Here is a 48,077-nt window from a genome sequence, read left to right as displayed (position 1 = left end):
ATTTTTCCAACCACCAGTGGCAAGTTTGAGGTGAAGGCTGGGCAGCATTTGTTTATGGGTGGGGCGAAGGTTTCTAGCAATTTACCCCAATTACCTAAACTAGAATTTGCTGAGTCACCTTACTCAGCTCAATATCAGCTTTTTAAAGCAGATGGTCGTAACTTTAAAGGTTATAAGTTTTCAATACATGATAGCAAGAATAACTCATTAAAAGAGGGGGTTACAGACGAGCAGGGATTTACGGAGCAAGTGATTACACAAACCAAAGAAAGAATTATTGGATATAAATCAGTGATGAGAGAAAGCGAGCGATTGACTGAAAACTGGGAAGCAAAACTAGAAGAAAAATCAAAAAAACTAGAATCTGAGTTGGATGGAGAGTAACGATGCTGCCAGCTATTATTGTCGTTGTTGAATTGGCAGGATATGCAATAACTGCATATGAAATATATCGTACAGCTTCTAATGCTTATGGTGAGGTGAAAAATTATCAGGACAACATCAAAAAGGCTAAAGAAGAAATTAAAAAAATCATGAAAAATCTTGGTCAAGAGATTTCAGATAAAATTGATAAGGAAAAAGAAAAAGTTTTACTAACGACGTTAACTACTGGCGATAAGCAAAGCAACAATACCAAAGCTGCATCTGGACGCCCCCAAACAAAAAGTAATGTGATTACTGTAGCGATTAAACAAAAAATACCATTTCGGTCAATCATTAGTCAGGTCTGTGAAAAAGCTGAACAGTTGCCTATGATTCAATTAAGGAAGCAAAAAGGTAAAAAGCTAAAGGATGTTGTCCCTAAAAGTAAAGTCGATATTGTGGCAAAGCTTTTGAAAATGACAGCTGAAGAACTAGCAGGGGCAAATGTAGACGAATATATTATCGTGAGATTAAAGCAGCTTGCTGTGAACTTTATGTTTGAATTCATGGATGAGCTTGTCAAATGGAAGAGTCCATTAAAATCAGAAGTTTGTTTTGGTTATGATGTAAAAATGAAGAAGTACCTTGCACCTCTATTAGAGGGTACAACACGAATCAAGCGTACAGGTACTGATATCAATCCATTTTGGCCAATGCCATATAAAAGAAAGAATACAATTGGTGCTGATATTATTATTCCAGAATATCGTGGTGAGCCTTTAACTTTGACCAATATTTTTGCATTGGTGGAAATCAAGTTCCAAGGAGACAAGATTGATAAAGCACAGTTTGATAATTATGATGATCTAAAAAAGCAATGCGCTGCTGAAAAGAAAGCCAGCAAAATTACAGCAAGTGAGGGGTTTAAATTGTCATTATTCCGTTATCCAGAAGATGTGAGTCCAAAAGATCAGCCTAGCCAGCAGCAAAAAAAATCGAAATCAGCGAGTAAAAAATGATGAGTAATGAAGTGAATAATGACGAATTATTTTTAAGCCAAGAAGAAGTCGCTGATTATATAGCCGAGTTTAAGAAGGATAGTGACCATATCTATGGGTATGAACAAGAAGAATTCGGTATTTGCCCATACATCACATTTTATATTTATCATCAAGATGATGAAGTGGAAGAGGTTGCTAATAAAATCATTGATATTTATCAGGAGTTTGAAAGTAAAATAATTGATAAGCCTTTTAAACTCAAGTACAGGCATAAAACAAGTACATGGAAAAAGGCTGAAAAATGGCAAAGAACTCGTCAGGAGTTATTGGATGAAATGCATGAAGGCTATAAAAAATATTCTGTATATTTTATAGCAGCGACCACTGGAGATTCAGACAACCAAAGTGCGCAGTGGGCTTTACAAAGTAATATTAGAGACAACGGATTAAGATATTCTAGTCTAAAATTATCATTTGGCGAAAAATGGTATAAAGAGTATAAAAAGCAATGGTATCAGTTTGTACAGCAATGTTTAATTAAACTCAATCCAATACAAGCCTATAGTGGTTATGAAATTGGGAGTGCAGCACAATTTCCTATGGTTTCTCCAGAATTTGAAATTGTAGAACGCATTTTTAGTGACTATTTTTACGGGCTAGATATCGATCATCCTAGTAACATGAGTCATTCTCATGATGATATAGATGGTTTTATCTATACACCATCATTAGCAGCAGGAATACGTACTCCAACATGGTGTTTTTTACTTTCACCATATTGGCTAGAAAAATTAGGATTAAGTGAGGAGCAAATCCGTTTAAAACTAGATGATCCACGAATCGAGATCACCAAACTGCTAGATCCAACAGATCCTGAAAAATTCAGTCTTTGGATTCAATTGGGAGAATTATCACTTTATCCTGTTGAAGAAGGTATTCCAGATTTATTGGTAAAGGCAAATGAGCTGATTAAACCAATACGATGTAATGATTTGAAGTTGACGACTCTTGATGCATGGGATGATGACCCTAACCCAAGATTTGATATAGAAAGCTCACCCCTATGGATTGCTCGTTTTGATGAAAATAGCAGTTGGCCTGAAGGGAAACGAGTCAATAAGGTTAGTAACTTATCATTGGAAGAAGAAAAACTTAAAGTGAAAGGTGGCGAGTTATGCCCACAAACTGGTTATTGGCAAACTCCCGCACAACCAGATTCACGACAGTATTTTGAGCAAGGTGCTATTCTTCCAACCTTTTCAGAACTAGATTGGGGAGAGGTTTATTGGTATTGGGCGGGTGGCTATTCATAATACAATAATTTTTGAGTTTAACTTAGTATGAAAGTAACTATTCATATTTAGATAGATATTCTGTCGGGCTTATGTTTAAACATGTAATAGCCTTATTGCGAATTTAAGAATACAAGACCATAGGTCAGTTTAATTTATCTGATCTATGGTCGAGTGCTTAATTTTCTAACTGTTCTTTCAACATATATAAATGCTGTAAGGCTTCGCGTGGAGTGAGATTGTCTACATCAAGCTCTTTTAAGAGTTCTAAAGCAGGAGAGACTTTTTCCACTTCAACAACACGCTCGATAATATCAGGTTCGGCTTGAGGAGCTGGAGCAAATAAGTCTCGTTGTACCGCAGTACTGACATGTTGTTGCTGTTGACGCTCGAGAATTTTCAAGCGGTTTTGCGCTTCCTTAATCACATTGACAGGAATACCTGCCAGTTTAGCCACTTGCAAGCCATGACTTTGGCTGGCAGGACCTTGCTGAACCTTGTGTAATAAAATCAAATTACCATTTAACTCTTTGGCACTGACATGGTAGTTGTAGATGCCAGATTCTTTACTCAGTTCCGTCAGTTCAAAATAATGTGTGGCAAACAAGCACAAACATTTCACTCGTTTGGTCAAATCTAGCACGCAGGCCCAAGCCAAAGATAAGCCGTCATAGGTACTGGTTCCTCGACCGACTTCATCCATAAGTACCAAAGATTGATTGGTCGCATGATGCAAAATTTGCGAGGTTTCGGTCATTTCGACCATAAAGGTCGACTTACCGGTCGATAGATCATCAGCAGAACCAATTCGCGTGAAAATGCGGTCAATTGGACCTAAAACAGCCGCTTGTGCTGGCACGAAACTGCCACAATAAGCGAGCAGGCTAATCAATGCTGTTTGACGCATAAAGGTCGATTTACCACCCATATTGGGGCCTGTAATGATGGCCATGCGATGGGCATAATCCAAATGTGTGTCATTTGGGGTAAATGCAGTTTTACTTAATGCTTCAACGACTGGGTGCCGACCTGCAATGATCTTGATCCCTGTTTCTGGACTAAACTCAGGTCGTGTCCAATTTCTTAAACGTGCTTGATGAGCAAAATTGCTGAGTAAATCAATTTGTGCGATTGCAGCACTCATCATTTGTAAGGCTGCAATTTCTTGACGCAGCTCATCTAGCAGCATTTCAAACAACATTTTTTCACGTGCTAAAGCCCGAGATTCGCTCGACAATACTTTATCTTCAAAACTTTTTAGTTCTGGCGTGATATAGCGTTCTGCATTTTTCAGGGTTTGACGACGGATGTAGTGCTCAGGCGCTTGTTCTGCCTGTGCACGGGTCAGTTCAATATAGTAGCCACTAACACGATTGTAGCCAATTTTAAGTGTAGAAATTCCGGTAGATTCACGTTCCTTAATTTCAAGATCAATCAGGAATTGTCCTGCATGATCACGAATTTTGCGCAGTTCATCCAGTTCGCTGTCGAAACCTTCAGCGATGACATTGCCATCACGGAGTAAGACTGGCGGATTTTCTACAATCGCGGCGAGTAAGCGTTGATGCAGTCCGTGAAAATCTCCCAATTCTTCATTCAATTGCGCCACTAATTTTGATTGATGGTTCTGCACAATTGGATTAAGTGCATGACGTAAAAAGGGTAACTGAGCGCTAGCATGGCGTAATTGTACCAAGTCACGTGGTCGTGCACTGCCAAGAGCCACTCTGCTCAAAACCCGTTCGATATCGCCAATTTCTTTTAATACCAGTCGAATTGGTGAATCGTGATAACCACTCAGGATGGCTTGAATCGCATCAAGTCGAGCATCGAGTAAGGCAGTGTCACGCATCGGTTGCATCAGTGTGCGACTGAGTAATCGCCCCCCCATGGCCGTTTGACAGTCATTGATGAGCTGAAACAATGATGTGCCATGCTCAAAAAGCGGGTCAACAATTTCTAAATTACGACGTGTCACGGGATCAAGCGCAATAAAATCGCTACTTTGTTCGAGCTGAATACTACGAATGTGTGGTAAAGCCGTTTTTTGTGTTTCTTTGGCGTAATGAATTAGTGCAGCGGCAGCTGCTTTGGCCAAAGGTAGATGGTCAATGCCAAAACCAGATAAGGTCGAAACACCGAGCTGATCCGACAAGGTTTTCTGTGCGTTGTTTAAATTAAAGTCGACATTCGGGCGCTTGGTGATAGGACAATCGAGTTGTTTTTTGACTTGTTCTAAAATGTTCGGATCAACAATATCTTCATCGACCAAAATTTCACTTGGCATGAGGCGGGCAAGTTCGATGCTTAATTGTTCTAATTTAAAATCTTGTTGTTGGACTTTAAATAAACCTGCACTTAAGTCGAGCAGGGCGATACCAATCTGATTTTGCTGGAGGCACAAAGCCACCAAATTTGAAGATTGATGGCTATTTAGTAAAGCATCGTCAGTGAGTGTGCCAGGAGTAAGAATACGCACAACACCGCGTTCTACAGGTCCTTTACCCGTCACTTCACCAAGTTGTTCACAAATAACAACGGTTTCGCCTTTTTTCACTAGGCGAGCGAGGTAACCTTCAGCCGCATGAAAAGGCACTCCTGCCATCGGGATAGGATTACCATTGGTTTTACCGCGATGCGTAAGCGTGATGCCGAGTAGTTTGGCGGCTTTATGGGCATCATCAAAAAATAATTCGTAGAAGTCACCCATACGATAAAACATTAAGGCATGAGGGTGTTGCATCTTAACTTTTAGGTATTGCTGCATCATAGGAGTGTGGGAGTCAATATTAGCTATGATGTCTTGCAAGCTCATGTATATGAAATCCTTGAATTTAAATAATTAATTAAATTTTAAAACAAGTCTGACTGTCCAACCAGATCCTATTTATTCTGAATCAATCTGATCTAATCCACTTAAAAAGTATACCTTTTAGTGTACCTTTTTTTAGGCTTAATCATATTAAAGGGGTGTGGGAGGATTTTGTCTAACTCAGACTCGATATGGTAACAAATTCGAATGGTTGTACCAAAGAGAAATAAAATGTGAATAGTCACCGATGCTATAGATACATTTATCAAAACGGATAACTTTCTCTTTTTCAAGTTCAATGTCTGATCAGATCTGAACTAATAGTTATATACATATTTTTTTGATGTGTTTTGTTTTGAACAACCTAGCAATTGAATATTGTGCATATTTAAAATGTATGGGCTTATGGGAAAAATTGCTTAAACCACAAGATAGCATTTCCACTTTGAGCCAGAAATCTGTAAAATCTATGCGCATTCGTAAAGCCGTTTTTTATCAGCTCCAATCCTTTGGCTGATTCTTTTTGCAAGCCCATTTCTTCATTGCATTCTGCTTTTAATTCAATATTTTCGACGTTTATCTGTCTAGTTTAGGCATATAAGCATCATTAGGTGCCAACATGGAAATAAAAGTCAATTATCTCGATAACCTTCGACTCGAAGCTAAATTTGATGACTTTACTGTAATTGCTGACCAACCTATTCGCTACAAAGGCGATGGTTCAGCACCAGGACCATTCGACTATTTCTTAGCATCTTCAGCGATGTGTGCGGCTTACTTTGTTAAGGTGTATTGCCTTGCACGTAATATTCCAACCGATAATATTCGCTTATCACAAAATAATATTGTTGATCCTGAAGATCGTTATAAACAAATCTTTAAAATCCAAGTTGAACTGCCTGCCGATATTTCAGAAAAAGATCGTCAAGGGATTTTACGTTCGATTGATCGCTGTACTGTAAAGAAAGTGATTCAAACTGGACCGGATTTTGTCATTGAAGAAGTTGAAAGTATTGATGCAGATGCACAAGCGCTTTTAATGCCGAATTTGGCATCTGAACACTTGACGCATATCACAGGCAAGGACTTACCTTTAGAGGAAACCATTGCCAACATGTCAGGGTTATTGGCTGACTTGGGCATGAAAATTGAAATTGCGTCTTGGCGTAACATTGTGCCGAATGTTTGGTCGTTGCATATTCGTGATGCACATTCACCAATGTGTTTCTCGAATGGTAAAGGTGCAACCAAAGAAAGTGCTTTGGCTTCTGCCTTGGGCGAGTTTATTGAGCGTTTGAACTGTAATTTGTTCTATAACGATCAATTCTGGGGTGAAGAAATTGCCAATGCAGAATTTGTGCATTATCCAGATGAAAAATGGTTCCAACCTGGACCGAATGGTGAATTACCACCAGAAATTCTGGATGAGTATTGCAAAGCAATTTATGACCCTGAAAATGAACTTTTGGGTACACATTTATACGACACCAACTCAGGTAATACTGAGCGTGGTGTTTGCTCGCTACCATACGTGCGTCAGTCCGATGGTGAAGTGGTCTACTTCCCAACCAATTTGATTGAAAACTTATATTTAAGTAATGGCATGAGTGCGGGCAATACCCTTGCCGAAGCACAAGTACAATGCTTATCTGAAATTTTTGAACGTGCAGTGAAGCGTGAAATCATTGAAGGTGAAATAGCACTTCCAGACGTACCTGCGGATGTACTGGCACAATATCCAAGTATTATTGAGGGAATTAAAGGCTTAGAAGAGCAAGGCTTCCCTATTTTGGTTAAAGATGCATCCTTGGGCGGAAAATACCCAGTGATGTGTGTGACCCTAATGAATCCTCGTACTGGGGGTGTATTTGCTTCGTTTGGTGCTCATCCAAATATGCAAGTGGCAATTGAACGTAGCTTAACCGAGTTAATGCAAGGTCGTAGCTTTGAAGGCTTGAATGACTTACCACGTCCAACCTTTAGTTCAGAGGCGGTCACGGAACCGAATAACTTTGTCGAACACTTTATTGATTCGAGTGGCTTGGTGTCTTGGCGTTTCTTTAGCGCAAAATCCGAATATGACTTTGTCGATTGGGACTTTAGTGCGGAAGGTCATGCGAAAAATACCGATGAAGCTAAAATTTTGTTTGATATTCTTAAGGATATGGGCAAAGAAGTTTACATGGCGGTGTATGAGCATTTAGGTGCTACAGCTTGCCGTATTTTAGTGCCTGGCTATTCAGAAGTGTATTTGGTTGAAGATTTAATCTGGGACAATACCAATAAGGCGTTGTGGTTCCGTGAAGACACGCTGAATTTACATCGTCTGGATGATGAACAACTTGAGGCTTTGGTTGAACGTCTAGAAGAAAGTGAGTTGGATGACTATACCGACATCAAAACCCTGATCGGGATTGAGTTTGATGACAATACGGTTTGGGGGCAATTGACGATTCTAGAACTCAAACTCATGATTTATTTGGCTTTACAGCAATTTGAAGAAGCCAAAGATCTAGTTGAGACTTTCTTGCAATACAACACCAATACGGTTGAACGAGGCTTGTTCTATCAATGTTTGAATGTTGTATTAGAAGTAGAACTGGATGATGAAATGGAACTTGAAGATTATGAAGTCAATTTCCGTCGCATGTTTGGTGATGAACACATGGATGCAGCCGTAGGTTCAGTCGATGGTCGCGTTCGATTCTATGGTTTAACCCCAACCAGTATGAAACTGGAAGGATTGGAGCGTCATCAGCGCTTACTCGATAGCTACCAAAAATTGCATGCAGCACGTGCAAAATATGCAAATCATGTTCAAGCTGAATTGTTGGTCTAATTGATTTAAATTCGTTGTAGTCATAATACGAATTTTGGCCATACTTCTTGCAGGAGTATGGCTTTTTTTATGGGGTTAACGTGACTTTTTTGCACAACTATTGAATAGTTAAATCGCCTCTAAATCACTTCAATTTAAGTGGTCACTTGAGTATAGGGGGAGATCTGGTTCAATAAATTTATGAAGCCTGATTATACTTATGAATCTTATTGACCTGACATTGAAAGTGTCTTGCACTGAATTGATCGCTCAATAACCTGACATCAAGTTTGTGAATGGTGACAGTGATGATGTGTAGTAGCAATAAGTTAGTTTTGTTTGAATAGATTGAATAGATTGAATAGACAGTCCAAAGACAATGGTTCCTCATAAAGAAACTACATTAATTTGATCACAAAAGATCCCAGTCAGGGATCTTTTGTTATGTATGAATCTAAGTTTTATCAGGTATCAAATCGATTGGATTTCACCAAAGCGGAATAATCAGATCCGAGATTTGTACGCTGAAAATTGAATACTTGATCATCGGCCTGAACGAAAAAGATATTTAAAAAAAATACTCCTAACACATCCAACACCACTCTGTGCTTAAAAATCAATCAATTTAGCTTGGTCATTGTCAGAAATAATCAGATTCTCATCTCACAACCAAAGTTGGTTCAAAAATTGCTTATATGTTTATTGTGGTGCGATTTTGCATACAAGAATTAATTTTGAGTCATTTTGGCTCATAAAGAATAAAGGCTAAATTGAGAGTGGGAAATCATGGAAATTTATACTCAACGATTAGAAACAGTTACAGAAGAGAGTGACTTTGACATCATTGAGCTGAATTTTGATACACGTCAAAAGAGCCGTTTTCGTGCAACTTTAAAAAATGGGGTAGATATTGGTGCAGATTTACCACGTACAGGTATCTTACGTAGCGGATCGTATATTGCGACTGAGAGCGGGAATATTCTAAGGGTTGAAGCACAAGCTGAAAAACTGATGAAAGTTTCTGCATCCCATGAATTTGATTTACTCAAAGCTGCCTATCATCTAGGCAATCGTCATGTGCCACTCATGCTGACACCAACAGCTTTATATTTCGAGCCAGACCATGTTTTGGCAGAAATGGTTCGAGGCTTGGGATTAAGCGTTGAAGATGTCGATCATCCTTTTGAGCCTGAAAGTGGTGCTTATGCACAACACCAACATGATCATCGTTTAAGCCCAATCAAGACTTTGCACCATGTCCATCACTAATCCAGCGCAACTATTAAGCCTATTAACACTGTCTTCTACGGCATTACCGATAGGGGCATATTGTTACTCCCAAGGTGTAGAAAGTGCAATTGATCGTGGACTCATTTATGACGAAGCCTCCAGTATTGCTTATTTCGAGGAAGTGCTCGAAATGCTTCTGGTACGTTTTGAATTGCCCGTGCTGAAACGATTAATGCAATACAGTGAGGATATTGAGCAGTTTGATTACTGGGCAAACTTTTATCGTGCTAGCCGTGAGAGTAAGGAACTGTTGGCAGAATCCAAGCAACTGGCATTTTCACTCAATGCTTGGATTCGAGATGTTTTAAAACAACCAGTTAAAGTCAACAAACATCTCGGCTTTGTACCTGTCTATGGACACTTGTGCGGAAGTTTAGGACTTAATGAAACCGATGTGCTGACGGCCTATACCTTTACTGTTTTAGAAAATCAGGTGTTGGCCGCTGTAAAAACAGTTCCACTGGGACAGATGAGCGGGCAGCGTATTTTATGGCATTTACATGGCTTGATCCCAGAAGCGATCAATCGCGCACTGACGCTGAGCGATACCGAGATCAGCAGTGCCTTACCCCAATACGCCATGCTGAGTATGCATCACGAAACACAATATTCCAGACTATTCAGATCATAATTGTTAGAGGAAAAAAATCATGTCACAACGTAGCCCATTACGAGTAGGAATTGGTGGACCTGTGGGTTCGGGGAAAACAGCCTTAACCTTAAATTTATGTCAGGCTTTACGTGAAAAATATAATATGGCGGTGGTGACCAATGACATTTATACCAAAGAAGATTCCAATTTTTTAACCCGTAACGAAGCCATGTCACCAGACCGAATTGTCGGTGTGGAAACAGGGGGCTGCCCACATACTGCAATTCGTGAAGATGCGTCCATTAACCTCGCCGCTATTGATGATTTATGTGAAAAATTTGATGGGCTAGAACTCATCATTATTGAAAGTGGTGGTGACAATTTAGCCGCAACTTTTAGCCCAGAGCTTTCAGATTTAACCCTGTATGTCATTGATGTGGCAGGTGGTGAAAAGATTCCACGTAAAGGAGGCCCCGGGATTACCAAATCAGATCTGTTAATTATCAATAAAACAGATTTGGCTCCAATGGTGGGCGCAAATTTAAGTGTGATGGATCAAGATGCAAAACGCATGCGGGGCGAAAAACCATTCCTATTCACCAATATGAAAACCCAAGCAGGTTTGGAACAAATTATTTCTTTTATTGAAAAACAAGGCTTATTTAAAAACTGATTCGGGGAAACATAATGACTTATTTAAAAAGAACTTTGGTGACTTTCGCTGCTGCATTTCCCATGTGGGCAATGGCTCATCCCGGACATGCGCATCAGAGTAGTTTTATGACCGGTTTTATTCATCCTTTTACGGGTCTTGATCATTTAATGATGGCAATGGCTTTTGGTGTATTGCTTTGGTCTGCGACTACACGTTGGAAATTTGCAGGTTTAATTGGCTTGGTGGTTGCCATGGTGGGTGGTTTTGTATTGGGTCAACTTAACATTTTTTCTGCGAGTATTGCGGAATACGGCATTATTTTTTCATTGTCTATATTAGTCATCGCACTTTGGAGCAAAGCCAATCGCTTGTTTGCACTGGCCACGATGATTCTCGCAAGTTTTCACGGCATGGCGCATGGCACAGAGTTGAGCCAATCCGGTCATGTGGTGGGTTTGGTTATAGGCATGGTCGTTGCAATGTCTTGTATTTATGCCAGTGGGCTAGGGCTGGGTGCATTCGTTCAAAAATACGTGCCGCATGGTAAAAAAATTATTGGTGGCATTGCAGCACTCGTCACACTGATTGGTTTAGCTTAATGGTTTTATGTCGGTTTTCATGCTGAAACGGTAATAGCTCACATTTTAGTATTCGTCACATCAGAGGAATAATGCAAGATTTAACCTTAAGTCGAACGCATGATACACAATTATGGTTTGCCAAGTTAGAGCTCGGCTTTCAGGCGCAAAAACAGCCTGAATGTACGGTATTACATCACCGCAAACATTATGGTCCGGTGCGGGTACAAAAAATGTTTTGGCCAGAAAAGACGGGTGTGTGTCATGCCATTATCGTGCATCCACCCGCAGGTATTGCCGGTGGTGATCATTTAACTTTTGATCTGTCGGTAGATGAACAGGCACATGCTGTGGTGACTACCCCAGGTGCGGGAAAATGGTACAAAACTAACGGCAAAAAGGCCTATCAACATATCAATATCAGGTTGAATGGCAATGCTATTTTTGAATGGTTACCACAAGAAACCATGTTGTTTAATGGGGCAAATGCACATTCAGAAACCCTTATTCATTTGGATCAGGCAGCCAGTTTTATTGGCTGGGACATGCTGGTCATTGGTCGGCAAGCACGCGATGAAAAATTTAGCCAAGGGGCATACATTAACCAATTCAAACTATTTCGCAATCAGAACCTGTTGGTGGCGGATACGTTGAGTTTTAAGGGTAATGATCGTTGGCTAAGTTCATGCTTAGGCATGCATGGACAATCTGTTATGGGCAGTTTCTGGGCCGTTCCACCCACCGAATATCGTGCCAGTGTTTATCTGGAACAGCATCTTGATTTAATTCGCGAGCTAATCATGCGTATGGATTTGCCCGTGACCTTAACGCTGTTGGATGATGTGATTTGCGCACGCTTTTTAGGTCAGGATGTTCGGCAATGCCATGATGCTTTTGCAGCGATTCGGGCGAAACTCAGACGCTATTGGTACGATCTGGATGAAGAGTTTCCGCGTATTTGGAGAACTTAGCGACTTTTCAGCAATTGTGAATATACAAAATAGCCTAAGTTTCATTCACACGTTGAGCATGTAGTACATAAAAAGCGTCAGGTTAAGAAAGGTAAAAGATATGGAATTAAATCCAACAGAAAAAGACAAGCTTTTAATTTTTACAGCGGGTTTGCTTGCAGAGCGCCGTAAAGCACGCGGTTTGAAATTGAACTATCCCGAAGCGATTGCATATATCTCTGCGGCATTGCTTGAAGGCGCACGAGACGGCATGAGTGTAAGTGAATTAATGCATTACGGAACAACTTTGTTAAGTCGGAATGATGTAATGGAGGGAATTGCGGAAATGATTATTGAAGTCCAAGTTGAAGCCACCTTTCCTGATGGTTCCAAACTGGTCACCGTCCATCAACCCATCATGTAATGACAAAAATAAGGAACAACGATGATTCCAGGTGAAGTGATCACGCCAGATCGTGATATTGAGTTAAATGTTGGACGCGAAACGCTCAAAATTACTGTGGCCAATGCAGGAGATCGCCCGATTCAAATTGGTTCGCACTTCCATTTTTATGAAGCCAATGATGCATTGCTATTTGAACGGGAACAGACCAAGGGCTATCGCCTTAATATTGCGGCTGGTACCGCAGTGCGTTTTGAACCGGGGCAAAGCCGAGATGTAGAGTTGGTGGCTTTGGCGGGGAAGCGGGAAGTTTACGGTTTTGCGGGTCGAGTGATGGGGAAACTTGACTAGATAGAAATAGAAAAATCTTTCAAGAATTTAGAGTAATCCAGAATGAAAATGTCACGACGCGCATATGCGGAAATGTTTGGCCCCACAGTTGGTGATCGGGTTCGCTTGGCGGATACCGAATTATTTATAGAAGTCGAACAAGATCTGACCACTTATGGTGAAGAAGTTAAATTTGGTGGCGGCAAGGTCATCCGAGACGGCATGGGGCAATCCCAATTATTGGCGCAGGATGTCGCAGATACTGTCATTACCAATGCGCTAATTGTCGATTGGTGGGGCATTGTCAAAGCCGATGTCGGTTTGAAAAATGGCCGTATTTGGAAAATCGGAAAGGCGGGAAATCCCGACATTCAACCGAATATTACCATTCCTTTAGGTGCTGCGACTGAAGTGATTGCAGGTGAAGGACAGATTCTCACAGCGGGCGGTATTGATACGCACATTCACTGGATTTGTCCACAACAAGTTGAAACTGCACTGATGTCGGGTACAACCACCATGATTGGTGGGGGAACTGGACCCGCGGCAGGTACATCGGCCACCACCGTGACACCGGGACCGTGGCATATTGCGACCATGCTGCAAGCCATTGATGATATGCCCATGAATATAGGCTTGTTAGGCAAAGGAAATTTGAGTTTGCCTGACCCAATTCGCGAGCAGATTGAAGCAGGTGTGGTCGGCTTAAAATTGCATGAAGACTGGGGTTCAACGCCAGCTGCCATTGATAATTGCTTGACTGTCGCAGATGAATACGATGTGCAAGTGGCAATTCATACCGATACTTTAAATGAGAGCGGCTTTTTAGAGGAAACACTCGCGGCATTTAAACAGCGCACCATTCATACCTATCATACTGAAGGTGCGGGTGGTGGACATGCCCCTGATATTTTAAAAGCCATTGGTCAAGCCAATGTTTTGCCATCCTCAACAAATCCGACCCGTCCATATACCATCAATACCATTGATGAGCATTTGGATATGCTGATGGTCTGTCACCATTTAGACCCTGCAATTTCCGAAGATGTAGCATTTGCAGAAAGTCGGATTCGCCGTGAAACCATTGCTGCCGAGGATATTTTGCAGGATTTGGGGGCAATTTCCATGATGTCATCCGATTCACAGGCCATGGGACGTGTGGGTGAGGTGATTATTCGCACATGGCAAACCGCGCATAAAATGAAAGTGCAACGTGGACCTTTAGAAGGCGATACGCCACATAGCGATAACCATCGGGTCAAACGCTATATTGCCAAATATACCATTAACCCTGCGATTACCCATGGTTTGAGCCATGAGGTGGGTTCGGTTGAAGAAGGTAAACTGGCGGATTTGGTGCTGTGGAAACCGGCATTTTTTGGGGTGAAACCTGCAATGATTATTAAAGGCGGTATGATTGCCGCTGCACCAATCGGCGATATTAATGCCTCAATTCCAACGCCTCAGCCTGTGCATTATCGTCCAATGTTTGGGGCAAATGCGCGTGGTGTGCATAACACCTGTATTACCTTCTTGTCTCAGGCGGCAATTCATAATGGTGTGGCTGAAAAATTAGGGTTGAAGAAAATCATTTCGGCATGTCAAAACACCCGAAATATTTCAAAAGCCGATATGAAGCTCAATACCTATACGCCAGTCATGGAAGTTGATCCAGAAATCTATGAAGTACGCGCAGATGGTGTGCATTTGACCTGTGAACCTGCCGCCGTATTGCCAATGGCACAGCGTTATTTCTTATTTTAATTTTGTATGTAACGTTGAAAAGCCTGCCAAATGGGCGGGCTTTCCCGCTAACGATAAGACGATGCCTGTGAGTGGCAGCCGTCAGAATATTTCAATAAAACCGCTGTATTTACAAATAACAAAGCTATATTGATCTATCTTCCGAGGAATATAAGTGACACAAGATTATTTACGTGGGCAGGAACTCATCGACCACATTCAGCATGCACCTTATTCACGCGATTTGATTGGCTATCATGGTGAGCCACCCAAAGTACAATGGCCGAATGGGGCTCGTATTGCAGTGCAGTTTGTACTGAATTATGAAGAAGGGGGTGAAAACCACATTGAACATGGTGATGCTGGCTCCGAACAGTTCTTATCCGAGATTATTGGGGCAGCAAGCTTTCCCGATAAACATATGTCGATGGATTCCATGTATGAATATGGTTCTCGTGCCGGATTCTGGCGTATTCATCAGGAGTTTAAACGACGTAATTTGCCCATGACAATCTTTGGGGTGGGCATGGCATTAATTCGCAATCCCTATATTGTACAAGCGATCAAAGACGCAAATTATGATGTGGTTTCACATGGTCAGCGTTGGCTACATTATCAAGACATGCCGATTGAACTTGAACACCAATATATGGATCAGGCCATCAGTGTTTTGGAAGCCTTATTTGGACAAGCACCTATCGGTTGGTATACCGGTCGGGATAGCCCGAATACCCGTCAGTTATTAGCCGAGTTCCCGCAGATCAAATATGATTGTGATTACTATGGGGATGACTTGCCATTTTGGAGTCCATTAACAGATTCCTCAGGTGATAGCCGCCCACATTTAATTATTCCCTATAGCTTGGACAGCAATGACATGAAGTTCAGCTCCCCTGGGGGTTTTAACAGTGCTGAGCAATTTTACCAATACTTAAAAGATGCCTTTGATGTGTTATATGCAGAAGGGGAAGCCTCTCCGAAAATGTTGTCGATAGGTATGCATTGCCGGATTTTAGGGCGACCGGGACGTTTTAAAGCTTTGCAAAGATTTTTAGATTATATTCAATCTCACGACAAAGTTTGGATTTGCAGGCGCGGGGATATTGCGGAGCACTGGTATCAGCATCATGCTGAATAAGAGAACACGAAGGGTTTTACTTTAAAAGAACTGGCATTTCTTTAAGCTTTATTACAAGAGATACATCCTTAACCTGAGTTAAGGATGTATAGCAAATACAGTGGTAATTTTAATCTTAGAAATGCACCACGGAACGAATAGACTTGCCTTCATGCATTAAATCAAAAGCTTCATTGATTTTTTCTAAGCCCATGGTATGGGTTACGAAAGGTTCTAATTGAATATCACCTTTCATGGCATCTTCGACCATACCTGGCAATTGAGTGCGGCCTTTCACTCCGCCAAATGCAGTTCCCATCCACTTACGACCTGTAACTAACTGGAACGGACGCGTTGAAATTTCCTGACCGGCACCTGCAACACCAATAATAACCGACTGTCCCCAACCACGGTGTGCACACTCTAATGCAGAGCGCATAACATTCACATTACCAATACATTCAAAGGAATGATCGACACCCCAACCTGTCATTTCAACAATCACTTGTTGAATTGGTTGTGCATAATCTTTTGGATTTAAGAAATCAGTAGCGCCAAACTGTTTGGCCAGTTCAAACTTGTCTGGATTGGTGTCGACAACAATAATACGACCTGCTTTGGCCTGTTTTGCACCTTGCACTACGGCAAGACCAATACCACCCAAGCCAAATACAGCAACAGAATCGCCTTCCTGTACTTTAGCTGTATTGTGTACAGCACCAATTCCTGTAGTTACGCCACAACCCAATAAGCAGACTTGCTCATGATTGGCTTCTGGGTTGATTTTGGCCAAAGAAACTTCAGCCACAACCGTATATTCACTAAAGGTTGAACAGCCCATGTAGTGATAAATAGGTTCGCCGTTATATGAGAAGCGTGTAGTGCCATCTGGCATAACACCTTTGCCTTGAGTAGCACGTACAGCAACGCAAAGATTGGTTTTTCCAGATTTACAGAATAAACATTCTTTACATTCAGCGGTATACAGCGGAATTACATGGTCACCGGGTTGTACACTGGTCACACCTTCACCAACTTCCACCACAATACCTGCACCTTCATGCCCCAATACCGCAGGGAATACACCTTCAGGATCATCACCTGATAAGGTAAAAGCGTCGGTATGGCAAACGCCTGTATGCGTGATTTTCACTAAGACTTCACCTTTTTGCGGTGGGGCAACATCGATTTCAACGATTTGAAGGGGTTGACCCGGGGCAAAGGCTACGGCTGCACGTGATTTCATAAAATTCTTCCTGATAAGATTATTTTAAATATGACTTGAGAATTTTGGCGATATCGACAAATTCCTCTTTTCGCTCTTGCTCGGTTGACTCGCCTGTAACGAGAGTATCTTTTAAGTGAATTTCTAGCATTTCATTCATTAAGCCATTAATGGCTCCACGGACTGAACATATTTGTTGAAGAATTGCTCCGCAATCTGCATTTTCTTCTAATGCATTTTCAATGGCTTGGGTTTGACCTTTAATACGTCTGACCCTGAGCAGAATTCTTTTTTTATCTTCAATTTGGTTCGGCATGAAATCTGTCTTTGGCTTCTTTGATAGTATAGTACCCTATAGTATAAAGAGGGGCAATCATCCGACTAAAAAAATTAAAATGTCGAGCAAAAAAACAAGCCCTAAAGGTGTCGAAGGGGCAACGTTGTTTTTTTATGGAATTAGATCAATTTTATGTCAGGCACTTTCACGGATGCCAGAAGCAATGAGATGACGTAGGGCGAGTCTCTCTAGAGAAGTGTCAGCCAGAAGACAATTTGGAAAACAGCAATCTCCTATAATCAGGCAAATTTTTATAGTGGTTGTCGTATGAATTTATCCGCAGTCTCAGATCTCCGCAGTTTACGAAATTATCTGCTTCAATATAGCCATAGTGAAGCAATCACAGTGGATTGGTCACTGATGCAGATTTGTACGCATTGTGCTCAGACCATTCTTTGTGCAATGACAGGCTATCCGAAGTTAAAACCGCGGATTATTCGCAATACCATTGGTCCTTGGGTTTTGGCTTGGTTTTTCTACCGTAATCGAATGCAGCATAATTTACAGGCAGACTTAGAGGGGGCAGCAGCAATAGAGGTACAGCATCGTCCAGCTTTAGAGATTTTGATACAGATTATTGATCAATTTTTGGCTTATGAAGGTCAGCTTCAGCCACATTTTGTATTCGGTAATTTAACGAAGGCGCAGTATGACCGATATTTTACCTTGCATATTCAGGATCATTTCTCGGAGGTGAATTTTCGCACTGAATCATAATTTTTTTGGCTCAGGTTTTGCTTGAACGATGCTCGATCAAATCTGAACGATAAGCACATAATTTTGATATGATCGGAATGCAATGGATGGAACAGCACCAAAAGAGGGATTTAAGCATGCGATCAAATGTATTACTCGATAAATGTAATTGGTCTTTGCTGCGTATCTTTCGCGTGATTGTTCAAGAAGGCAGTTTAAATAAAGCTGCGATCAAGCTTTTTCTCACCCAATCCGCGATTAGCCAAAGCCTAAAAAGACTGGAAGAGCAAATTGGTGAAACGCTGATTGTGCGCACAGGGGGCAAGTTTTACTTAACCGCAACGGGTGAAATTGTTTTTGAAGCGAGTATGATGATTTATAGTCAATTATTGGACTATGAAGAAAGACTGAATACAGAGAAAAATAGCTTATCAGGTACGATTAAACTTTTGGTGCTGAGCCGTATAGAATCGAGCCGGTATGATCAGCTCTTGCATGATTTTCATCAAAAATATCCATTGGTGGATTTTCAGGTTGATGTTTTAAAGAGTAAAGAAATTCAACAGTTGTTATTACAAAAAATTCCCGCTTTGGGCATTGGGATTAATCAAACCCATCATCCAAAATTGAATTACCATACCTTAATTAATCAAAAATACGCACTATTTTGCAGTGATCAACATCCGCTTTATCACGAGAATATTCAAAGCATTGAGCAAATTAAAGGACATGGATTTATTTCTTTCCAAAGTGAACAGTTAAATAATCCAGCATCGCCATTAAATGAGGTGCGGGAAAGCATTCTGAAAAATAATAGGCTATTAGTGACCACCAATAATATGGATGAAGTGATCCGGTTTATTCAAAATGGCATTGGTATCGGGCTATTGCCCAAAAATATTATTGAAAAAAGCCAGAAACAGCGGTTGTTTAAGCAACTGCCGCCATTTCCCTATGTCTCGATTATTCCAATATCCGTGGCTTGGCATAAAGATAGAGAGCTCTCCTTACTGGAACAGTATTTTATTAATGATCTAAGAAGTGTATTTCACAGCAGTTCTTGAAAACATGGTGTCTCGTCTTCAGGTGATACCGTTTTCAATTATTCTGAATTTCCCCATACAGCTAGCAATTTTGTGCTGTTTTGCCCGTATAATGCCGCCTTAAGTTTAAGCAGATGAACCTTGTCGGTTTGATCAAAGATGGTATGCGGATGGCATGATGTGGAAGACCTTATTAAATTTAACTCATAGTCAATTGGGGGTGTTCATGGCACCGCTCATTTTTATTGCGGCTATGACGGGTCTGCTGTATGCCTTAACTCCTCAAATCGAGCAGAGCATTTATCGGCAACAGTTATTTGCTGCACATCAGCCAGAGCAGGAGCCACAAGCTTTAAGCTTACAGGTTAAAGCGGCACAACATGCCTTGCCTGATGGCGCGACTATTCTGGCTGTACGTACTCCAGCAACCGCAGACAGCACCACGCGTGTTCTGTATCAATCCGCTGAAGATGCTGTGACCAGTACGGCTATTTTTGTGAACCCTTATACGTTGGCGATACAAGGTCAGTTACCTGTCTATGGTACGAGTGGTGTGTTACCTGTGCGGACTTTTCTGGATCAGCTACACCGTAATTTGTTCTTGGGTGAATGGGGGCGGCTTTATAGTGAACTGGCCGCGAGTTGGTTGGGCATTTTTACCCTCACGGGCTTGTTGCAATGGTGGCTGAAGCGAAAAACAATTCAACAAGCGTCACATGAGCGGCATACGTTCATCAGGTGGCATTATCTTACGGCATTACTGATATTGCCCATGTTGTTATTTTTATCCCTGACCGGACTCACGTGGTCAAAATGGGCAGGTGAGAATATTGCGCAAATTCGGCATTGGCTAAACAGTGACACACCAAGCTTAAACTTGCAGATTGCGCATGTTCCGCAGACAACTGCTCCAAATTTACACGCAGAACATCATGCCATGATGCAGATGTCAGCTTCTGCAATGCAAAAGCTAGACCTGAATCAGTTTGATCAAATTATTGCAATTGCTAGAGCCAACGGTTTGATGGCAGCAGCCTTACAGATTAAGCCGAGTTATGACATGCATCTGGCATGGAAGGTTGAAGAAATGAATCATCGCCATCCGATTCAAGTCGATGCTTTAGCGGTAGACATGCAGCAGCACAAAGTCATTGATGCTGTGCATTTTCAGGATTTTCCACTCTCGGCCAAACTGACCCGCTGGGGCATTGATATGCATATAGGCGTGCTGTTCGGCTGGGTGAATCAGCTGCTGCTTGTGATCAGTGCGTTAGGCATCTTGGTGATTATTCTCTTGGCCTATCGAGCATGGTGGAGTTATAGCCGACCGATTCAAACCATACAGAGTTTTAATGAAAATTTAAAACGTCTGTGGCAACAGCGTAACTTGAAGCCTTTAATACTGCTGTCGGTTGCGATGGTTGTACTGTATTGCTTAGTCCCAATCTGGGTACTCAGTATCGTATTCTTTCATGCTGTTTTTGCACTGGTGCAACTGTATAAACACTTTAAGCGTCCATCTTAATCTTTATTTTAATTTCAATTGATTAGCGCGAAGCTACAACTCAAGCTAGAGATGTGAAGTACCATGCATGTGCATGGTACTCCTGTCATTTATGCCAAATTTTCTAGCACAAATTGTGGGGATTTGAGAAAGAGGCGAATGAGTGCCTGAGCAGAACTCGAAGGTTGGCGGACACCACGCTCCCAACTTTCTAAAGTCCTGACCGAAATGCCAAGTTTTGTGGCAAGTTCGAGCTGTGAAATCTGCATTTTATGTCTGGTTCGGATAATGCTTTCTGACCAGTTAAAGGCTTGCTTCGAGACATAACGCTCATGAAATACCTGAGCTTGTGCTGATAAATGCATGTCATGCTCCCGATTCAATAGGCCAGTTGTAGCAATAATCTAAACAGTAGTGCAATCACCAACAGTCCCAGAAACCCTGCTAACCAAAGCACAATAAACCACTGAAATTGAGATAATTTCATAAGTCACTCCTTAATGGTAGCCTTCATCACCAACACGGACTTTGTCACGGAACACCCAGTACGACAAAATGGTGTACATGATAATGATTGGGATTAAGATTAAAGCCCCGATAAGGGCAAATAATTGACTATTGGCGGGTGCAGCGGCATCCCAAATGGTGATGGATGGTGGAATGACGTAAGGGAAAATGCTGATTAAAAAACCCGTATAGGCCAAGAACACCAAAGCCAGCGTATACAAAAAGGGTGTCGATTCCTGCTGTTTGCTACAGGCCTGAATGGTGAGATAGCTAAACACCACCACCAATATTGGCACAGGGCTAAAATAGAGCAATTGCGGTTGAGTAAACCAACGCTCAGCAATGCGGGGATGCGCCATAGGGGTATAAATACTCACCACCACAAAAATGATGAACAATGCCAGCATCAATTTCGGCATCAGTTTATACATCTGTTGTTGTAGATGCTGGTCGGTTTTTAATATCAGCCAGCCACAACCGAGAGCAGCATAAACAATCACAACGCCTAAGCCGGTAAACAATGAAAAGGGAGTCAGCCAGTCGAGACCACCGCCCGCATAACGACCATCCACAATATGAATGCCTTGAATATAAGCGCCTAAAATGACTCCTTGTAAAAAGCTTGAACAGAAAGAGCCACTAATAAAAGCTTTGTCCCATAAATGCTTGGTGCGATTGGCTTTAAAGCGAAATTCAAAAGCAACCCCACGGAAAATCAAGGCAATGACCATGAGAATAATCGGTAGATAAAGTGCAGAAAGTACCGCCGAATAGACCATCGGAAATGCTGCAAATAAACCAGCACCACCCAGCACCATCCACGTTTCATTGCCATCCCAGACTGGAGCGACGGTATTCATCATTACATCGCGTTCTTGTTGGCTTTTTATAAAAGGAAACAGAATCCCAATCCCTAAATCGAAGCCATCTAGGACCACATAAATAAAGACGCCAATGGCAATAATGACAATCCAAATTAAAGATAAATCGATCATGATGATGCTCCCTGATTTTGATCGTCAATAAAGTCATCTGCGGCACTTAATGGGCGCATTGGTGTTTTAAAATGACCTACACCACCAACTTCTTCAGCAGTACTATGAATAAACTCAGGTCCTTTATGCATGAGTTTCAGCATGTAATAAATGCCGATCCCAAATACGATGCAGTACACCACAACAAAAATAATTAATGTGAGTCCGACTTGTTCCGCAGAAACAGGAGAAAGCGCATCTTTGGTACGCATCACCCCGTAGATTACCCAAGGTTGGCGTCCAACCTCCGTGGTGAACCAACCCGCCAGTAAAGCGATAAATCCTGAGGGCCCCATGAACAATGCGAAACGTTGCAGCCATTTATTTTCATAAAGTTGATTGCCTTTTCTGAGCCAGAGTCCTGCCAATGCCAAGAGCAACATCAACATGCCTAAGCCAACCATAATGCGGAAGCTCCAGAACACCACAGTTGAATTAGGACGATCTTCAGGGGCAAAATCTTTTAACCCCTGTACGGTGCCATCTTTAGAGTGTGTCAGAATGAGGCTACCGAGATTGGGAATGGCAAGGGCATATTTGGTACGTTCTTCTTGCATATCTGGAAGACCAAATAAATAAAGCGGCATACCTTCATCATGATTGGTTTCCCAATGACCTTCCATCGCGGCAAGTTTGGCAGGCTGATGTTTTAAGGTATTTAAGCCGTGGGCATCTCCAATCAACACTTGCAGTGGTGCAAGAATCAGAATCAGCCAAAGCGCCATCGAGAAAGATTTTTTGACCAGTTCATCACGACGACCTTTGAGTAGATGCCATGCCGCTGTTGCTGCTACCAGTAAGGCCGCAACCATAAAGGCCGCAATCGCCATATGTGCTAAACGGTAATGAAAAGAGGGGTTAAAGACAATAGCAAACCAGTCTTGCGGCACAATCACGCCGTTTTCGATGCTAAAGCCTTGCGGGGTTTGCATCCAACTGTTTGAAGATAAAATCCAGAACATGGAAATACAGGTCCCGACTGCGACCATTAAGGTGGCAAAGAAGTGGGCTTTTTTACCCACGCGCCCCCAGCCGAAGAGCATAATGCCCAAGAAACCGGCTTCTAGGAAAAAGGCACTTAATACTTCATAGGCCAATAATGGCCCGGTGACACCGCCAGCAAAACGTGAAAATTCACTCCAGTTGGTGCCAAACTGATAGCTCATCACCACGCCCGAGACCACGCCCATGCCAAAAGCGACCGCAAAAATTTTCACCCAGAATTTAAACAAGTCCTGATAAATTGGGTTGTTGGTTCTTAACCAGCGCCATTCAAGTACAGCCAGAAAGCTGGCAAGCCCAATGGAAATTGCTGGAAAAATAATATGAAAGGAAACGGTAAAGGCAAACTGAATACGTGCCAGTTCCAGTGCAGTTAAACCTAAATTCATGCTGTCACCCCACGCAATGCTGGGTGCAACGTTAGGAAATATTGAGATGAATTGGGCTCTACCCACATTGGAGTATCAAAAAAAGATATAAACATAAGATCTGTCTCTTCGATGCAATAAAATGAAAAGCACAGCAAAATTGCTGCGTGACTTAGATTGCAAAAGACAGTGGTGGTGCTCGACCTTGAGGAATGAGAAAGAGCTGCTGTAGTTCAAAGAACACATGCAAGAAGTTTTCACGGAATGCCAGAAAACGAATCTGTATTCGCAGTAAAATCAGCTTGAAATCAGTCTCGGGTAACGGCAAGACATGGCTATAGACTACGCAGTACTGACACTGATGATTAGCATCATGATGTGAGTGCGTTGTTGGACTGGCTTGATCGTTGCTTGCTAGAGTATGCCCCAAATATTGCGAATGATCCGTCATGTTCATCATGTTGTGATGCTGATGGGACTGCTGCAAATTGGGTGAAGTGTTGGTGGAAAAATCACCTATTTTAAGTGCTTGGGCAATAGTTTCACAGACAGGAGAAATTTGGAACTTCTCTGGCAAAAGTGGCTGTAAAAACACCGCTATCTGTAATAAGACTGCAAAGAAACCAAACAGTCTTCCGAAACACATAAGCACCTAATGTGATCTCTTTTGGAAATCATTAGCACAACACTATAGCAAATGTTTTGTGAAATGGTAGACATAAATCTCATGAAATCATATATAAACCACTGAAATTTTGACTGGATGGTGAATTTTTCCTCAAGCAAACTCAACCAAGCGCAAGGTTAAACCAATTGATTCACGCGTATGTATTATGTTAGTTTCCGCCTCGCACAATTGATGGATGTATAGCGGGTTGAGAACAGCTTTGGTTCTCGCTTTAATGGCGATGTTTTTACAAGTAGCTGTATTTTTACAGCCACTCTTACCTGAGAAATTTCAGATTTCCCCGGTATGCGTCACTATTGCCGAATTAACGCTACAAGTACAATCATCCACTCATCAAACGCTGCATCATTCAACTGCGGACACTTCGCAGTCTCATGATCTGTTGCAAATGCAGCATTCCACGTCTAAGCACCAACACCAACTGGATCATCACTGTATTTTCTGTACCGTGTATGGACATTTGCTGCCGTATTTAAATATAGAAATTAAAGAAGTGGTTAAACGCTTAAATGTTCGCTTATTGGCATTTCAACAAGCCTTTCGCCATGTTTTCTTTGTTTTACAGCGGTTATTTCTAAGTCCTCAGGGACGTGCCCCACCAGTATTGGCCTAAATATTTACATAAAGCATGCACAGATATTGGAATCTTCCAATGGTTTGTGTTGAGTCTGGTTTGAATCATTGTCTGTATGACTGCGTAATGGCATAGGTATTTCACATCTTATGCTTTGAGTGCTGTTGCAACAGGCAAACCTCATCCTGGGATTTCATCTATTGCTTCCGTGGCACAAGCTTGGCGATGAAAGAAATATAGCGCTGCCTGTACCTGTAGCTTGAGGGAAATTCAAACCATTCAATTATTCCATGAAACCGGCATCACTTGCGCACCTTGCGGAGTTTGCATGGATTTCAGCATTAGAATTTTAGGTTTTATTTCATGGCGAAATTTATTGTTCATCCGCTCACGTTGAGTATTTTGCTGGCGCAACTTTCAATCAATGTGGTTTTTGCCGCTGAAGCAACTGAGCAAGACACGGATATTACACAGTTATCCACCATTACTTTAACCGCAGAAAAGCAGGATGAACGTCATACTTCATCACAAGCCATCACCCAGTTTAATCATGATTTATTGGATGTGCCTTTTACCAAGTCGCATGTGTCCGAGACGGATATTCAAAATCATAATGTACAGCGCATTAGCGATGCTTTGTCATTGGTGAATGGGGTGGTGTATCAAGACAGTTATGGTGGCGGATTTTGGGATAATTACTCATTCCGTGGCTTTAGTACTGACCCAAACATGGGGACGATTTACATGCGTAATGGCTTGAGTTCTGTGAGTGGCATTCATACACCTCGAGATATGGTGAATATACAAGCGATTGATTTCTTAAAAGGTCCGATGGCAGCCATGTATGGACAAGGGGCGATCGGTGGCATCATGAATATCACCACCAAGCAACCAGAATGGCAATCTAAAGGCAGTTACAGCCTGAGTGGCAGCACCTTAGAAGAATATCGAGCTGCGCTAGATGCTACGGGTGCAGTGAATCAGGCGCTGGCTTATCGACTAGGCTTGGCCTATGAAAATAATCAGAGCTTCCGTGATCACGTAGACAGTCAACACTATTACATTGCCCCACAATTGGCTTGGAAGATTTCAGAGCAAACCCAACTGAATTTAGATACGGAATTTGCACAGTCCAACGGGGTGTTTGATCGGGGCATTCCGATGCTTAATGGTCAATTGACGCTGAATAAAAAGACCTTTTTGGGTGAGCCGAGTGATGGCGATATCACGATTAAAGATCAGATGTATCAATTGCGCTTTAATCATGCATTTAATGATGATTGGAACACTACTACAGCCATAACTTATAACCATGGTGAGCGCGCGGGGACTTCCACTGAAATTTCATCCATTGCGGTGGATGGCCGTACCGCCAATCGTTTCCGCCGCGCCAGACAATTTGAAACTGAAACCAGTAACTTCCAATCGATTTTACGAGGCAAATTTAATACCGGTTCAATTCGGCATGAATTGGTTACGAATGTTGAAGCAGGGCATTACACTATTGATCAATTACAACGCCGTAATGCAGCAGGTACAAGTAGTCCGATTGATCTTTATCAACCTGTTTATGGTGAAAATATTTTGCCTTTAACCCGCACCACCAAGAACACGAAAGAAACGCAAGAGATGTTGGGCTTTAATCTCCAAGACCACATTTTCTTGAATGATCAGTGGAATATCTTATTGGGTGGTCGTTTTAATCGTTTAGAACAACAGATTGATGATCATCGTACAGGAAAAAGTGCGAATCAGGCCTTTAGTCCATTTACCCCACGTGCGGGAATCAATTATCAACCCACTGAAAAGTTGTCATTTTATAGTAACTGGGGCAAAGCGTTTGAACTGAATACGGGGCTCAATAAAAACAATGCACTGTATGAGCCTGAAAAAACAGAAAGTTGGGAAGTAGGTGCTAAATATCAGTTCTTAGCCAAAAGCTGGTTAGGTCTGACATATTTTGATATGCAAAAACAGCATTTGTTAACCGAAGGCATTAGCGATAGTTATGTGGACAGTGGGCGAGTGCAAAGTCATGGACTGGAATTTGAGTTACAGCATCAACTGACTGAACAACTGCGTATAAATGCGAACTATACCTTTACCGATGCTTCTGTCGTGGAAAGTGAAGTTGAAGAGAAAGGTGCAAGACTGAAAAATATTCCAAAACATACCGCAAATTTGAGTGCGGATTACCAGTTTAATCTGGCAGGACATGCTTCGGGTTTAATTGCCAATCTGAATTATTACGGCAAGCGCAGTGCAAACTATATTGATAATGGTACAAGTTTGCCTGATTTCACTGTCGTGAATGTGGGTGGCTATCTGCAATTCCGTCCTGATGTGCGTGCCCAGTTGAATATTGAAAATCTGTTTGACCAAGATTATTACGTATCGAGTTATACCAATAACTGGGTACAACCGGGCGAGCCACTGAAGGCAACTCTGACTTTAAACTGGACATTCTAAAAGACCAGGCCAGGGCTGTCGTTTATGCAGCCTATGCCCATCTTTTCAAAGAGATTTGCACTATGAAAAAAACCTTAGTATGTAGTTTTGTCTTTGCCAGTTTATGTTTGGGCTGTAACCAATCAGAACAAGCCGAACAAAAGGACAGTGAGCATGTAAAAACCATGAACGTGATAGATCCTGAGCTGCAAAAGTGGGTCGGTCATTACAAAGGAATTACCCCATGTATCACCTGTTCTGCATTTTGTGATGGATGTGAGGGCACAACGGTCGAAATTTATCTCAAGTCCGATCAAAGCTTTCAATTGCGACGTACCCCGAATAGCGACACGCAAAAAGCTGAAGAGTACCAAGGGCATTTTGCCTTTGAAGATTCTGGAAAACTGAAAATTCAACTTCAGGGTGTTAAAGAGCGCAATCAGCTTATTTTTGGACAGGATTATGTTGAAGTGATTGATGTCAAATCTGGTGCATCTTATCGAGACTTTCCTGATTTTCAGTTGGTGAAAATCTAATTTTTAAAATATTGTGATTGAGAAACAAAGGCAGCGCATTTGCTTATTAGGGCCGAATAATTGGTCATTGCAGCTAAAAAGCACATGAGTTCTCAGTCATGCTTTTGAGTCAAGTGCGCGTCGATGTTGGTAGCCCTTAAGTTGCAGTTTTGGGCAAACCGACATCCGACTTTTGTTTTTGTGTCCGTATTCACTGAATACATGTATAAAGTTTATCGAGTTGTTGAACTTCCTTAACATACTGCATTATTCAGCATGACTCAGCCTTGCTAAAAACATCAAACGCGCTTTTTAATTGAATAGTTGCTGTGTATGATGATGAAGGATCATAAAGTCGAATAGGGAGAATTTGACACAAAGTTATAAAATTATACTTTTGAGGTATTTCACAAAGTCTTATTTTTAACTTAAAAATAAGGATGCTTTTAAAAGTTCGATGCTTCAGGCATCGAAAAAATACGCCATCAAAGGATTTTGATTGGTACAAAAGTTGCTGTTAAGCAATTAGGTCTTAGCTAGGTGAAAAAGGATATGACATCACTCAGCCAACAGATGAATATGAATCATTATTCGCGGCAAGCGGATTATGCTCAGAATTTGATGTCCGTGATTTGCGGTGAACACCGTTTGGACACCAGTGCGCGTGACACTTTAGATTTTCATTATGATGGTATGCGTTTGCCGAATCGGAATATGGCCATCGGCACGATCAGTTATGGTGCAAATGTATCCATTAATATCTCGAATTTAAAAGCTTATAGCATTAGTTTGCCGATACAGGGTACCCAAGCCTTAAAGATACGGGGTGAAAACTATGTTTCTGATGCCAATCGAGGCTTGATTGTTTCGAATAATGATAGTCAGGAATTAATCATTGACCGGCACTGTCAAAAATTGCAGGTGGTTATTCCTGAAAAAAGTATGCACATGGTTTTGGCCGATTTATTGGATAAGCCAGTAGAACAGCCGATTATTTTCAACCCGGAAATGCATTTGGCCTCCACGCAAATGATTGAAGTGTGGTGGAAGAATGTGCAGAACTTTTTGCAGTTCAATACTCAAAATAATGGGTTTTTCGGGTTGCAAATGTTGTCTCAAGATTATGAAAACTTTGTGATCAAGGCATTATTGCTATCGCAAGAGCATAATTATACGGCTGCATTGAAAATGCAGGCACAACAACAAGAGCCGCTGTATATCCGTAAAGTCAAAAATTTCATTATTGAACATGCCCATGAAGAAATTTGCGCTGAAGATTTGCAACGCTTGGCAGGTGTTTCCAAATCTAAACTCTATGACGAGTTTCAGCAGTATTATGGCACCAGCCCAATGGCTTATTTAAGAAAATATCGTTTGCAGCAGATTTATAAAATTTTAAGTCATGCCAATGTGAATTCTAAACTGTCGATTTCTAAACTTGCCTATGACTGGGGCTTTACCCATCTCAGTCGTTTTTCTCAGGATTATAAAGAGGAGTTTGGAGAAAAGCCGAGTGAAACTAAACTTAAAAACCGGCAATAGTCCCCATCAAAAAAACCTGATTAATTTGATTTAATCAGGTTTTTTTACATCAATCTGAAAGGCTAGACAGATTCTTCTAATTTATAACTTTGCTTTTCTTTGGCTTTTTCAATAATCACTTTTAGGCTAAGTGCTATAAATGAAATTAGGGTTGGAATAGCGAGGACAAAGAAAATTCCGCCTAAACTTAAGTTGAAAGTAAAGATTAATGATCCGAAGAATGCTCCCAGAATTGCGCCAATTCGGCCAATACCATGCATCCATGACACACCAACGGCACGACACATAGCTGGGTAAAGCAGGGTTGCAAGCGGTAATAAAGAAGATTGTGCGCCCGCGAGTAATGCACCAATCAGGAAAATGGTTATTCCAAGCAATAGAATATTTGAGCTGACAAAACCAGCCAAAATAAATAAGCCGAAAGCGATAAAGTAGGCATATTTAATGACGGTGGTTGGATTCACTTTATCCATATACCAGCCCATCACAGTTGCGCCAATCACACCACCAAAAGGGAAAATAGCGGCAATTAAGCTAAATTGTTGCGTACTAAAACCCGCAGTTTTCAGAATAGTTGGCATCCAGCTGGTTAAAAGATAGAAGACCAATAAACTAGTAAAGCAGCATAACCACAACATGCTCGAACTAAATAAGTATTTGCCTAACACCATTTTTACTGGGTTTTCGTTTGAGGTTTCAGTCTGAGCCAAGACCAATTTGACTGGTTCATTAAAGGGTTGCCCTTGAATGCGTTCTAAAATGGCTTGAGCTTTATCTTGTTGATTACGCGCAATGAGGGATTGTGTCGACTCTGGTAATGCAATAATCAGGGTGATGACCAGAAGTAATGGAATACTCCCCCCAATAATGATGACTTTCGCCCAGCCGAACATTTCCAGTAAATAGGCCGATAGCACGCCACCACAAGAAATACCGAGCATAAAACCACAGCCTGCTAATCCAGTTAGAAAGGCTTTGCGTTTTAGCGGCATATATTCAGAAACCATGGTACTGATATTTGGCATGGCAGCACCTAAGCCAATCCCTGTAATAAAACGGTAAATCATCAACTCTTGGGTAGAATCTGCAAATCCACATAAAATGGTAAAGATCGAAAATAGCAATGTGGTAATTACAATAATGCCTTTGCGTCCAAATTTATCAGACAGAGGCCCTGACAAAATTGCGCCAATGGACATACCGACCAAGGCCGCACTCAGTACGGGTGCCAGTTGTGGTTTGCTAATCCCCCAATCATCAAGCAAGGCTGGGGCAATGAATCCGATAATTCCCGTATCGAGACCATCACAAAAAAATACCAAGAAACCCAGTGTAAACACCAGCCACTGAAGTGGGGAGAGCCGCTCTCGGTTGATAATATTACTGACTTCAATTGTTCTCATCATTATTCCTTTGAACCGGTTTATTTTTGCTGGACAGCTTAGCTTGCTGTCACACGTTGTTATCCATATCTGGCGTTGAAGTTTTATGGTCTTGAGCCATAAGCTTCAATGAGAAGGCTGTTGATTTAACCGAAATGTCTGTGTTCTTTGAAATGAGAAATAGTGACAAATTGAGTGGAATGACCCAAGCGTTCTCATTTGTCATTACAATATCATTTCAATCACCACACAGCTTTGCCGCGGATATTGGATTCAAGAGTTCCATGTGGATATTTACAGCAAGGCATCGACATTTCATGTGTTGTAGTTTTGATTGAACTCTTTTTAGGGTTTTTCGACTATCCACTATCTCCTGAACTTCATCCATTTTTTCCAAGCAGCATTAAACAAATGAATGCATGACGAGATTGAATCCAGCGAATAATGAATAAAGCGGTAAGTGTGTCATTGCTTGAGACAATTACGCATAGATTGGATAGTCTCCGCAGCTTTTGGACAGTCATAAAAAAAATTTAAATAGAAGATAAAGCCATAACAAAGTCAGGAGTTGACAATTATGGCGGGTAAAACGATTCAGATAAAAACACAGTCAGGTAAACAATTCAGCGCTTACTTGGTTGTCCCATCTTCAGGTAAAGGTCCGGGCATTGTACTGTGTCAGGAAATTTTTGGTGTGAATGCCGCCATGCGTGAAAAGGCGGACTTCCTTGCTGAGGAAGGCTATACCGTGTTAGTCCCTGATTTATTCTGGCGCAATGCTGCGAATATTGAACTGGGATATAGCGCAGAGGATTTTGCCCAAGCCTATGCGCTTTATCAACAGTATGATGAAAATTTAGGGGTTGAAGACATTCAAGATAGTTTGGCTTATCTACGAACACGCCCTGAGTGTGATGCTGAAACAGGTTTGGGGGTTGTTGGATATTGCCTTGGTGGCAAACTGGCGTACTTGGCGGCCTGCCGTTTGCCAGAGGTTGCCTGTGCGGTGGGTTACTATGGTGTGGGTTTAGCGCAGGTTTTAGATGAGCTGAAAAATTTAAAAGGTCGGCTGGTACTTCATATTGCTGAACTGGATCAGTTCACCCCGCCAGATGCAAGACAAGCGATCGTCAATGCCGCTGCTCAATATGCCAATGTACAAGCATATGTTTATGAAGATGTCGACCATGCTTTTGCACGACCTAAAAGTGAACATTATCACAAGCCCTCAGCGCGTTTTGCACATGAACGGACAGTAACCGCATTACATGAAATGATTGGGCCACATTTTGATTTGGTAACACTTTGGGAAGAGCATATTCGACATGAGTTTGATACTCGAGATGTTCCCGCAACAATGGCCACGATGGTTGCAGAACCTTATGTCAACCACATTCCGACTTTAACGGGCGGAGTCGGTCAAAGCCAGCTAGCACGCTTCTACCGTTACCATTTTGTGCATCAAAACCCTGAAGATATGAAGATTACCTCTATTTCCCGCACGGTGGGTTCAACCCAAGTGGTCGATGAGTTCATTATGAGTTTTACCCATGATACGGAAATTGACTGGTTACTCCCTGGGGTGAAACCGACAGGCAGATACGTAGAAATTCCAATGTTGGGCGTCATTCAGTTTAGAGGTGACAAGCTTTGTCATGAACATATTTACTGGGATCAGGCATCGGTGCTGGTGCAAATAGGTTTACTCAATCCAGATGGTTTACCTGTGGCTGGCGTTGAAACTGCCAAAAAGCTCCTCGATGAGGATTTGCCCTCGAATACGCTCATGCCGTCATGGTCGAGCAGTGAAGGCAAACCCATTCGTGAAGGAGTATGAATTATGAATACGGACTTAAAGGGCAAAGTTGCAGTTGTCAGTGGTGGTGCAACCTTAATCGGTAAAGCAGTGGTACAGGCGCTGGTGAATGCGGGAGCACGGGTTGCGATACTTGATATTGATGCCCAAGGCAAAAAGGTTGCGGAAAGTTTTCCTTATGATGTGATGTTTATTCAGGTGGATTTAACCAGTGATCTTGCCATTCAGCAGGCAGTGAAAAACATTCATCAGCATTTAGGTGAAGTGAGCTGTTTAGTGAATTTGGCCTGTACGTATTTGGATGATGGTTTTCAGTCCTCTCGTCAGGATTGGTTAAAAGCATTAGATATCAATGTATTGTCTGTGGTGGAGTTAACCCGTGCTTTCTATCCAGATTTAAAAAAGCAGCGCGGTTCAATCGTAAATTTTACTTCCATTTCCGCCAAGTATGCCCAAACAGGGCGTTGGTTATATCCGGTTTCTAAAGCTGCAATTCGTCAATTAACCCAAAGTATGGCCATGGACTTTGCCACAGACGGTATACGGGTGAATTCGATTTCCCCAGGTTGGACATGGTCACGAGTCATTGCCGAAGTGAGTGGTAACAACCGTGAAAAGGCAGATGGCGTTGCGGCGGATTATCACTTATTGGGGCGTTTGGGACATCCAGAAGAAGTTGCCAATGTGGTGCAGTTTTTATTGTCACCCGCAGCCAGCTTTGTGACTGGGGCAGATTATGCCGTGGATGGCGGCTATTCGGTGATGGGGCCAGAAGGCGCTCAACCCGCCATACCACGCTTAGCTAGCTAAAACAGCTATAAATTATTGAAAAAATGTAAAAATTTGGAGAAACACATGCGCCGTATTGCAATTGTTGGAGCAGGACAATCAGGTCTGCAACTGGGATTAGGTCTGTTAGATACAGGTTATGACGTGACTTTAATTACCAACCGTACTGCCGAGGAAATTCGTCAGGGTAAAGTCATGTCGAGTCAATGTATGTTTCATACAGCTTTGCAGACTGAACGAGATTTGGGCTTAAATTTTTGGGAAGAGCAATGTCCTGCCGTAGAGGGCATCAGTTTGGCTCTGGTTAACCCCGAGCAGGGTGGCAAGGCATTTGAGTGGAGTGCGCGTCTGGAACGCTATGCACAATCGGTCGATCAGCGTGTGAAAATGCCATTTTGGATGCAGGAGTTTGAAAAGCGTGGCGGTCAATTAATCATTCAGGATGTTGGCATTGAAGAACTTGAACAACTGGCCAATGAATATGAACTGGTGCTTTTGGCCGCCGGTAAGGGGGAAGTGGTTAAACAATTTGAACGGGATGAGGCAAGAAGCGTATTTGATAAACCCCAACGCGCACTGGCATTAACCTATGTAAAAGGCATGCAACCCATCTCACCGTATTCACGGGTTAGCTTCAATATTATTCCTGAAGTGGGAGAATACTTCTGTTTCCCTGCACTGACCATTAATGGGCCTTGCGACATTATGGTATTTGAAGGGATTCCCGGTGGTCCAATGGACTGTTGGCAAGATGTACAAACGCCTGAACAGCATTTACAGCGTAGTCTAGAACTGCTTAAAAAATATGTGCCATGGGAATTTGATCGTTGCAGCAATGTTGAACTCACCGATGCTGGCGGCTATTTGGCAGGGCGTTTCCCACCGACTGTACGTCAACCAGTGTTGACTTTGCCTTCAGGCAAAAAAATCTTTGGTATGGCCGATGCCTTAGTCGTGAATGATCCGATTACTGGTCAAGGCTCAAATAATGCGGCCAAATGCAGCAAGATTTATTTTGATGCGATTTTAGCCAACGATGATCAAGCTTTCAGTGAAGCGTGGATGCAACAAACCTTCGAGCGCTATTGGGCTTATGCCGAAAAAGTAGTGGCGTGGACCAACAGTTTGTTAATGCCACCCGAACCGCATGTCGTGGAATTACTTGCAGCAGCCAGTCAAAACCAAGCGATTGCTTCTGTCATGGCGAATAATTTTGATGATCCGCGTGACTTTGCACCGTGGTGGTTTGATGCTGAACAGGCTCAGCATTTTCTGGCCATGAAAACAGCTCAAAAAGTTGCGTAATCAGGTTTTGTAAAAAGGATCTTACTCATGATTGATCACATTGAAGAGATGGCACTACAGCCAGTAAACGTAGAAAAACCAAGAGAAATACGGAATTTACTCGGGCAGTTTGCAACAGGGGTTACAGTCATTACGACCCGCAGTAAGCAGGGACGAAAAGTGGGCATGACAGCCAATTCCTTTTCTTCCTTGTCACTGGACCCTCCGTTAATTTTATGGAGCTTATCTAAGACTGCCCCAAGTCTCTCAGACTTTGTAGAAGCTGAACACTTTGCCATTCATATGTTGGCTCAAGAGCACCACTTACTTTCAGGGCATTTTGCTAAAGCCTCGGTGGATAAATTTGCAGGTATTGCCCATCGTGATAGCGATGTTGGGGTTCCGATTCTTGAAGATGTTTTGGCCACCTTAGTCTGTCGAAATGTGACCCAATATGAAGGGGGAGATCATCTGATTTTTATTGGTCAGATCGAGCAATATCAACAACGCCAAGGAGAGCCATTAGTTTTCCATGCGGGCAAATACCGAGTCGCTGCTGCTCATCCAGAGCTAAGCAATTAAAGCTTGAGTCACGATGGTTGCATCGTGACTTTTTATTTAGGAAAGAATAATGAAGTACTGTGTAATAAAAAGAACGGTTTTACTAAGTAGTATGGGATGCCTCTCTTTAATGGCCCATGCCTATGATTTACCCACAGTCAATTTAGGCATGACCAGTTTTTTAGATGGGGGCTTGCCAGCTGGTCCGGGCTGGTATGCGCAAACTTATTTCCAAAATTATGAAAGTGATGAGTTGGTAGATGCGCAGGGGAAAAAATTAGGCTTGCCCAAAACAGACCTGAACTATCAGGTGATTGTGGAACAGGTCAGTTATTTGTCCAATTTACGGTGGGGTGAACATGCCAGTTTAGGCATTAACTTTCTGATTCCATTTGTTAGCAAAATGGATATGGATGATGGATTAAACAATATGGCAATCAAGTCTCAAGCTGGTTTTGGTGACCTCATGATTGGTCCTTTTGTCCAGTTTGATCCGATTATGGGAGAGTCAGGTCCAAAATTTGTACATCGGATTGAGTTTCAAGTAAACCTGCCAACAGGCGATTACAGTTCACAAAAAGATATTAATCCTGGTAATCATGCCGTTTCGTTCAATCCATATTGGGCGGCAACCTATTGGTTTAATCCAAATTGGACGGCTTCAACCCGCATTCATTATCTGTATAATTTTAAAAATGATGATCCAAGCTATGCTTTTGCGAATGCAGATGAGATTCAAGCGGGTCAAGCATTACATGCCAATTTTGCCACAGAGTATGCGTTTACGCCTCAATTACGCTTAGGACTCAATGGTTATTGGTTAAAGCAGATCACCGATACTAAAGTAGATGGTGATAAATTGAAAGGACGTAAAGAAAAAGTCTGGGCTATTGGTCCGGGTGCTATGTATAGTTTTTCACCCAATAATCATGTCGTTGCCAATGCTTATTTCGAACAAGATGCAGAAAACCGTCCTGAGGGAACGCGGATGCAAGTTCGATATATTCATCATTTCTAAGTCAAAAATTGCCCTTTATTCTCTGAAGGATAAAGGGCGATGTCTTTATTTTTAATTCTATTAACTGCAACGACGTGTAGATGACGGCAAAGTGCCAAAACGTCGTTTATATTCTTGAGAAAATCGACCTAAATGGGTAAAGCCCCATTTAAATGCCACGTCCGTAACGGTTAAATGTTCATTTTGTACTAACTCTAAATGAGCCTGTTCAAAACGTAATTCTCTGAGATAGGCCATTGGGGTTGTACCCAAATAGTTTTTAAAGCCCGTAAATAAGGTACGCACACTCACGCCCGCTTGTTCCGCCAGCGTTTCAACGGTTAAGGGTTCATGTAAATGTTGTTGAATATAAGCTTCAGTCCGTTTAATAAAGTGTGGGGAAATGGTTTTATCCTTGTGTGAATCAATCTTATTTAGCGCATTATTGGGTTGCCCATAAATCAGCGCATTTAATAGATTCGATTCAAACTGCTTAAACGCCAATGGGTGATGGAGTGGGTGTTTATCACAGGCTAGAGCATCCATTAAAGTACGGAGTAATTGCAAAAAATAGCTGCCATTTTGTGTAGCAAAATCGAGTTTTGGATCGAAAATGAGTGAGGTGCTATTACTGTCAGGAATATGCTGGCGGCAGTGATGCAGAAAATCTTCTTTAGAAATTTTTAAAATCAGTTGCGGCGAGTTGGCATGCCAACGCATCCGTAAAGATTGTTGTGGTGAGATGATTGATGCAACTTGCGAATAGGACATAAATTTTTGACGTCCAAATTCAATTTCAGCATAGCCATGGGTTGGAATTTGAATTAAATAAAACTTGTCTAAATGATCGGGTTCTATAATCACATCTGCGCCATACACTAGACGGCTAATAGACAGAGCACCTGTTCTAACATGGTGCATGGCTGCACTAAAATTTTTCTGTGGAGTGGAAATTTTCAAGACATGCGGCTTAAAGATTTGTCCCACATTTTTACAAGTTTCATCGATATCTTGATGGTTAAACAGTAAATTATGAGGAGAAAAAATAGATTCTTTTTGAAAATGTCGCCCATTTAATTCAGAAGAGTTGGCTTGATACATATCGCTATTCCTTTGGCTAACTCCTGCTGGTATTGCACCTTTAAAAATTCTGCTCGGAATAATTTCGAAATGGTGTCAATACTGCACTTAGATTCGGTTGTGCGCAAAATATATAAAGATAAATGCAAGATATAGACCAGAATTGCCAAAAAATACGGCTTTCAACAAATATTCAGTGAAAGAATCAACGTCCTTATTTTCAGTGTTTGATGATAAGCCTATGCTTGAAGACTCCATTCTACGAACTTGTTTTTTTATCTAGATCTTATTCCTTAAGATCCGTACAAATTTATAGCAAATCCAAGTGATCGGGTCAATTTAATGATCACTTGGATTGTACTTATCTTTTGGAACTATTCTGCATTCATTTGCAAGAAATGCAGGATGTGCTGATTAAACGCACTCGGCTGTTCCACATTAGAAATATGCGAAGCATCAATCTCGACCAGCTGACTCTGCGGAATCTGGGCTTGCATAAACTGCGCATCCGCCACCGTCGTTACAGGATCTTGCTGACCCGCAACAATCAATACAGGTACCGTAATTGTCTTTAATTGTTCCCGAACATCCGCTTTAGCCAAAGCCGCACAACAGTTTGCATAACCTTCGGCACTGCCAGCTGCCAAGTCGTTTTGAAGATTGGACACCACCGCAGTATGACTTTGGATAAAGGGAGCTGTAAACCATCGCGAGGCTGCACTGTCCGCGATCGGTTGTAAACCTTGAGTTTTGACCAGTGTTGCACGATCTAGCCAAGCCTGTTCCTGACCAATTTTGGCGGCAGTATTACAGACAATCACATGGCTAAACCGTTCAGGATAATGAATCGCCAACCACTGACCGGTTAAGCCACCCATTGAAATGCCACAGAAAGCCGCTTGCTGAATATTGAGATGATCCAGCAGCTGAATCACATCTTCCCCCAACTGTTGCAGGCTATAAGGCCCTTGCGGAGTTGAGGATGCACCATGACCACGGGTGTCATAACACACCACAAAAAACTGCTCTTTTAAAGCATTAAACTGCTGCTGCCACATGCCATAGTTGGTGCCTAAAGAATTAGAAAACACCAGTGCAGGATGACTGGCATCGCCAAAGGTTTGATAATGCAGTTGTACTTCAGGCGTGGTTAAAATCGGCATATTGTGATTCCTTCATTCATTTTTTTGAGCTAAGTTCTCTAAATTAGCGATCCAAATCAGTCTGCAACCCGCTGAATAATCAGCGCAATGCCTTGACCCACGCCAATACACATTGAACACAGTGCATAGGTGCCACCGGTTTGTTCCAATTGGTTCAGTGCTGTAGTGACTAAACGTGCGCCTGAAGCACCGAGTGGATGACCAATCGCAATGGCACCCCCATTTGGATTCACTTGCGTGGTATCGTCGGCTAAACCCAAATCACGGGTCACCGCCAATGCCTGTGCGGCAAACGCTTCATTCAGTTCAATCACATCCATCTGCTCTAAAGTCAGATTGGCTTGTTTCAGCAATTTCTTGATCGCAGGTGCCGGAGCAAAGCCCATAATGCGCGGCTCAACCCCCACAGCCGTAGAGGCAATAATCTTGGCACGGGGTTTAAGCTGATATTGTTCAACTGCCTGTGCTGAAGCAATCAGTACAGCAGCCGCACCGTCATTGATGCCTGACGCGTTTCCCGCTGTGACGGTGCCTTCTGCTGTGACGACTGGCTTCAGTTTGGCCAAACCTTCGAGTGTGGTCGATGCTCGCGGATGTTCATCCGTGTCCACCACAATTGGATCACCCTTACGCTGAGCAATGCTCACCGGGATGATCTCATGTTTAAAAAAGCCTTGAGCTTGCGCGGTTGCTGTGCGCTGTTGACTCGTCAAGGCAAACTGGTCTTGATCTGCACGATCAATCTTAAATTGTTGTGCCACATTTTCTGCAGTTTGTGGCATGGTCTCTACGCCATACATGGCTTTGAGCTTTGGATTGATAAAACGCCAGCCCATGGTGGTGTCTTCAATCTTTTGGCTACGCCCATAAGCACTTTCTGATTTGCCCATCACAAAGGGTGCACGTGACATGCTTTCCACGCCACCGGCAATAATCAGATGAGCTTCTTCGGCTTTAATCGCACGTGCCGCAATGGCAATCGCATCCAGAGATGAACCACATAAACGGTTGATGGTGGTCGCAGGCGCTTCCACCGGTAAGCCTGCCAATAGTGCCGACATACGCCCTACATTACGGTTATCTTCACCCGCTTGGTTGGCACAGCCATAGATCACGTCATCCACCTGTGACCAATCCACAGTCGGGTTACGTTGCATCAAGGCTTGAATTGGCAATGCACCCAAGTCATCAGCACGGACTGGAGCGAGTCCACCGGCATAACGACCAAATGGGGTACGGATGGCATCAATGATATATGCGTCTTTCATGTTTAATCTTGTCCTTTGAAACGGAACTCTGCTGATAGATAAACTGTATCTAGTCACGACGGAGTCTTACCGTGTTCAGTTAAATGCCGGTAGCTCGTTCTTGTCACTTTTTTAAAAAAGTAACCAAAAACCTTTGTTGAACAGAGGCGGCTTCCTTGCCTCCCTGTTCAACTTAGCGACATCCATGTCGCCTGTCACGATAGTGAATTACGGGGAAAATCCAAATCTTAATAAGCAAGAACCGTATTCAAAGCGTTCCATTCAGTATTTCTCGATGGCGGCATGGATGCCGCCCGTTGGACTGTGGTATATGGATATACCATCAGCCCAACAAAGATTTTTGTTACTTTTCATCTCTGAAAAGTAAGGGTATCGCCTACACGGAACGTTTTTGCTTGAACCAGTATTTGAGGCAATGACCTTATTCAAACAATTAAATTTTCAAACTAATCAGTTAATGTGTCGCATCCACCAACGGAGCACCGGTCATGGCCTGTAATTCTGCAAAGCTTAAACCGTCGACTTTCTCCAGCACTTTTAAGCCTTCAGGCGTGACATCAATCACGCATAGGTCGGTATAAATACGGTCAACACACTTTTGTCCTGTTGCAGGGTACGTCAGTTCAGCCACAATCTTCGGTTCACCGTTTTTGGTGACATGATCAGTGGTGATAAACACTTTTTTAGCACCTACCGCCAAATCCATCGCACCGCCGACAGAAGGAATCGCATCCGGTGCACCGGTATGCCAGTTGGCTAAATCACCATTGGCCGCGACTTGAAAGGCGCCAAGAACCGCAATATCCAAATGCCCACCACGCATCATGGCAAAGGAATCACCATGGTGGAAAAAAGCTCCACCTTGCAGCATGGTCACATATTCTTTACCAGCATTGATCAGCTCAGGATCTTCTTTACCTGCCGCTGGCGGTGGGCCAAAGGCCAATAAACCATTTTCAGAATGCAGGAAAATCTCTTTGTCATTCGGTAAGTAACTGGCAATCTTGGTCGGTAAGCCAATGCCTAAATTGACATAAGCCCCATCGGGAATATCTTGTGCCACACGTTCCGCAATCTGGTTACGGCTGAGTTTTTGATAGCTCATGAAAGTCTCCTGATTACACAGCAACAGGTTCAGGTTGCACCTGCACCACATGTTGAACGAAGATACCTGGGGTGATGATGTGTTCAGGGTCTAAAGCACCGAGTTCCACCACTTCCGAGACTTGTGCAATGGTCACGTTTGCTGCCATGGCCATGATCGGGCCAAAGTTACGTGCCGATTTACGATAGACCAGATTACCCCAGCGGTCGCCTTGCTGCGCTTTAATCAAAGCAAAGTCGGCTTTGATTGGATATTCCAGCACATAATCTTTACCGTCGATATGACGGGTTTCTTTGCCTTCGGCCAATAAGGTGCCAAAGCCAGTTGGGGTGAAGACTGCGCCGAGTCCCATGCCTGCGGCTTGAATACGGCATGCGAGGTTACCTTGAGGCACCAGTTCTAATTCGATTTTGCCTGCACGATAGAGTTCATCGAAGACCCAAGAGTCGGACTGACGTGGGAATGAACAGATGACTTTTTTCACGGCACCGGCTTTCAACAACTTGGCTAAGCCATAGTCGCCATTGCCGGCGTTATTGCTGACAATGGTCAGGTCTTTACGTCCAAGCTTGATCAGCCCGTCAATGAGTTCTGCGGGTTGGCCTGCTGTGCCAAAACCACCGATCATGATGGTTGAACCATCGGTGATTTGGGAGAGCACCTCAGTCAGAGATGCATTACTTTTGTCAATCATAATATTTCCTAGACCATAATGTAGGTCAGATTAACTTTTACTTGATTGGGTGGATGAAAGCGGGGCTGGTTCTGTGGAACGTTTGGTTAAAATTACATGTGCCAATAAACCAATACAGATGCCCCAAAAGACCGAACTCAGCCCTAGAAAATGCATGCCTGATGCTGTGGCCAGAAAAGTAATTAAGGCAGCATCACGGTGGGCTTCATTTTTCATGGCAGCACTCATGTTGGTCGCAATCGCGCCAAGGAGTGCCAAACCTGCTAAGGCCGCCACCAGCTCTTTAGGGAGTAAGCTAAACAGCATCACGATACTGCCCGCAAAAAGCCCACCTAGAATGTAGAAAATGCCGTTGGCAATCCCTGCGATATAGCGTTTTTCTTTTAGCTCGTGCGCATCCTTACCCATACACAAAGCAGCGGTAATGGAAGCCAGAACAATGGTAATACCGCCCACACAGGCCACAGCTAAGGACGCTATGCTGGTGGTCATAATGATGGGCTTGGCAGGGGTGTCATAACCACTGAGTTTCATAATGGCCATACCAGGTAAAAACTGACCTGTTAGACTGACCAAAATGAGCGGGAGTGCCAGATTTAAAGTGGAATTCCACGTCCATTCGGGTTGAATGAAATGTGGAATCGCCAGTGAGAACTGCATGCTGACAGGATTCATTTTGCCCAAGAACAGGCTGAGCGCGACGCCCGCACACAAGACCCAGACCATGGCATAACGAGGACTGAAGCGTTTTGCAAACAGAAAGGCCACGAGCATGCCAAACACGATCACAGGCATGCTATCGGTGGCTAAGAAAAGCCCTAGCCCAAATTGCAATAGAATACCCGCCATCATCGCTGCTGCAATATCTTGAGGAATCCAAGCCAACAACTTGTCAAAATAACCTGAAGCACCAATCACAAAAATAGCAACCGCAGTGGTGATATAGGCAGCCACCGCTTCATTCAGTGAAATATTCGGGAATAGCGTTACAAGCAGGGCTGTACCTGGTGCAGACCAAGCTGTGATGACAGGAACTTTGAATTTAATGGAGAGCAAGATGCCTGCCAGTGCCGCACCAATGGAGATCCCCCAAATCCAGGAAACCATCATATCGGTAGACACTTGGGCTTGCTGTGCTGCCTGAAAGAAAATAATCAGTGGTCCTGAATATGAAATCAGCACCGCTAAAAATCCTGCCACACTGGCTGAAATTGACCAATCACGTTTTAAGCGCTCTAACAGGTGTACCATTGCATTGCCTCCATGCTGATGTGTCCAATGATCCCGCAAAAATCAAATGATCAGGTTAACCCTGATCACCACCACCTACAGGTACGACTGTACCTGTCATATAAGAAGATTCATCTGAGGCAAGGAATAAGATGGCATTCACTTGCTCTTGAATGCTGCCGTAGCGACCCAAGAAAGTACGGTCAATGGTTTGATCGACCACTTGCTGCATCCACTCTTTTTCGGACTCAGACAGTGGGTTTGCATTACGTGGCACCTTGCGTGGTGGCGCTTCTGTACCGCCAGTCGCGACAGCATTCACACGAATACCATCTTTAGCATGTTCAAAGGCAAGGGAAGCGGTTAGGCTATTCACGCCACCTTTTGAGGCTGAATAAGGCACACGGTTAATGCCACGTGTTGCAATAGATGAGACGTTTACAATTGTCCCTTGCTGATTTTTAATCATTTCAGGCAACACAGCACGGCAACACCATAGGGTTGGGAACAAGGAACGATTCACTTCCTTGATAATTTCTTCTTCAGAAAACTCTTGGAATGGTTTCATCCAGATTGCACCACCCACGTTGTTAATCAGTACATCAACACGCCCGTAGGTATCTAGTGCTTTGGCAACCACAGATTCTGCGCCTGCAAATGTTTCAAGGTTGGCTTTTACCGCTACGGCATCGCCACCAAGCTCTTCAATTTCAGCCAACACTTCTTCTACATAAGGCGAAAGATCAGCCATAACCACTTGGGCACCTTCGCTCGCCACTTGTACCGCAACACCCCGACCGATGCCTTGGGCGGCACCAGTGACGATGACCACTTTGTTTTCAAATCTTTTTGAACGGTTCATTTTGTTCTCCGACTTCTAGGGGATGCCTAACAAACTTAGTTGGCAGAGAATTTTTCAAATAGGAAGTTTGCCGGTTTAACACCTTCTGCATCTAACCAGCCGCGAACCGCTTCAACCATAGGGACAGGGCCACATAAATAGATATCGACATCGCCAGCATTGAGCCATTCATTCTCGATATGACCTGTGACATAACCTTTACGCGCATGTGCTGACTCTGGATTGGCCACTACAGTGCGGTACTCGAACCAAGAGAATTTGTCTTGAAGTTCGTTTAATTTTTCAATCGCGACCAAGTCAAAATCATTGGTTACGCCAAAGACTAAACGGACGGGCTGTTCTGACCCTTTTTCTTCGAGTACTTGCAACATCGACATGAAAGGAGCAATGCCTGTACCACCCGCCAACATCAGCACAGGACGTACGACATTACGTAAATAGAAGCTACCAAATGGGCCGGTAAAGGTCATTTTGTCGCCTGCTTTTGCATTTTGGCTTAAGAATTCACTCATTTTGCCGTTTGGTACGTTACGGACTACAAAACCTGTTAAGCGGTTGCCTGGCTTAGAGCTAAATGAATAAGAACGGGTTTCTGTTGTACCAGGAAGACCCACATTCACATATTGACCTGCCAAGAAGTGAATGTCGGGTTGACCTTCATCTAACTGAATATCAAAAGTAATGGTCGAGTCTGATAAGTTTTCGACACGTGCCAAAGTACCTTCAAAGGCATGAATTTCAGTTTTACATACATCCGAGGTTGCTTGAATTTGGAATACGGCGTCTGAAGTTGGTTTACATTGACAGGCCAGAATGTAGCCTTGTGCAGCTTCTTCAGGGGTCAGTGCATCTTCAATATAAGTTTCTTCAGGCATGTCATACGAACCTGATTCACAAAACGCGCGGCACGTTCCGCATGCACCGTCACGGCAGTCCAAAGGAATATTGATCTTTTGACGGTAAGCTGCGTCTGACAGTGTTTCACCATCGGTAACAGAAATAAAACGTGTAACGCCATCTTCAAATTGAAGTGCAATATTGTGGTTTGACATGGCTGAATATCCTATATAAATCTTTGAAACTTGACCTTCCAGCCAAGATTCCATCTGGCTGAAAGGGTTTACCTTGCTGTAAATGAATACAGTCTTAGAGGTGATAAATATCAATTACTTGGTTGATGTAATCGTTTTTCAGCACCACGTACTTGCTTAAAATTTGCGGTTTGTCACCCGAAAAATCGATTTCATAGCGTGACATCCCAAAGTAGCTGTAGTTAGTTTTGTAACGGAAACTCAAGGTATTCCAGTTAAAACGTACAGTCACTTTATCGCCATCACGTTCAACAATTTCGATGTTGTTGATGTTATGGCTCGTACGTGTGTCTGGCATGGTTGCAGAGGAACGCTCAGTTTTAATACGGAACACACGGTCTTCTAAACCTTGGCGGTCTGGGTAGTAAATCAACGAGATTTCAGACTGTGGGTCTTGGGTTAAACGGTCATCGTCATCCCATGCTGGCATCCAGAAAGACGCAGTAGGTGCATAGCACTGTAACCACTCATCCCATTGCTCATCATCTAAAAAGCGCGCTTCTTGATAAAGGAATTGAGCAATATTTTCTAAAGTAATCGCGCTCATGCGTTTTCTCCTTCAGTTGCTGCCGCAATTTCTTTTTCAGTTGCGATGCCTTGTTTAATCAGTTCTAACCAGTGCTGGTGCTGAGCAAGGTATAAGCCTTCATCTTCAGTTTTAATGCCAGATAGTTTTGGTTTTAAGCCAATTTCGTTGGCAGCAGCATCGGGACCTTGAATCCAATGCTTAGAACCACGGCACATATCGTTCCACTCAAGCGCGATACCTGCGTAACCCGCTTGGCATGCACGGAATTCTTCAAGATCGTCTGGCGTCGCCATACCTGATGCGTTAAAGAAGTCTTCGTATTGACGAATACGGCGTGCGCGTGCTTCTGGCTCTTCACCAACAGGGGCAATACAGTAAATCGTCACTTCAGTCTTATTGACAGAAAGCGGACGCAATACACGAATTTGTGAACCGAACTGATCCATGAAGTACACGTTTGGATAGATACACAAGTTACGTGAACGTTCGATCATCCATTTCGCCATTGCTTCACCGTATTGCTCGGTGTATTCATCTTTCTTGGCAAAGTTAGGACGGTCTTCAGGGTTCGCCCATTGCGTCCAAAGTAGCATGTGACCATTTTCAAAGCCGTAAGAACCACCGCCTTGTTTACCCCATGAGCCTGCGCTCATGGCACGAATATTGTCACCCGCTTCTTTTTCTTTACGTTGCTGAGTGGTAGCAGCATAGTTCCAGTGCACGGCAGATACGTGGTAACCATCGGCACCGTTTTCAGCCGTTAACTTCCAGTTACCTTCATAGGTGTAAGTCGAAGAACCGCGTAAAACTTCAAGACCTTGTTGTGATTGACCCACAATCATGTCAATAATTTTGGTGGCTTCACCGAGGTATTCTTCTAAAGATGGAACATCTGGGTTTAAGCTGCCAAATAAGAAACCTTTATAGCTTTCAAAGCGGGCAACTTTTTTCAAGTCATGCGAACCGTCTTTGTTAAAGCAATCTGAATAACCCGCATCGGCAGGGTCTTTCACTTTTAATAACTTACCCGAGTTGTTAAAAGTCCAACCGTGGAATGGGCAAGTATAAGTTGCTTTGTTACCACGTTTGTAACGACATAACTGTGCACCACGATGTGAACATGCATTGATCATGGCATTCAATTCGCCATTGCGGTTACGCGCAATGATAATTGGCTGGCGACCAATGTAAGTGGTGTAGTAGTCGTTGTTGTTTGGAATTTGGCTTTCATGTGCCAAATAAACCCAGTTGCCTTCAAAAATGTATTTCATTTCTAGGTCAAACAGAGCTTGGTCTGTAAAGACTGAACGGTGTAGTTTAAATTCACCAGATTCAAAATCATCAACCAGTAATTCGTCAATGCGGTCTAAGTGGCTGGTATTAATTACAGGAATACGAGGCATGTCCTTTCTCCGACTTTCCAAGGAGGGGAAGTCATCGGGATGAATTTCAATCATCACATCCCGATTCCATTTAAATTATGCGCTTGCGCGACGACGCTCAACTTCAGTAGAAGGCGCACCTTCTTTATCATGCTGAAGAGCAATGTTGAACTGGATGTATTTGAAAGGCGCTTTCAATCCACGACGAGCGATCTCAGCTTCATCTGTTACGTCTATCGCTTCTGCAACCAGACCTTCACGTGTACCGAATGCGAAGTCATCCCAAAGGTATTTGTCACCTTCGATGTTGAATTGAGTCGTGAGCTTACGGTAGCCAGGTGCAGAGATGAAATAGTGTACGTGTGCTGGACGCTGACCGTGACGCGAGATTTGGTTTAATACACCTTGCAGTGGACCTTCTGGGTTTAAGCCATACCCTACAGGCATCGTTGTTTGTGCAACATATTGGCCATTTTCGTCAGTAAAGATTGAGCGACGAAGATTAAAGTGGCTTTGTGACTTATCAAAGAATGAATAGTTACCGTGGCTGTTTGCATGCCATACTTCAACTTTGGCATTAGGAATGATATTGCCTTCAGTATCTGTAACCGTACCTTCAATGATTAAAGTCGGGATTTTGCCTTCTTCTGAACCATCGTCCATACGGGCAAAACCAGTCGATTCAGGCGCACCCGCCACATACAGTGGGCCTTCAATGGTACGCGGTGTACCACCTGTTAAGCCTGCTTTCGCATCAGCTTCGTCAGCACGTAAGTCTAGGAAGTGCTCAAGACCGACAGCAGAGCCCATCAATGCAAATTCGTCTGCTTTTGCAATATCAATAATCGTTTCAATACCTTTCCAAACTTCTGATTGGCTTAAATCTAAGTCTTCAATCGCTTGGAATAAATCTGTAACTAAACGCACAAGTACTTGTTGTACACGTGCATTGACTGGACCTTCAGATGTGTCAACGTTACAAGCTTTAACAATATTTTCAATGGTTTGACGATCCATTTCGTTACTCCTTGGATGTATGCGCTTTGGTGGCGAATATCTCTAAACTTTAATAAGAGATAATTGGCTGCCACGTTCCTTGTTTACTCGGTGTGTTAAATATCTATATCTTTTAGGTTGCTGGAAAAATGACTGATTCCAGTGCCTGTGTTGTATCAGCTGTCATCTTCACGAATAGATGAGGGGTGACGATTTAATGCCATCACTTCAATATTCATGTAAGGGTAGAGAGGAAGGCCTTGTAAAATGTTGTGAAGTTCTTCATTGCTCTCTACATCAAAAATACTGATGTTGGAATACTGGCCAGTAATACGCCAAATATGACGCCACTTGCCTTGACGCTGTAATTCCTGTGAATAAGCTTTTTCTACAGCTTTAATGTCGTTGACCGTTTCAGCTG

At 42.7% G+C, this 48,077-nt stretch carries 44 protein-coding genes and 1 pseudogene (1 of these 45 only partly in view); 25 read left to right on the top strand and 20 right to left on the bottom strand.

The window, feature by feature from the left end:
* The 3 genes and pseudogenes from AC6CHI_RS10810 to AC6CHI_RS10800 form a co-directional block, all read left to right on the top strand.
* Positions 1–384: pseudogene (locus AC6CHI_RS10810) on the top strand (type VI secretion system tip protein VgrG); the annotation flags it as partial.
* Positions 385–386: 2 nt separating this feature from the next.
* Complete coding sequence (locus tag AC6CHI_RS10805) at positions 387–1,382, top strand: hypothetical protein (RefSeq protein WP_498121233.1); 996 nt, start codon at positions 387–389, stop codon at positions 1,380–1,382.
* Positions 1,383–1,393: 11 nt separating this feature from the next.
* Entirely contained in the window at positions 1,394–2,677 is a 1,284-nt protein-coding gene (locus tag AC6CHI_RS10800; RefSeq protein WP_498121253.1) for a type VI immunity family protein, read from the top strand.
* A gap of 157 nt (positions 2,678–2,834) precedes the next feature.
* Here AC6CHI_RS10800 and mutS read toward each other — a convergent pair whose 3' ends face one another.
* Positions 2,835–5,471, bottom strand: a complete 2,637-nt coding sequence (gene mutS, locus AC6CHI_RS10795) for a DNA mismatch repair protein MutS (protein WP_498121231.1) — start codon at positions 5,469–5,471, stop codon at positions 2,835–2,837.
* A gap of 616 nt (positions 5,472–6,087) precedes the next feature.
* On the opposite strand from mutS, the gene AC6CHI_RS10790 reads away from it, so the two are divergent.
* The 10 genes from AC6CHI_RS10790 (at position 6,088) to puuE (ending at position 15,965) form a co-directional block, all read left to right on the top strand.
* Positions 6,088–8,307, top strand: coding sequence for an OsmC domain/YcaO domain-containing protein (locus AC6CHI_RS10790; protein WP_498121229.1), 2,220 nt, complete (start codon positions 6,088–6,090; stop codon positions 8,305–8,307).
* Positions 8,308–9,072: 765 nt separating this feature from the next.
* The gene (gene ureE, locus AC6CHI_RS10785) at positions 9,073–9,555 is read left to right on the top strand and encodes an urease accessory protein UreE (RefSeq protein WP_498121228.1); all 483 of its coding nucleotides are present in this window, start codon (positions 9,073–9,075) and stop codon (positions 9,553–9,555) included.
* Positions 9,542–10,207: an urease accessory protein UreF gene (locus AC6CHI_RS10780; protein ID WP_498121227.1), complete on the top strand. Its 666-nt coding sequence runs from the start codon at positions 9,542–9,544 to the stop codon at positions 10,205–10,207. Before ureE ends, AC6CHI_RS10780 begins: the two co-directional genes overlap by 14 nt.
* A 19-nt stretch (positions 10,208–10,226) precedes the next feature.
* Positions 10,227–10,841 carry an urease accessory protein UreG gene (gene ureG / locus AC6CHI_RS10775; protein ID WP_458892440.1) on the top strand — a complete coding sequence of 205 codons (615 nt, stop codon included), beginning with the start codon at positions 10,227–10,229 and terminating at the stop codon, positions 10,839–10,841.
* 14 nt (positions 10,842–10,855) lie between these two features.
* Positions 10,856–11,422: a HupE/UreJ family protein gene (locus AC6CHI_RS10770; protein WP_498121225.1), complete on the top strand. Its 567-nt coding sequence runs from the start codon at positions 10,856–10,858 to the stop codon at positions 11,420–11,422.
* 71 nt (positions 11,423–11,493) lie between these two features.
* On the top strand, positions 11,494–12,372 hold the full coding sequence (locus AC6CHI_RS10765; RefSeq protein ID WP_498121224.1) for an urease accessory protein UreD: 879 nt from the start codon (positions 11,494–11,496) through the stop codon (positions 12,370–12,372).
* Positions 12,373–12,472: 100 nt separating this feature from the next.
* On the top strand, positions 12,473–12,775 hold the full coding sequence (gene ureA / locus AC6CHI_RS10760; RefSeq protein WP_498121223.1) for an urease subunit gamma: 303 nt from the start codon (positions 12,473–12,475) through the stop codon (positions 12,773–12,775).
* A 21-nt stretch (positions 12,776–12,796) separates the two neighbouring features.
* Entirely contained in the window at positions 12,797–13,105 is a 309-nt protein-coding gene (locus AC6CHI_RS10755) for an urease subunit beta (protein ID WP_498121222.1), read from the top strand.
* Positions 13,106–13,147: 42 nt separating this feature from the next.
* Positions 13,148–14,848 (top strand): urease subunit alpha, encoded by a 1,701-nt coding sequence (gene ureC, locus AC6CHI_RS10750; RefSeq protein ID WP_498121221.1) that lies wholly within the window; start codon positions 13,148–13,150, stop codon positions 14,846–14,848.
* Positions 14,849–15,002: 154 nt separating this feature from the next.
* Complete coding sequence (puuE, locus tag AC6CHI_RS10745; protein ID WP_498121220.1) at positions 15,003–15,965, top strand: allantoinase PuuE; 963 nt, start codon at positions 15,003–15,005, stop codon at positions 15,963–15,965.
* 115 nt (positions 15,966–16,080) lie between these two features.
* Here puuE and AC6CHI_RS10740 read toward each other — a convergent pair whose 3' ends face one another.
* A complete protein-coding gene (locus AC6CHI_RS10740) occupies positions 16,081–17,190 on the bottom strand; it encodes an S-(hydroxymethyl)glutathione dehydrogenase/class III alcohol dehydrogenase (protein ID WP_458892447.1) in 1,110 nt (369 codons plus the stop codon).
* 19 nt (positions 17,191–17,209) lie between these two features.
* Entirely contained in the window at positions 17,210–17,485 is a 276-nt protein-coding gene (locus AC6CHI_RS10735; protein ID WP_458892448.1) for a metal/formaldehyde-sensitive transcriptional repressor, read from the bottom strand.
* 288 nt (positions 17,486–17,773) lie between these two features.
* Between AC6CHI_RS10735 and AC6CHI_RS10730 the strand changes: the two genes are divergently transcribed.
* The 3 genes from AC6CHI_RS10730 (at position 17,774) to AC6CHI_RS10720 (ending at position 20,770) form a co-directional block, all read left to right on the top strand.
* A complete protein-coding gene (locus AC6CHI_RS10730; protein ID WP_498121219.1) occupies positions 17,774–18,223 on the top strand; it encodes a DUF1569 domain-containing protein in 450 nt (149 codons plus the stop codon).
* A 116-nt stretch (positions 18,224–18,339) separates the two neighbouring features.
* Complete coding sequence (locus AC6CHI_RS10725; protein WP_458892450.1) at positions 18,340–19,266, top strand: LysR family transcriptional regulator; 927 nt, start codon at positions 18,340–18,342, stop codon at positions 19,264–19,266.
* A gap of 154 nt (positions 19,267–19,420) precedes the next feature.
* Positions 19,421–20,770: a PepSY-associated TM helix domain-containing protein gene (locus tag AC6CHI_RS10720; RefSeq protein WP_498121218.1), complete on the top strand. Its 1,350-nt coding sequence runs from the start codon at positions 19,421–19,423 to the stop codon at positions 20,768–20,770.
* Positions 20,771–20,859: 89 nt separating this feature from the next.
* Here the strand turns inward: AC6CHI_RS10720 and AC6CHI_RS10715 are convergent, their stop codons facing one another.
* From AC6CHI_RS10715 to AC6CHI_RS10700, 4 genes are all read right to left on the bottom strand, one after another.
* Positions 20,860–21,114 (bottom strand): helix-turn-helix domain-containing protein, encoded by a 255-nt coding sequence (locus tag AC6CHI_RS10715; protein ID WP_498121217.1) that lies wholly within the window; start codon positions 21,112–21,114, stop codon positions 20,860–20,862.
* A gap of 132 nt (positions 21,115–21,246) precedes the next feature.
* On the bottom strand, positions 21,247–22,251 hold the full coding sequence (gene cydB, locus AC6CHI_RS10710; RefSeq protein WP_498121215.1) for a cytochrome d ubiquinol oxidase subunit II: 1,005 nt from the start codon (positions 22,249–22,251) through the stop codon (positions 21,247–21,249).
* A complete protein-coding gene (locus AC6CHI_RS10705; RefSeq protein WP_458892453.1) occupies positions 22,248–23,681 on the bottom strand; it encodes a cytochrome ubiquinol oxidase subunit I in 1,434 nt (477 codons plus the stop codon). The genes cydB and AC6CHI_RS10705 overlap by 4 nt, the downstream gene beginning before the upstream one ends.
* A gap of 151 nt (positions 23,682–23,832) precedes the next feature.
* Positions 23,833–24,306, bottom strand: a complete 474-nt coding sequence (locus AC6CHI_RS10700; RefSeq protein ID WP_498121214.1) for a DUF2946 domain-containing protein — start codon at positions 24,304–24,306, stop codon at positions 23,833–23,835.
* A gap of 262 nt (positions 24,307–24,568) precedes the next feature.
* Here AC6CHI_RS10700 and AC6CHI_RS10695 point away from each other — a divergent pair, with 262 nt between their 5' ends.
* From AC6CHI_RS10695 to AC6CHI_RS10680, 4 genes are all read left to right on the top strand, one after another.
* Positions 24,569–24,961: a DUF2946 domain-containing protein gene (locus AC6CHI_RS10695; protein ID WP_498121252.1), complete on the top strand. Its 393-nt coding sequence runs from the start codon at positions 24,569–24,571 to the stop codon at positions 24,959–24,961.
* A gap of 324 nt (positions 24,962–25,285) precedes the next feature.
* The gene (locus tag AC6CHI_RS10690; protein ID WP_498121212.1) at positions 25,286–27,391 is read left to right on the top strand and encodes a TonB-dependent receptor; all 2,106 of its coding nucleotides are present in this window, start codon (positions 25,286–25,288) and stop codon (positions 27,389–27,391) included.
* Between the two features lie 62 nt (positions 27,392–27,453).
* A complete protein-coding gene (locus AC6CHI_RS10685) occupies positions 27,454–27,906 on the top strand; it encodes a copper resistance protein NlpE N-terminal domain-containing protein (protein ID WP_498121210.1) in 453 nt (150 codons plus the stop codon).
* Between the two features lie 531 nt (positions 27,907–28,437).
* Positions 28,438–29,427 (top strand): AraC family transcriptional regulator, encoded by a 990-nt coding sequence (locus AC6CHI_RS10680; protein WP_498121209.1) that lies wholly within the window; start codon positions 28,438–28,440, stop codon positions 29,425–29,427.
* 62 nt (positions 29,428–29,489) lie between these two features.
* Here AC6CHI_RS10680 and AC6CHI_RS10675 read toward each other — a convergent pair whose 3' ends face one another.
* Positions 29,490–30,830: an MFS transporter gene (locus AC6CHI_RS10675; protein ID WP_498121207.1), complete on the bottom strand. Its 1,341-nt coding sequence runs from the start codon at positions 30,828–30,830 to the stop codon at positions 29,490–29,492.
* Between the two features lie 556 nt (positions 30,831–31,386).
* On the opposite strand from AC6CHI_RS10675, the gene AC6CHI_RS10670 reads away from it, so the two are divergent.
* The 5 genes from AC6CHI_RS10670 to AC6CHI_RS10650 are packed head-to-tail and all read left to right on the top strand — an operon-like array spanning position 31,387 to position 36,277.
* The gene (locus tag AC6CHI_RS10670) at positions 31,387–32,646 is read left to right on the top strand and encodes a dienelactone hydrolase family protein (RefSeq protein WP_498121205.1); all 1,260 of its coding nucleotides are present in this window, start codon (positions 31,387–31,389) and stop codon (positions 32,644–32,646) included.
* A 3-nt stretch (positions 32,647–32,649) separates the two neighbouring features.
* The gene (locus tag AC6CHI_RS10665) at positions 32,650–33,435 is read left to right on the top strand and encodes an SDR family oxidoreductase (protein ID WP_498121204.1); all 786 of its coding nucleotides are present in this window, start codon (positions 32,650–32,652) and stop codon (positions 33,433–33,435) included.
* A gap of 45 nt (positions 33,436–33,480) precedes the next feature.
* Positions 33,481–34,719, top strand: coding sequence for a styrene monooxygenase/indole monooxygenase family protein (locus tag AC6CHI_RS10660; protein WP_498121203.1), 1,239 nt, complete (start codon positions 33,481–33,483; stop codon positions 34,717–34,719).
* 30 nt (positions 34,720–34,749) lie between these two features.
* Entirely contained in the window at positions 34,750–35,280 is a 531-nt protein-coding gene (locus AC6CHI_RS10655) for a flavin reductase family protein (protein ID WP_498121250.1), read from the top strand.
* 49 nt (positions 35,281–35,329) lie between these two features.
* Positions 35,330–36,277: a SphA family protein gene (locus tag AC6CHI_RS10650; RefSeq protein WP_498121202.1), complete on the top strand. Its 948-nt coding sequence runs from the start codon at positions 35,330–35,332 to the stop codon at positions 36,275–36,277.
* 60 nt (positions 36,278–36,337) lie between these two features.
* On the opposite strand, the gene AC6CHI_RS10645 is transcribed toward AC6CHI_RS10650, so the two are convergent.
* From AC6CHI_RS10645 to catC, 12 genes are all read right to left on the bottom strand, one after another.
* Positions 36,338–37,357 (bottom strand): cupin domain-containing protein, encoded by a 1,020-nt coding sequence (locus tag AC6CHI_RS10645; RefSeq protein ID WP_498121201.1) that lies wholly within the window; start codon positions 37,355–37,357, stop codon positions 36,338–36,340.
* A 353-nt stretch (positions 37,358–37,710) separates the two neighbouring features.
* Complete coding sequence (pcaD, locus tag AC6CHI_RS10640) at positions 37,711–38,499, bottom strand: 3-oxoadipate enol-lactonase (RefSeq protein ID WP_498121199.1); 789 nt, start codon at positions 38,497–38,499, stop codon at positions 37,711–37,713.
* Positions 38,500–38,555: 56 nt separating this feature from the next.
* Entirely contained in the window at positions 38,556–39,767 is a 1,212-nt protein-coding gene (gene pcaF, locus AC6CHI_RS10635) for a 3-oxoadipyl-CoA thiolase (protein WP_498121197.1), read from the bottom strand.
* Positions 39,768–40,221: 454 nt separating this feature from the next.
* The gene (locus tag AC6CHI_RS10630; protein ID WP_498121195.1) at positions 40,222–40,872 is read right to left on the bottom strand and encodes a 3-oxoacid CoA-transferase subunit B; all 651 of its coding nucleotides are present in this window, start codon (positions 40,870–40,872) and stop codon (positions 40,222–40,224) included.
* A gap of 13 nt (positions 40,873–40,885) precedes the next feature.
* The gene (locus tag AC6CHI_RS10625) at positions 40,886–41,566 is read right to left on the bottom strand and encodes a 3-oxoacid CoA-transferase subunit A (RefSeq protein WP_498121193.1); all 681 of its coding nucleotides are present in this window, start codon (positions 41,564–41,566) and stop codon (positions 40,886–40,888) included.
* A 30-nt stretch (positions 41,567–41,596) separates the two neighbouring features.
* Positions 41,597–42,817 (bottom strand): benzoate/H(+) symporter BenE, encoded by a 1,221-nt coding sequence (benE, locus tag AC6CHI_RS10620; RefSeq protein WP_498121191.1) that lies wholly within the window; start codon positions 42,815–42,817, stop codon positions 41,597–41,599.
* A gap of 55 nt (positions 42,818–42,872) precedes the next feature.
* On the bottom strand, positions 42,873–43,658 hold the full coding sequence (benD, locus tag AC6CHI_RS10615; protein WP_498121190.1) for a benzoate diol dehydrogenase BenD: 786 nt from the start codon (positions 43,656–43,658) through the stop codon (positions 42,873–42,875).
* Positions 43,659–43,693: 35 nt separating this feature from the next.
* Positions 43,694–44,710 (bottom strand): benzoate 1,2-dioxygenase electron transfer component BenC, encoded by a 1,017-nt coding sequence (gene benC / locus AC6CHI_RS10610; RefSeq protein ID WP_498121188.1) that lies wholly within the window; start codon positions 44,708–44,710, stop codon positions 43,694–43,696.
* 94 nt (positions 44,711–44,804) lie between these two features.
* A complete protein-coding gene (benB, locus tag AC6CHI_RS10605; protein WP_498121187.1) occupies positions 44,805–45,296 on the bottom strand; it encodes a benzoate 1,2-dioxygenase small subunit in 492 nt (163 codons plus the stop codon).
* On the bottom strand, positions 45,293–46,681 hold the full coding sequence (gene benA, locus AC6CHI_RS10600; RefSeq protein WP_498121186.1) for a benzoate 1,2-dioxygenase large subunit: 1,389 nt from the start codon (positions 46,679–46,681) through the stop codon (positions 45,293–45,295). Before benA ends, benB begins: the two co-directional genes overlap by 4 nt.
* A gap of 75 nt (positions 46,682–46,756) precedes the next feature.
* The gene (gene catA / locus AC6CHI_RS10595; RefSeq protein WP_498121185.1) at positions 46,757–47,677 is read right to left on the bottom strand and encodes a catechol 1,2-dioxygenase; all 921 of its coding nucleotides are present in this window, start codon (positions 47,675–47,677) and stop codon (positions 46,757–46,759) included.
* Between the two features lie 155 nt (positions 47,678–47,832).
* On the bottom strand, positions 47,833–48,077 hold the 3' portion of the coding sequence (gene catC, locus AC6CHI_RS10590) for a muconolactone Delta-isomerase (RefSeq protein WP_498121184.1). Its footprint extends 46 nt past the window's final position; only the last 245 of its 291 coding nucleotides appear in the window; its start codon lies off the right edge, out of view; it ends in the stop codon at positions 47,833–47,835.

The organism is Acinetobacter sp. GQ146 (assembly GCF_059758585.1).
Note: the sequence above shows the minus strand (reverse complement) of the source record. Positions and strands in the feature narration are given on the sequence as shown.

Coding starts and splice junctions, on each gene's coding strand:
- AC6CHI_RS10805 (WP_498121233.1), top strand. CDS start 387: ATGCTGCCAGCTATTATTGTCGTTGTTGAATTGGCAGGATATGCAATA.
- mutS (WP_498121231.1), bottom strand. CDS start 5,471: ATGAGCTTGCAAGACATCATAGCTAATATTGACTCCCACACTCCTATG.
- AC6CHI_RS10790 (WP_498121229.1), top strand. CDS start 6,088: ATGGAAATAAAAGTCAATTATCTCGATAACCTTCGACTCGAAGCTAAA.
- ureE (WP_498121228.1), top strand. CDS start 9,073: ATGGAAATTTATACTCAACGATTAGAAACAGTTACAGAAGAGAGTGAC.
- AC6CHI_RS10780 (WP_498121227.1), top strand. CDS start 9,542: ATGTCCATCACTAATCCAGCGCAACTATTAAGCCTATTAACACTGTCT.
- ureG (WP_458892440.1), top strand. CDS start 10,227: ATGTCACAACGTAGCCCATTACGAGTAGGAATTGGTGGACCTGTGGGT.
- AC6CHI_RS10770 (WP_498121225.1), top strand. CDS start 10,856: ATGACTTATTTAAAAAGAACTTTGGTGACTTTCGCTGCTGCATTTCCC.
- AC6CHI_RS10765 (WP_498121224.1), top strand. CDS start 11,494: ATGCAAGATTTAACCTTAAGTCGAACGCATGATACACAATTATGGTTT.
- ureA (WP_498121223.1), top strand. CDS start 12,473: ATGGAATTAAATCCAACAGAAAAAGACAAGCTTTTAATTTTTACAGCG.
- AC6CHI_RS10755 (WP_498121222.1), top strand. CDS start 12,797: ATGATTCCAGGTGAAGTGATCACGCCAGATCGTGATATTGAGTTAAAT.
- ureC (WP_498121221.1), top strand. CDS start 13,148: ATGAAAATGTCACGACGCGCATATGCGGAAATGTTTGGCCCCACAGTT.
- AC6CHI_RS10740 (WP_458892447.1), bottom strand. CDS start 17,190: ATGAAATCACGTGCAGCCGTAGCCTTTGCCCCGGGTCAACCCCTTCAA.
- AC6CHI_RS10735 (WP_458892448.1), bottom strand. CDS start 17,485: ATGCCGAACCAAATTGAAGATAAAAAAAGAATTCTGCTCAGGGTCAGA.
- AC6CHI_RS10730 (WP_498121219.1), top strand. CDS start 17,774: ATGAATTTATCCGCAGTCTCAGATCTCCGCAGTTTACGAAATTATCTG.
- AC6CHI_RS10725 (WP_458892450.1), top strand. CDS start 18,340: ATGCGATCAAATGTATTACTCGATAAATGTAATTGGTCTTTGCTGCGT.
- AC6CHI_RS10720 (WP_498121218.1), top strand. CDS start 19,421: ATGATGTGGAAGACCTTATTAAATTTAACTCATAGTCAATTGGGGGTG.
- AC6CHI_RS10715 (WP_498121217.1), bottom strand. CDS start 21,114: ATGCATTTATCAGCACAAGCTCAGGTATTTCATGAGCGTTATGTCTCG.
- cydB (WP_498121215.1), bottom strand. CDS start 22,251: ATGATCGATTTATCTTTAATTTGGATTGTCATTATTGCCATTGGCGTC.
- AC6CHI_RS10705 (WP_458892453.1), bottom strand. CDS start 23,681: ATGAATTTAGGTTTAACTGCACTGGAACTGGCACGTATTCAGTTTGCC.
- AC6CHI_RS10700 (WP_498121214.1), bottom strand. CDS start 24,306: ATGTGTTTCGGAAGACTGTTTGGTTTCTTTGCAGTCTTATTACAGATA.
- AC6CHI_RS10695 (WP_498121252.1), top strand. CDS start 24,569: ATGTTTTTACAAGTAGCTGTATTTTTACAGCCACTCTTACCTGAGAAA.
- AC6CHI_RS10690 (WP_498121212.1), top strand. CDS start 25,286: ATGGCGAAATTTATTGTTCATCCGCTCACGTTGAGTATTTTGCTGGCG.
- AC6CHI_RS10685 (WP_498121210.1), top strand. CDS start 27,454: ATGAAAAAAACCTTAGTATGTAGTTTTGTCTTTGCCAGTTTATGTTTG.
- AC6CHI_RS10680 (WP_498121209.1), top strand. CDS start 28,438: ATGACATCACTCAGCCAACAGATGAATATGAATCATTATTCGCGGCAA.
- AC6CHI_RS10675 (WP_498121207.1), bottom strand. CDS start 30,830: ATGAGAACAATTGAAGTCAGTAATATTATCAACCGAGAGCGGCTCTCC.
- AC6CHI_RS10670 (WP_498121205.1), top strand. CDS start 31,387: ATGGCGGGTAAAACGATTCAGATAAAAACACAGTCAGGTAAACAATTC.
- AC6CHI_RS10665 (WP_498121204.1), top strand. CDS start 32,650: ATGAATACGGACTTAAAGGGCAAAGTTGCAGTTGTCAGTGGTGGTGCA.
- AC6CHI_RS10660 (WP_498121203.1), top strand. CDS start 33,481: ATGCGCCGTATTGCAATTGTTGGAGCAGGACAATCAGGTCTGCAACTG.
- AC6CHI_RS10650 (WP_498121202.1), top strand. CDS start 35,330: ATGAAGTACTGTGTAATAAAAAGAACGGTTTTACTAAGTAGTATGGGA.
- AC6CHI_RS10645 (WP_498121201.1), bottom strand. CDS start 37,357: ATGTATCAAGCCAACTCTTCTGAATTAAATGGGCGACATTTTCAAAAA.
- pcaD (WP_498121199.1), bottom strand. CDS start 38,499: ATGCCGATTTTAACCACGCCTGAAGTACAACTGCATTATCAAACCTTT.
- pcaF (WP_498121197.1), bottom strand. CDS start 39,767: ATGAAAGACGCATATATCATTGATGCCATCCGTACCCCATTTGGTCGT.
- AC6CHI_RS10630 (WP_498121195.1), bottom strand. CDS start 40,872: ATGAGCTATCAAAAACTCAGCCGTAACCAGATTGCGGAACGTGTGGCA.
- AC6CHI_RS10625 (WP_498121193.1), bottom strand. CDS start 41,566: ATGATTGACAAAAGTAATGCATCTCTGACTGAGGTGCTCTCCCAAATC.
- benE (WP_498121191.1), bottom strand. CDS start 42,817: ATGGTACACCTGTTAGAGCGCTTAAAACGTGATTGGTCAATTTCAGCC.
- benD (WP_498121190.1), bottom strand. CDS start 43,658: ATGAACCGTTCAAAAAGATTTGAAAACAAAGTGGTCATCGTCACTGGT.
- benC (WP_498121188.1), bottom strand. CDS start 44,710: ATGTCAAACCACAATATTGCACTTCAATTTGAAGATGGCGTTACACGT.
- benB (WP_498121187.1), bottom strand. CDS start 45,296: ATGAGCGCGATTACTTTAGAAAATATTGCTCAATTCCTTTATCAAGAA.
- benA (WP_498121186.1), bottom strand. CDS start 46,681: ATGCCTCGTATTCCTGTAATTAATACCAGCCACTTAGACCGCATTGAC.
- catA (WP_498121185.1), bottom strand. CDS start 47,677: ATGGATCGTCAAACCATTGAAAATATTGTTAAAGCTTGTAACGTTGAC.